The organism is Agrobacterium sp. GW821-FHT14E08 (genome assembly GCF_058803865.1).
Window position 1 is genome coordinate 931,402 of sequence record NZ_JBXAPJ010000001.1, and the last position, 54,934, is coordinate 986,335.

Consider the following 54,934-nt stretch of genomic DNA (forward strand, 5'->3'; position numbering starts at 1 on the left):
GCACCTAACAGTCGCTTAATCTTGTGCATAACGTGGCGAAAATGCGAACGACTTCTGCAAAATCGATAAAATTGTAATGAACATGGTTAATGATTTGTCTCTTTTTGGGCGGCGTGGAATATGCCACCTGCCCTTGATCTGCTCGCTTTCCGGCATCCGCGCCGACGGAACAAACGCAGTGCCGCCGCGTTTCCACCCCGCAAACAACCAAGCTTCCGCCGGTTTTCGGCTGAGGGAGGAAACATGTTGAAGTCGTTAAAAGCTACGGGTCTGGCACTCGGTATAGCCCTGGTATCCATCACCGCGCCCATCCCGGCAGGCGCACAGGATATGGAGCTGAGGATCGGCCCCGATGGCGTTCGCCCCGTTATCCGGGATCGTGACCGGGATGTGGACCGCCGCGGCCCACCCCGCATGCGTGGCTGTAGCGAACGCGAAGCCCGCGCCGCCGCCCGCGAAGCCGGTCTACGCGACCCGGAAGTCGTGCGCGTCACCCCAGGCCGTGTTGTCGTCGAAGGCTTCACCCGCCGCGGACCGGACCGCATCACCTTCGCCAATGAACGTGGTTGTCCGGAAATTTGATTGCATATGACGTTTGGAGCCCGCTGAAAGGCGGGCTTCTTCGTTTATTGTGGCGTTACGGTATTGTCGCTCAAACACGTGATACGGACCGGCGAGCGCTCCGTTCGTTCGAATGATAATTTTGAGCTTGATGGCAGATGGGGTGGGATTCGAACCCACGGTACGCTCTCACGCACGCCGGTTTTCAAGACCGGTTCCTTAAACCACTCGGACACCCATCCTTCGGTGGTGAGGCTTTATAGCGGTTTGAAAATGGCCGTCAATCCCGCTGGGAAAAGCCAGCCTCTTCTCATGGCGGAAGCCCAAGGATCATTGCCCGGGCGTCGTCGCCGGCGGCAGCAAAGACCCCTCGCCCGAGGGAACAGCAGGGATCTGCTGGTTCGAATCGAAAAGCGTCAGGCTGAGGACGATTGCAACAAGCACCAGCAACAGCGCCACGAAGAGAATTCCGGATTTATCCATGCGTCTGCTCATGTCCGGTTATGTTAGGGTCGAATATGTGTAATTCGAGGCAACATCAAGAATCGGGCAACCTGCGGGTGGATTGTCGGTTTGCGTGGCACGTTTTGCAACTGCAAACGGAGAAAGCAGTCGGGCCGACGAATACCGGCCCAAAGCCTACCTTCACCGATTGAGCAAAATTTATGCGCCAGCGTACTGTTTGGGACGGAAGTGGCCTATCGCGTCAGCAATATTGTCGCTTATATAATCATATCGCTCCCGGGCATTGCCCAACTTTCCCCGAGCGATCAACCTGCCCCGCTCCTTTGCGGGGCTTTTTTCTTTGATAGCGATTAAAAATTAGGACCGTCGGCGAAAGGTTGGGCGCACAGAAAGCACCTCCTGGCCGGTTCGGCAGGTCAGACGCCGATACTGGGTCCGCCATCACCGTGCCGCCCGCCACCCCTTAGAATATCCTCGAAAAGGCCCAGCAGCGCCGGAGGCAATGTGTCGGACAATTCGGCAATGATGTCGTTGGCGCGATTATAGGAATAGATGGCGCACAGCGTCAGCACCAGAAGCACGATCCACGGCCAGATCGGTTTACGCCTTTGCGGCGTCCCGTTCGGTTGTTGCGGTATGGTCATGCCGGCACCTTCCGTTCAGGCCTTCACGCGCGGTTCGCCTCCCGGCGCATAGGCAGTTTTCTGCAGGAAACGGAATATGTTGCCACATTGTGCGCAGCGGATCATAAAATCCGTCGGGTCGCCCGAAGCGCGCTCGGTCCGAAAACCGCGCGGCATTTCATCGACGCGAAAATCGACGTTTGCGCGGCCCTTTTCATCGGATTCCGACACCTCGGCAAACCCCTGATGGCCACATTTGGAACATTCGAGCTTCCGGGAATATCTGTCACGCGCTGCCATATGCCGTCCTTTGCTTGCATCTCATCAGGTAGCAGCGGCAAAACATCATTTCAATGGCGATCGCCGCAGGTTAAAGCTTTGCCCATCTATTTCCACGCGGGAAAATACACCCGATGGCAAGAACGAATGTGGAAGCTCATGCACAACGAAAGACCCCTGCTTTCATCGTCCCTGATGCGGCGCTTCGCGATTATCGCCGTCATCATTCTCGTTCTCGTCGCCGCACTCAATGTGGGCATCAAATGGTATGGCGACCGGATTCTCCAGGCGACCCATACGACAGCCACCGATGAGGTGCTGATTTCAATCGGCAACGACCGGCTGACGCTTGCGAAAAACACGCTGCGCGTGCCGTCCGAACGCCAGGATGGCGAGCGCGAGCGGGTCGATCTTTATCTGACATGGCCAGAGCTCAGGGGATATGAAGACGCCAATCGCGCTGTCTTTGACGATCCGTCACGGTCAGCGGGCCTGATTTACGTCCAGCTGTCGCAAAGCACGATGTCGGAGGATATGTCAGGCCGTTTCAGGCCGATTTATTCCCGGCTGACGGAAGGAGATCCGGTGCCGTTGAAGCACGGCCTGATGCTGCATCGCCTGCGCGCCGATTCCGGTTACGGCAAGGAAGTCATATTGACCGGCCGACGTGAAGGCGAAAACGACTATGCGGTCCGCTGCCTCCTGCCGCAGACACCGCAGGAAGCGACGGGCAGCGATTGCCAGAGGGATATCCACGCCGGTCAGGACCTCAGCTTGTTCTATCGTTTTTCAACCACCCTGCTGCCGCAATGGGCAAAGCTGGACGCGGATATAAAAGCCTATGTCGAGCAGCGCCTCGTAAAAGACAGAAATCCGTGACACGGCACGGAACAGATTGCGGGCGAAAAGTCGCATTTTATGGAAACCGGATACCTTTCATAAACCACTTGGTAACGCCATCCCGATAAAGTTTCTTCCCGGAGCATTCGGGCGGGGCGTGTCCGAGCGGAACAGAAATATGCGATTGAAGAGTTCAGCAGTGTTGAAAAGTCTATCCGGGGCACTTTCGCGCAATGTAGGCGCGGCGTCTTTTGTAAGGTTTGTTGCGTTGACCCTTGCTGCGGCGTTCATAACCGCAACATCCGTGGGGACTGCGCAGGCAGAGCCGAAATATGCGGGCATCGTCATCGATGCCAAGACCGGCAAGGTTCTCTACGGCGAGGATCCCGACGGCCTGCGTTACCCGGCGTCGCTGACAAAGATGATGACGCTTTATCTGACATTCGAAGCGCTGAATACCGGACGTATCTCGCTCGATTCGAAGGTGCCCGTCTCGGCCAATGCCGCCAAGGAGCCGCCTTCCAAGCTCGGTGTGCGCGCCGGCGGCTCGATCACCGTCGAGCAGGCGATCCTTGCGCTCGTCACCCGCTCCGCCAACGACATGGCAACCGCACTCGGTGAATATCTCGGCGGTTCGGAAGACCGTTTCGCCCGGATGATGACCGCCAAGGCCCGCGCGCTTGGCATGACCCGTACGACCTATCGCAATGCCAACGGCCTGCCCAATACGGCGCAGATGACAACGGCGCGCGACCAGGCTCGCCTCGGCATCGCCCTTCGCCAGCATTATCCGCAATATTACGGTTATTTCTCCACCCGTACCTTCAATTTCGGCAAGCAGGTCATCGGCAACCATAATCGCCTCGTTGGAACCGTAAGAGGCGTGGACGGTATCAAGACCGGTTACACCCGCGCTGCCGGCAGCAACCTTGCGACCTCGGCGCAGCTTGACGGCCGCTCCATCGTCGCCGTTGTTCTTGGTGGACGCTCCAGCGCCGCCCGCGATGCCACCATGCGCAAGCTTGTTGCCACCTACCTGCCGCAGGCATCGCGTGGCGGTAACAGCAACCTCATCGCACAGACACGGTCCGCGCCGGTTGAAGAACCCGTTGCCGTGGCGGCAGCCGTTCCTTCCGTGGCCGTTGCCGCAACTGCAGCCGGCCTGCCCAATTCAGGCCCTGTGCCGCAGACCCGTTACGAAGAAGCGCCGGTTACCGCCTTCGCAGGTTCCTCTTCCAATGCAGCCGTAAAGGCCATGGAGGCCGCCACCTGGCAGAAGGGCAAGGATCCCATCAATCAGGCGCCCGTCGCACCCGATCGCAAGTTGATTACCAACTCGACCAAGGTCGACAATATCGTCACCGCATCGACCGCACCTTCGGTATCGTCTGCCCCTTCGGTCTCCGCAAAGGCAGAGGTTGCCCAGGGTGGCTGGGTGATCCAGATCGGCGCATCGCCGGATGAAAACTCCGCGCGCGGCCTGTTGCAGAACGCACAGGAAAAGGGTGGCGCCGCCCTTCGTTCCGCAAAACCCTTCACGGTCGCCTTCAGCAAGGACGGCTCCCAGATTTATCGCGCCCGTTTCGGCGGCTTTGATGGCCAGAACGCTGCGGTGAATGCATGCAATGCATTGAAAAAGAAAGGCGTCAGCTGCTGGGCGTCACTCCAGTAACAGACGTTTCCGCAGGCGGTGGTTCATTGTCGAAACATCGCCTGTCTCCTCGAATTGTGTAATGTGTAGCGAGGCTTTCCAAGATGGCAGTCAACGAGAATTATTCGGACATTGCGTCTGGCAACGGGCATGGCAGTCTGTCGGTTCTGCATCCCATTCACGAGGCGGCAATGCGTATCGCCGATCTCGGTCTCAACCGTTCCAAGGCAAAGACGCGCGATCTCGTCAGCCTGCTTCTGTCGCACGGCGCCCGCGCCTGGCGCGCCAACCAGCCGGAAGCCAGCATCCACCTTCATGTCGCACGCCGTTCAGGCCGCGCGCCGGTCCATATACGCATTCGCTAAGACCGGACTGGCAGACAATATCCAAATAAAAACCCCGCGGAGCTCAGGCTACGCGGGGTTTTCTGTTTATCGGCAGTGAGAGGGAAACGAGGCGGCTTACGCCTCGCTCTCCGGTGCCTCCGGCGTATCCGGCAGATTGTCATCGGCCTCTTCGCCATTGCCGTTTTCGCCTTCATCGTCGCCTTCCGGCTCGTTGATGCGCTCCACGGAAACCACCTTCTCATCCTTGGCGGTCGAGAAGATCGTGACACCCTTGGTCGCACGGCTGGCAATACGGATACCGTTCACGGGTACGCGGATGAGCTGGCCGCCATCGGAAACCAGCATGATCTGGTCGCCTTCGTCGACCGGGAAAGCGGCAACGAGTTCGCCGATCTCGGCTGTCTTCGAGGTGTCGGTGGCGCGGATGCCCTTGCCGCCGCGACCCGATGTGCGGAAATCGTAAGAAGACGAGCGCTTGCCGAAGCCCTTCACGGAAACCGTCAGCACGAATTCTTCGCGTGCCTTCAGCTCCTGATAACGCTCTTCACTGAGCTCGCCCTCTTCCGTCACTTCCTCGCCAACCAGTGCGATATCATCCTCATCGACGCCAGCGGCGCGCCGCTCGGTGGCCGAACGCTTGAGATAGGCGGCGCGCTCCCACGGTTCAGCCTCCACGTGACCCACAATGGTCATGGAGATGATGCGGTCGCCTTCGGCCATGTTGATGCCACGCACGCCGACGGAGTTACGGCCCGCAAAGACGCGCACATCGTCCACGGGGAAGCGGATGCACTGGCCAAGAGCAGTCGTCAGAAGCACGTCGTCGCGGTCGGTACAGGTTTCGACGGAGAGGATTTCATCACCCTCCTCATCTAGCTTCATGGCAATCTTGCCATTGCGGTTGACCTGCACGAAATCGCCGAGCTTGTTGCGGCGAACCGTGCCGCGTGTCGTCGAGAACATCACATCCAGCGTTTCCCAGGTCGTTTCGTCCTCGGGCAACGGCATGATGGTGGTGATGCGCTCGCCTGGCTCCAGCGGCAGCATGTTGATGAGGGCCTTGCCCTTGGATTGCGGCGTGCCGATCGGCAGGCGCCAGACCTTTTCCTTGTACACGATACCGCGCGAGGAGAAGAACAGCACCGGCGTATGCGTATTCGCAACGAAGAGACGGTTGACGAAATCCTCGTCGCGTGTCGCCATGCCGGAACGGCCCTTGCCGCCACGACGCTGCGCCCGGTAAGTGGTCAGCGGCACTCGCTTGATGTAGCCGAGATGCGAAACGGTAACGACCATGTCTTCGCGGGCGATGAGATCTTCATCGTCCATATCAGGGCCGCCCTCGACGATCTCGGACCGGCGCGGCGTGCCGAATTCGTCGCGGATGGCGCCAAGCTCGTCCTTGACGATCTGCATGATGCGCAGGCGCGACGACAGGATTTCGAGATATTCGCTGATCTCCGCGCCGATCTTGTTCAGCTCGTCGCCGATTTCATCGCGGCCAAGCGCGGTGAGGCGGGCAAGGCGCAATTCGAGAATGGCGCGCGCCTGCTCTTCAGAGAGATTGTAGGTACCGTCATCATTGATGCGGTGCCGCGGATCGTCGATCAGGCGGATCAGGCTTTCCACATCCCGCGCCGGCCAGCGCCGCGTCATCAGCTCTTCACGGGCCGAAGCCGGATCGGGAGCATGACGGATGACGCGGATGACCTCGTCGATATTGGCGACCGAAATCGCCAGACCGACCAACACATGCGCACGATCGCGCGCCTTGCGCAGCAGGTACTTGGTGCGGCGGCTGACGACTTCCTCACGGAAGGACACGAAAGCGCGCAGCATGTCGAGCAACGTCATCTGCTCCGGCTTGCCGCCGTTCAGCGCCACCATGTTGCAGCCGAAGGAGGTCTGCAGCGGCGTGTAGCGATAGAGCTGGTTCAGGATGACATCGGCATTGGCGTCGCGCTTCAGCTCGATGACGACGCGGTAACCCTGACGGTCGGATTCGTCGCGCAGGTCGGAAATACCCTCGATGCGCTTTTCCTTGACCAGCTCGGCCATCTTCTCGATCATCGACGACTTGTTCACCTGATAGGGAACTTCGGTGATGATGATCTGCTCGCGGTCGCCGCGCATCGGCTCGATGGTCGCGCGGCCGCGCATGATGACCGAACCGCGGCCCGTCTCGTAAGCCGAGCGGATGCCGGACCGGCCCATGATCAGCGCGCCGGTTGGGAAATCCGGGCCGGGAATGATCTGCATCAGTTCCTGCAGCTCGATCGCCGGATTTTCGATCAGCGCGATACAGCCGTCGATGACCTCGGAGAGATTGTGCGGCGGAATATTGGTGGCCATGCCGACGGCGATGCCGCCTGCGCCGTTGACCAGCAGGTTCGGGAACTTGGCCGGAATGACGACCGGCTCCTGCAGGGTGCCGTCATAGTTGTCGCGGAAATCGACCGTTTCCTTGTCGAGGTCGTCGAGCAGCGAATGCGCGGCCTTTTCGAGGCGGCATTCGGTATAACGTTCGGCCGCCGGCGGATCGCCATCGATGGAGCCGAAATTGCCCTGCCCGTCGATCAGCGGCAGACGCAGCGACCAGTCCTGCGCCATACGCGCCAGCGCATCATAGATCGCCGAATTACCGTGCGGATGGAATTTACCCATCACGTCACCGGTGACGCGGGCGCATTTGACGTATTTCTTGTTCCAGTCGATGCCAAGTTCGGACATGCCGTAAAGAATACGGCGATGAACCGGCTTCAGACCATCACGGACATCGGGAAGCGCGCGGGAGACGATGACGCTCATGGCGTAATCGAGATACGACCGCTGCATTTCCTCCATGATGGAAATCGGTTCAATACCTGGCGGAAGTTTTCCGCCGCCGGGGGGGCTCTGGTCAGTCAAAACGGATCACATTCTCTGTTAAGAATCGGATGGATTTTTATAGCGGAAACAGCTACGTTAAGCCAATTTCCCAGCGAGTTTTGAACAGTCTTTTGCGTCATTTGCAAGACATACACCGCTTTTCGCCATTTCGCTTGGCAAAAGCGCCGCCGCTCCCTTTCAATGCAGGCGCGACTTGCGTAGGCTCAGGCACAAAAAGGCAAAAAGCGGGGAAAAAATGGCCAGCAGCGAAATCCTTATTAACGCGCTTACCACACTTCTGGTCACCCTCGATCCGCCCGGTCTCGCGCCCGTATTCCTTGCACTCACCACCGGCATGACGCGTGGCCAGCGCAGTCAGGTGGCGCTGCGCGGCTCGCTGATCGCCTTCGGCATTCTCGCCGTCTTCGCCCTGTTCGGTCTTACCATTCTCAACCTGCTCGGCATTTCGCTCGGTGCCTTCCGCATCGCCGGTGGCCTGTTGCTGTTCTGGATTTCCTTCGAGATGATTTTCGAGAAACGCCAGGAGCGCAAGGAAAAGACCTCCGAGATTGCCATCACCAAGGACCACCTGCACAATCTGGCGGTCTTTCCGCTCGCTTTGCCGCTGATTGCCGGGCCGGGCGCCATTTCCGCCACGGTGCTTTTGGCCGGCACGATGAAGACGACACTCGAAATGGTCGTGCTCATTCTCATCCTCGCTTTCGCCATGGCCCTCGTCTATGCCGTACTGATCGTGTCCGAGCGCATGGACCGCTTTCTCGGCAATACCGGCCGCGCGATCCTCACAAGGTTGCTTGGCGTCCTGCTCGCAGCCCTTTCCGTGCAATTCGTGGTCGACGGAATAAAATCAGCCTTCGGCTTCTGAGCTGCCGCCCGTCTTGACGCCCGTGCAACAAAAACCTGCGACGGGCGGAAATTGCGAAAAATCCGTCCTTTAAATCCGGGGTCAGCCTCGGCTAAAAGACGTGTGTTCTTCGGATTCGAAAGTTTTCTCCATGCGTTCCACGCTGCGCCGCCTCATCCCGGATGCCGCTCCCGTCAGTCACAGGGAAAGGCTGCGTGCCGCAACCGGCGCTTTTGTCGGCATCCTGCTGACCGGGCTTCTGGGCAGCCTCGCTTTTCGCTTCGACCCCACCCTGCCCGCCATGATCGCGCCGATGGGCGCTTCGGCGGTGCTTCTCTTCGCCGTGCCCTCCAGCCCGCTGGCGCAACCGTGGTCCATCCTCTGCGGCAATCTCGTTTCGGCTTTCGTGGGCGTGACGGCGGCGCTTCTCGTCCCGGATGTCTTCCTTGCCAGCGCGCTCGCCATCGGCCTTGCCATTGCCGCCATGATGGCGCTGCGCTGCCTGCACCCGCCAAGCGGCGCGGTGGCGTTGACGGCTGTTCTTGGCGGCCCCGCCGTGCACAGCCTCGGTTATGGTTTTCTCCTCTGGCCCGTCGCCGGAAACTCGCTGATCCTTCTTGCCCTCGCACTCGCCTACAACAACGCCACCGGCCGCGCCTATCCGCACGGTCTGAAGCTGGGAAAGGCGAGCCACGGCACGGCAGACCCGACGCCAATTCAGAAAATCGGCTTTTCCTCGACCGATCTCGATGAGGTGCTGAAGGAATATGACGAGATTCTGGATATAGACCGCGACGATCTGGAGACCATCCTGCGCAGGACCGAACTGCGCTCCTGGCGTCGTCGCGCCCTTCATCTCGATTGCGAAAGCATCATGTCACGCGATGTCGTCGGCGTCGCCCCTGATGATAGCCTGCGCCACGCCCATGCGCTGATGCGCAACCGTCATTTCAAAGCGCTGCCTGTCACCAATGACCGCGCCGAAATCGTCGGCATCGTCACCCAGACGGATTTTCTGGAAAAGGCGAGCTGGAGAAACGGCCGTCCCTCCATCGGTTTCCTGCAGCGGCTGCGTCTTATCCTTACAGGGGCAAGCGCCCCCAACGATACCGTTAAAGACATCATGACATCGCCGGTCAGAACCGTAAGGCCGGAAACGGCAATCGAGGAGGCCATCATCCGCTTTGCGGAAGAAGGGCTGCATTACCTGCCGGTGATCGACGCCAACGGCAAGATGGTCGGCGTTATATCGCAATCCGATGTCATGGTCGCGATGCTGGCGGATAAGGCTGCGGCATAAACAGCCGCAACCTCAATGCGGGCGGCAGATTCGCTACGCCCGCCTTCTCTCATTCGCCGTCCGCTCAGAACGGAATATCGTCGTCCATGTCGTTGGAGAAGCCGCCGGAGGGCTGGCCGCCGCCACGCGAGGAGCCGCCGCGCGACGACGACTGCTGGTCGTAACCACCACCGTAATTGCCACCGCCGCCGCTGCCATAATCGCCGCCGCCGAAGTCTCCGCCGCCGCTACGGCCACCGCCGCCGCCCTCGCCGCGACCATCAAGCATGGTCAGCGTGGAGTTGAAGCCCTGCAGCACGATTTCGGTGGAGTAACGGTCGTTACCGGTCTGGTCCTGCCACTTGCGTGTCTGCAACTGGCCTTCGATGTAGAGCTTGGCGCCCTTCTTCACATATTGCTCGACGACCTTGCACAGGCCTTCGTTGAACACAACGACCGTGTGCCATTCGGTTTTTTCCTTGCGCTCGCCGCTGTTGCGGTCCCGCCAGCTTTCGGAGGTGGCGATGCGCAGGTTGGCAATCGGACGGCCGTCCTGGGTCCGGCGGATTTCGGGATCGGCGCCAACATTTCCGATCAGAATTACCTTGTTTACGCTACCAGCCATCTCGTCATCCTGTCCGCCAGCCGTCATGACCGGCAATTGCATTTCAAAAAATTCGGCACACAATAACCGCCACGGGCATCAAAAGGCACCGCAACAGGGGAACTATCCACAGCGAATAATCTTGAGCGCCCCAAAGGGATATTCGCACTTGCTATTTGTTCCTTTTTTGTTCTATTGAATCGTGAAATTCGAGTCAAGTGAGCCGAAAAGCTGCCGACTATAGGGAATAGACCTCGACACGTCCGGCTGCGTCACTACATAAGGGCGCGCCGCCATCAAGCCTGTTATTTTTGTCCGAGCCTTGTCATGAGTGAACTGAAGACGATTTCCATCCGTGGTGCCCGTGAGCATAATCTCAAGGGCATTGATCTGGATCTGCCGCGCAACAACCTGATCGTCATGACCGGGCTCTCCGGCTCGGGCAAGTCATCGCTTGCCTTTGACACGATCTATGCCGAGGGCCAGCGCCGTTATGTCGAGAGCCTCTCGGCCTATGCGCGCCAGTTCCTCGAAATGATGCAGAAGCCGGATGTCGACCAGATCGACGGCCTGTCGCCGGCGATTTCCATCGAGCAGAAGACCACCTCGCGCAATCCGCGTTCCACGGTCGGCACGGTCACGGAAATCTACGACTATATGCGCCTCTTGTTTGCGCGTGTCGGCGTTCCCTATTCGCCGGCCACCGGCCTGCCGATCGAGAGCCAGACGGTCAGCCAGATGGTGGATCGCATCCTCGCTTTCGAGGAAGGCACGCGCCTTTATATTCTCGCGCCGATGGTGCGCGGCCGCAAAGGCGAATATAAAAAGGAACTCGCCGATCTCATGAAGAAGGGCTTCCAGCGCGTCAAGGTGGATGGCCAGTTCTACGAAATCGCCGACGTTCCGGCCCTCGACAAGAAATACAAACACGATATCGACGTGGTGGTCGACCGCGCGGTCGTGCGCCCGGATATGGCGGCGCGTCTCGCCGACAGTCTCGAGACCTGCCTCAAGCTCGCCGACGGTCTGGCGGTTGCCGAATTCGCCGACAAGCCGTTGCCGCCGGAAGAGACAGCGGCTGGCGGCTCCGCCAACAAGTCGCTCAATGAGACCCATGAGCGTGTGCTGTTTTCAGAAAAGTTCGCCTGCCCCGTCTCCGGCTTCACCATTCCGGAGATAGAGCCGCGGCTGTTCTCCTTCAACAATCCGTTCGGCGCCTGCCCCAGCTGTGACGGCCTTGGCTCGCAGCAGAAGGTGGATGAAAATCTGATCGTGCCCGAACCGGCCCGCACCCTGCGCGACGGCGCAATCGCCCCTTGGGCCAAATCGTCCTCGCCCTATTATAACCAGACGCTGGAAGCGCTCGGCAAGGCCTTCGGTTTCAAGCTTTCGAGCAAATGGTCCGATCTGTCCAAGGAGGCACAGCACGCCATCCTTCAGGGCACCGATGACAAGATCGAATTCAACTATCAGGACGGCGCTCGCTCCTACAAGACGGTGAAGAATTTCGAAGGCATCGTGCCCAATCTGGAGCGCCGCTGGAAAGAGACTGACAGCGCTTGGGCGCGCGAGGAAATCGAACGCTATATGTCGGCCGCCCCCTGCCCGGCCTGTGCGGGTTTTCGCCTGAAACCCGAAGCGCTCGCCGTCAAGATCAACAGGTTGCAGATCGGCGAAGTCACCCAGATGTCGATCCGCATGGCGCGCGACTGGTTCGAGACCCTGCCGGAAACCCTGAACGCCAAGCAGAACGAGATTGCAGTCCGCATCCTCAAGGAAATCCGCGAGCGCCTGCGCTTCCTCAATGATGTCGGGCTGGATTATCTCAGCCTGTCGCGTAATTCCGGCACGCTTTCCGGCGGTGAAAGCCAGCGCATCCGTCTGGCTTCGCAGATCGGCTCCGGCCTGACAGGTGTCCTCTATGTTCTCGACGAGCCGTCCATCGGCCTGCACCAGCGGGACAATGCCCGCCTGCTGGATACGCTGAAACATCTGCGCGATATCGGCAATACCGTCATCGTGGTCGAACATGACGAGGACGCCATTCTGACGGCGGATTATGTGGTCGATATCGGCCCGGCCGCCGGCATTCATGGCGGTCAGGTGACCGCCGAAGGCACGCCGCAGGAGGTTATGGCCAATCCGAAATCGCTGACCGGCAAATATCTCTCCGGCGAACTCGGCGTTGCCGTGCCGGCTGAGCGCCGCAAGCCCAAGAAGGGCCGCGAGATCAAGGTTTTTGGCGCCCGTGGCAACAATCTGAAGAATGTGACTGCGGCGGTGCCGCTTGGCGTCTTCACCGCCGTTACCGGCGTTTCCGGCGGCGGCAAATCCACCTTCCTGATCGAAACGCTCTATAAATCGGCGGCGCGCCGGGTGATGGGCGCGCGTGAAATTCCGGCAGAACATGATCGCATCGACGGTTTCGAGTTCATCGACAAGGTGATCGACATCGACCAGTCGCCGATTGGCCGCACGCCGCGCTCCAACCCCGCCACCTATACCGGTGCATTCACGCCGATCCGCGACTGGTTCGCCGGTCTGCCGGAGGCGAAGGCGCGCGGTTACGCACCGGGCCGTTTCTCCTTCAACGTCAAGGGTGGCCGCTGCGAGGCCTGCCAGGGCGATGGCGTTATCAAGATCGAGATGCACTTCCTGCCTGACGTCTATGTCACCTGCGATGTCTGCCACGGCAAACGCTATAATCGCGAGACGCTTGATGTCACCTTCAAGGGCAAGTCCATCGCCGACGTGCTGGATATGACGGTGGAGGAAGGCGTGGAATTCTTCGCCGCCGTTCCGGCGGTGCGCGACAAGCTGCAGTCGCTCTTCGATGTCGGCCTTGGTTATATCAAGGTCGGCCAGCAGGCCAATACGCTCTCCGGTGGCGAGGCGCAGCGCGTCAAGCTTGCCAAGGAACTGTCGAAACGCTCGACAGGCCGCACGCTTTACATTCTCGACGAACCGACGACCGGCCTTCACTTCCATGACGTCAACAAGCTGCTGGAAATGCTGCAGGCGCTGGTGGACCAAGGTAATTCCGTTGTGGTGATCGAGCATAATCTCGAAGTCATCAAGACGGCGGACTGGATCATCGACATCGGCCCCGAAGGCGGCACTGGCGGCGGCGAAGTGGTGGCAACCGGCACGCCGGAAGACATCGTCAAAAACGAGCGGTCCTATACCGGCCACTTCCTGAAGGAACTTCTGGAACGCCGGCCGGCCGGAAAACGTGAGGCTGCGGAGTAATTCCCGGATATTGCCGGGAATTTCGCACCCCCTCCGTCATCCTCGCCCTTGAGGCGAGGATCCACAGCCGCCGAGAACATGGATCCTCGCCTCAAGGGTGAGGACGACGTCGAGAGCGACGTTGAAAAGAAAACGCCTAATTGGGAGGAGCAGCATATGTCGACATCAGGCACGATCCGCACCGGTATCGGCGGCTGGACCTTCGAGCCGTGGGAAGGCACGTTTTATCCGGAGAAACTGCCTAAGAAACGCCAGCTCGAACATGCCAGCCGGCAATTGACGGCGATCGAGGTGAACGGCACCTATTATAGCAGCCAGAAACCCGAGACCTTCGCCAAATGGGCGGCGGATGTGCCGGAGGATTTCGTTTTCTCCCTTAAGGCAAGCCGTTTCGTCACCAATCGCCGGGTTCTGGCCGAAGCGGGCGAATCGATGACGAAATTCCTGACACAGGGCCTGACCGAGCTTGGGTCTCACCTTGGCCCGATACTCTGGCAATTCGCACCGACGAAAAAATTCGACGCGGATGATTTCGGCGCGTTTCTGGCGCTGCTTCCCGAAAAACAGGACGGCATCCGCCTTCGTCACGTGGTCGAAGTGCGCAACCCGACATTTCAGGTGCCGGAATTCATCGATCTTCTCGCCAGACATAAGGTGGCCGTCGTCTGCGCCGATCACCACGACTATCCGATGCTGCCGGATGTAACGGCGGATTTCGTCTATTGCCGGCTGCAGAAGGGCGAGGACGATATCGAGACCTGCTATCCGAAGACCGGGATTGACCATTGGGCAAAACGGGTCAAGACCTATGCGGCGGGCGGCGTGCCGGATGACCTGCCGCTGATCGCGCCCGACAGGCAAATCGAAAAAACGCCGCGCGACGTCTTCGCCTTCTTCATCACCGGCGGCAAGGTCAATGCGCCGAACGGTGCGCAGGCGCTGCAGAAAGCGGTCTGAGCGGGAAAGCTCGCTCGCGATCGCTTGATCCTCCTGACCAGGCGGCACCAAAAATCAGGGAACAGATGCCCCCGTCTTATTGCGGTCATCTCGTGCCGGCTAATATCTCGAGACCTCCATCGTCTTCAAAGGGTTGGCCGGGAATGGGAATGATTGAAACGGAACGTCTGCGCCTTCATCACTGGCGGGACGATCATTTTGAAGCTTTCGCCGCAATGCAGGCGGACCCGGACGTGATGGCCGATCAGGGTGGGCCGGCGGATAACACAAAGAGCAGAGAGAAATTCGAGCGTTACCGCAAGGCGGAGCGCGACCACGGCATTGCCCGCTGGGCGGTGGAAAGTCCGGACGGCGTCTTTCTCGGTTATGCCGGCATTATGCCGCGCATGACAGACGAGCATCCGCTCGGCCTGCACCACGAAATCGGTTGGCGTTTCATCCGGCAGGCCTGGGGAAAGGGTTACGCAACCGAAAGCGCAAGAGCGGCGCTGGCGCATGCGGCCAGTCGCTCAGACATAACCCGGATCGTCGCCTATACAAGTTTCGATAATATCCGATCGCAAGCCGTCATGGCCCGCCTTGGCCTGATACGGGAACCATCTCTGGATTTTACGGTTCCGGGCGATATCGACAGGGAGTGGCGCGGACTGGTCTGGGTTGTTCCCTGAAAGGCTTTCCCATTGCGCCGACGGCGCTGCAAACCAAGGCCCTTGCCGGGCCTCAGCCAGCCAGCTCTTTCGACGGGTTGAAATCAATAGCCGCAAACGCCGCCTCGATCACCTCGGTGCCCGCGCCCGGCCGGGTCGCATCGCTGGAAAGGATTTGCCGGAAACGACGTGCACCCGGCATGCCCTGAAACAGACCGACCATATGCCGGGTAACGTGGTTGAGACGCCCGCCGGCGGCAATATAGTCGGCGGCATAGGCCATCATGGCATCACGCAGGCCCATCCAGTCCGGCTGCCGGGCGTCCTCGCCATAGATGCGATGGTCGACATCCGCAAGGATGGAGGTATTGTGATAGGCGGCACGGCCAAGCATCACGCCGTCCATATGGTGCAGATGATCGCAGGCCTGATCGAGATCGGCGATGCCGCCATTGATGCCGATGAAGACGTCGGGATTTTCCCGCTTCATGCGATAGACGAGTTCATAATCAAGCGGCGGCACCTCACGGTTTTCCTTCGGCGAAAGCCCCTGCAACCATGCTTTTCGCGCATGAATCCAGATGGCGTCCGCACCGGCGGCGATAACGCGCGCCAGAAAATCCGGCAGCACGGCCTCCGGTTCCTGATCATCCACGCCGATGCGGCATTTCACCGTGACCGGCACTTTTGCAACGGCCTTCATCGCCGCAACACATTGCGCCACGACATCCGGCTCACGCATCAGGCAGGCGCCGAAGGTGCCGGATTGCACCCGGTCCGAAGGGCAGCCGACATTGAGATTGATCTCGTCATAACCGTAATCACCGGCGATCCGCACGGCCTTCGAGAGTTTGAACGGATCCGATCCACCCAGCTGCAATGCGACAGGATGTTCCTGGGGGTGATAGCTGAGCAGCCTGTCCCGCTGGCCATGGATGATGGCGTCGGCAACGATCATTTCGGTATAAAGCAGCGCGCGCTTCGACAGCTGCCGGTGCAGAAATCTGCACCTCGTGTCGGTCCAATCGATCATCGGGGCCACGGCGAAGATTTTTTCGCCTGATTTCACTGCACTTTCGTAAAAATTCAACGCTTTAGGTCCACTATCTTAATGTCAATGGTTATCGTTTCCTGTCGTACTTTTTCACGATGTTGCACCCAGTTTCATAGTCAAGTACAACAATGTCGTACCGAGAAAGGAATGTTGTACCGATGGGCACCATCACCGCGAGAAAACGAAAAGACGGTTCAGTTGGTTATACCGCGCAGATCCTTCGAAAAAAAGGCGGGCGTATTGTTTTCCGGGAAGCCAAGACTTTTGATCGAAAGCGCGAGGCGGAGGCGTGGGTTCGATTTCGCGAGACTGAAATCGATAAGCCTGGCGCGCTGGAGCGGTTGAATGCGAACCGCTTCATCCTGTCAGACGTCATTGATCGGTACGTGAAAGAGAAAGGAACGATGGGAGCCACCAAATATCAGGTGCTTCGGACGATCAAGACCTTCAAGCTCGCCACGATGGACTGCGCAGATATTCGAAGCGACGACATCGTCACATTCGCGAACGAACTGGCCGAGGGCCGTAAGCCGCAGACGGTCGGAAGCTACATTTCGCACCTGTCTTCCATATTCTCCATTGCTCGGCCGGCTTGGGGTATGCCGCTAGATCCAGTTGTAATTCGCGACGCACAGACCGTGCTGCGGAAACTCAATACCATTGCAAATTCGGAGAGCCGAACGCGCCGCCCTACCCTAGCCGAACTCGACAAGATCATGGAATACTTTACCAAGCGAAATCAGGCCACGCCGCATGTGTCGCGCATGGATCGGGTTGTCGCCTTCGCTATTTATTCGACGCGCCGGCAAGAGGAGATCGTTCGCATAGAATGGGAGGATCTGGACGAGGTTCACAGCCGCATTCTTGTCAGGGATTTAAAGCATCCTGGCCAAAAGAAGGGTAACGACGTGTGGTGCGAGCTTCCACCTGAGGCAATGCAGATCATCAAAGCTATGCCTAAGAATGGGCCACGGATATTCCCCTACGGTGCAGCTGGGGTCGGCGCCGCGTTCACACGTGCCTGCCAGTTCCTTGAGATCGAAGACCTACATTTCCACGACTTGCGGCACGAAGGGATATCGCGCCTGTTCGAGATGGGAAGGACGATCCCACTCGCCGCCAGCGTGTCGGGCCATCGAACATGGAACAGCTTGAAACGGTATACGCAGATTAGGGAGAGAGGAGATAAATTCGAGGGTTGGAAGTGGTTGAAGACGGTGACGGATGGGTGAACTGAATGTGGCCGATGCATTTTGTTGCGTCACGGGTGGCGCTCGTACAAAATCCGGGGCTAAGACGATTCTCGCTGGAGGGTGCTATGATCGATCGATATACAAAATTCATTCTCACGATAATCGCAATTTCTTTGGCAACAATTGCGCTGAGAGATAGCCCGACCGCAGCGTGGGCCCAGTCAAGAATTTCCGGAGACGTGACGCTGATGAACGGACCAACGCCAATCCAAGTGATGGTGGTTGGAAAGGTTTCAACGCAATAATAAATCAGTCGAGAAAACCCGCCAGTTGGTGATTCCGGTGGGCCTTCTTGGCGCTGTGGTGGCGGTTGGATCATTTCCTATTGGTGATCTTATCCCTTGCCGTTGCGATGTCGGCTACGTCCTCTGGATGCCTGTCCAAGAAGTCCTGATTAAATCCCGACCTTCGCATCGTTTCACTCATATCCAAAGTGACCACGTTGCTTTGATCAATAATTGAGTCCCACATTTCGGCCACCACCCATGCGGCGAAATCAATCATCCGATCCGGATTTTTGCGTAGCCTCAAAATAAGAGCTCGCACATTTTCTTCTTGTAGCGCAGTGAGTTTTGTTTCTTTTTCAGGCATGATGTTTCTCCTCATGTGGTTGATTTTAAATGATTGTGCAAAATTGCGTTCACGGATTTTAACGGCCAGCGGGCGGCTGCGTGTTTAGGCGGCCGGAACCGTTGGTAGCGGAAAGTCCCGCTGGCCTATGGTGATAAAAGACCCGCGCAGCCACATGGGCGCGCTGGGCAAGTTGGCCAGCCCGAAATGCGAAGGGCTGGCGCGGAAAACTTTAAGAGCGGCCACTCATAACCGAATTCCACTCTTCAGCTCGGAAGGCCTTCAGATTGTGAAGCGCGGTCGTGACAGCTGGAATTTCGTCGATGTACTCACCATGCGGGCATTCTACCAACAAAGCAGCGTGGCGCAGCTTGCCTGCGATGTCCGCCTCACATGTCACCGGCGCATTGATGATGGCCCTTGAGACGATCCAGTGCGCTTCCGTTATGTGGTCCATTGCGTCATCCGGCATCTCCCCGACACGTTCACCAATGGTGTGCAATTCCATGAAGAGGCGGGTCATGCGGGAGATGAAGGATTCTGTCACGCCATCGGCGTCCCCCGGTAATGCGTCGTTTACCATATTCTGGATCCCATATTGATTAATTTCGCTCAGTAAGGTAACTATTAATCAACAAGGTTAATACGTCAAGCGGAAATATTCATTATGAGCGAAATTAATCAAATCACAGGTAAACAGATTGCGGCGGCGCGAGCGCTGCTTGGCATCGGACAAGTCGAACTGGCTGGAAAAGCGAACATTTCGGCGCCCACCTTACGGAGAATGGAGGCAAGTGAGGGCGCCGTAACCGGAATGACCAACAATGTGGCGGCCGTGGTTCAAGCCCTCCTTGATCTTGGCATTATCTTCATACCGTCCAACGGTAACGGCCCTGGCGTCCGATTGCGTGATCGCACTTGACCCGCACACACGATCCTGCCTAACCTACATCCGCGGTCACCAGCCGCACACCACCACCAGAGGAGACGACAAAACGCTTACGGCATTCGTGCCGGCAGCAACGGTTCTCTAATGTTGGTGACGTGGTATGGACGATACAATAAAGCAGCGGGCGGCTCTGCAATACGCCAAAACAACAATTCCTCTTGACGATGACAAGGGTTGGCAGCGCGAGGATATTCAGCTCGCTTTCCTCGCCGGCATGGTTGCTCAAGCAATCCGTCGCCCCCTCACGACCAAAGAAGTCGCTGAGATATTCACCACTTCCGTATCGACCGTCAGGGATCTCGTGAGGCACGGTGAGCTCGCCTACATCCAAATCGGGCGAGGCACTGAGCGAACCCACATGGTGTTTTCACCTGATGAAATCGAAAGCTTTATCAAGCGTAACACCGCGCGTGATTTCGTTAGCTTTGGACCTAAGGCTGCAGGTGTCACCGGTCGAAAAAACCCACATCAAACTGCGACCAAGCTGACGGTTGCTGGCGAAGGCTTCCTGGCGCAGCGGTTGCGGCGAATAGAAGCGAAAAAGAGAACCAAGTGAGTGCGAAGCGTGAAGGGAGGATCAGAAATGTCGACAACCTTAAAAGGCCTTGCAAAGGTCAAAAAGACCCTCGCAAGCGGCAAGACCATCTACTACTGCTACGCTTGGCGCGGAGGTCCGCTGCTCAAGAACGACAAGGACGAGCCGATACAGCCTGGTGACACCATTCTCGATGGCGCATTCAGCGCAGCCCACGAGCAGCGCAAAGCACCCTCGCCTACCAACGTGTCGTCGCTGGTCACCCTCTACCGGGGCTCTTCAGACTTTCGCCGCACAAAGCTTGGCACCCGCCAGGAATATGATCGATATCTGGACAAGATCCGAATGGAGTTCGGCCGCCTATCGCTCCAGGAGCTACAGCAACCGCCGACCCGCGGCGCCTTTAAGGAATGGCGCGACCGGCTGGCCGACAAGCCCCGCACCGCCGATTTCGCCTGGATGGTTTTGGTTCGTGTGTTGTCGTTTGCAAAAGACCGTGGAATGATCTCGGTCAACATCGCCGAACGAGGCGGCCGATTGTACCGATCGACGAGGCGTGATCGGACGTGGAGTGACGCTGACGTGGCCGCATTTGAGGCTGTGGCGCCTGCCTACATGCGTTTAGCCATTCAGTTGGCGCTGTGGACCGGCCAGCGCAAAGGAGACCTTCTGCGGCTCTCCTGGAGCGATTTTGACGATTCCAATTTACGGTTCACTCAGTCCAAAACGAAGGCGCGCGTTTTGGTGCCTATGGGCCCACTGGCTAACGTCCTAAGCTCTCAGAGAGGCAATGGCGCCATCCTTAGAAACAGCCGCGGCGCAGCCTGGACAAGCGATGGGTTCAACACCTCATGGAGGAAATGTTGCGCGAAGGCTGGCGTCACTGACCTCACCTTCCATGACCTTCGTGGAACGGCGATCACGAGGATGGCGCTGGCTGGCTGCACCGTGCCAGAGATAGCCGCAGTTACGGGCCACAGCTTGAAGGATGTCGAGGCTATACTCGATATGCACTATCTCGGCGGGCGCGCTGAATTGGCCGCTAGCGCTATGCGGAAGATGATGAGTTAGAAAAATGGAAGTCACGAATCGGACTCGAAGTGCCGGACACCACTGCGTACAAATCCAATCGCACCCTCAATGCTTTCGGGTACATGGGAAGGCGCGGCGTGTGAAATAAGGCCTACGGAGCCCAGTATTTCCAGTTAGTTCAACATCGAATTGCAAAGTGAAATCCACGCAGAGCAGCCCTGTAGACAACTTTATCCAATCTCTAAAGACGTTGACGTGAGCAGATCGGCGATATTACCTGTTACAGTTGAATCTGACGGACGAAACTACAATTTTTTGACGTCAGACATTGTTGCCCCCTGACAGGGAAAGGAGGCAAAAAAGTTAGATCAGTGATGCTAGCGATGAACGAGAGCGACGCAATGCCCGAAGATGACGAGAACCAGTTACTTACAATCCGTGCCCTTGCAAACGACCACTCTAGAACGCTCACGTTGGAACAAGTTCTTGAGCTAGCCAAAATTGAGCTAAAGATTGTTCCACGCCCTCCATCGCATGCAAGTCACTATGCAGCTCTAATGTTTGCAGATTTCCATAGGAGCGAGGTGCTAGAAACACATCTATATAGATTTCCACCTTTCTCTCACATAAACGAAAGCACGCTTTGGACTCCCACTGGATCAGGAGTTCCGCGGCAAGGCAACGCACTCCAATGGGTCGCACGCCAGCTCCTCGCCGGCATTCCTCCAGCTACAATTATCGAAACCGCCAACAGTCATTATACCGAAAACGGATATGATGCGCTGGAGATAACCAAAGTCAGCGGCGTTGAGGTTAATGACATCGTAAGAATTACAGAAGGCTACGAATTATGGCCTCATGACAGACTTCCGTCTGACGCCAGGAAAAGACTAATTTTTGATAACACTGGCATATTTCGTACTCCAAACTCTTGCGCTCTCGTTCACCACTTCCGCCACGACAAAGTAATTGACGCAGAATATCGCCCAACGGGCGTTAATATGTCGAAAGACCGGTTCGGGACTTTCAATGAGGAGCGCTTCAATAAAAGACTTGAGATCATGCGGGCCATCATCCTCTCAACGAGTTGCTCTGTTAGCATGCCTTTCACCTATTATCGTGCTGCCATCGACCACCTAATGGATGCGGACAGGGCCTACAGTGGCTTTCTTGAGACAGCAGGCTTCCAATCAGAAAAACCAGACACCGACGCTGTCCGAGAAAATCTGAGATTGCTCGAGGACTTCAAGAGCCCTGCTGCGCTTTATGTTGCGATAGACCGTCTTGGCAAAGCGAGAGGCCTGTCATCTAATGTGGACAAAGCGCTTGACCTTGGGATGGCATTGGAAATTGCCCTGATGCACGAGAACGGCAATGGTGGCGGAGGAAACGCTGAGATCACATACAAGCTTTCATCCCGAGCAGCTTGGCTTCTTGGAAAAGATCCAAATGAGAGGATCCAGGTCTTCGAAAAAGCGAAGAAAATCTACGCACACCGTTCTGCCGCAGCTCATAGCGGCCTTCTTAAAAACGAAAACGACTTCCTTTCGCTTGACGCAAATACTTTCACAGCGCGCGTTCTACGAGAAGTTCTTCAGCGTGGCAGCTTCCCAGTATGGCACCATTTAATCCTCGGCTTTGACGAACGAGCAGAACCTGAACCAGACTTACCCAATGACCTAGGATTATAGGCACGCGCCCATTGACTCCCTTCTAAAACGAGAACATTTGTAGAACAAACTTGGAGTGAGTAAATATGTCCGACGCTGAGAAAATTATTGTCGTGCAGTTCAAAAACGGTCGCGGCGGCATTGTTCCGGGTGAGATGCGGCCGGCCTCAAATCAAGCTTCTGCCGAGAAAATGGCGAGCGCTATGGCACCGCGCCACGTTGGCGTTGCGGCGTACGCTGTCACCGTCGACGAAGAGAGCGGCAGTATGGCGAACCCTCGCCTGCTGGTTTCTCACGGGCAAATTGCCGACTTGATGCCAGACTGAATTACTGGCGCGCAATTGCTTGCGCGACGATGAACGTAAAAAGCGCCTCTTAGCTAGGAGGTCGGAGAGGACCGGCTGCGCATGTCGGTTCGGCTATCCGCGAACAAACTTTTGAGGAGTGGTTTTGTTGCAAATCATTGAAAATTCCGGCTCTTCACCTTCAACGTATCGATATGAAGATCGGGTGTGAACATATCCCGGGGGACCACCGGTTTCGACCTGTCGCGTGAATCCGGCCCGCCGCCTCCATGGGCAAACTCGTCGCCCCGCCCGGTCGGCAGCCTGAACCCCGTATCTCGATCGGCAAGGCCAACTAGATCGCCTGAGAGATCGAAGAGTTGCTGCGCGACGAGATGGACGACCTTCCCTTCCCGCTGGATCCGACCGTTGATCGCCATCATCGAGGATCCCAGTACGATACGCCGACGCTTCTCGAATAGCGACGGCCACACAACGATGTTCGCGGGACCCGTCTCGTCCTCGATGGTGATGAACATCACACCCTTGGCCGATCCCGGCTTCTGCCGCACCAGCACGAGTCCAGCGGTGTAAACCCATCGGCCATCCCGGGCATTCATCGCCTCGGCACAGGTGATGATATTGCGTGCCGACAGGTCATCGCGAAGAAAGGCGACCGGATGCTGGCGCAAAGTGAGCCCGATGTGGCTGTAGTCCTCGATGACGTTATGGCCGTCCGTCATCTGCCGAAGCGCCACCTCTGGCTCCTGCTGCTCGGCAATCGCCGCCGCCTCGCGTTCGGCTGCGGCTGCGAACAACGGCAAGGGTTCGTCGCGCAGCGCCTTGATCGCCCAGAGCGCATCGCGTCGTTCGAGTTTGAGCGGTGGCAGGAAGGCGTCGGCCTCTGCCAGTTGAACAAGCGCTTCGGTCGGCACACCGGACCGGCGCCACATGTCATCGACAGAGGCAAACGGGTTGTTTATGCGGGCCGCTACGATCCGCGCCGCATCCGCGACCGCCAGTCCCCTCACCTGCCGGAAACCAAGCCGAACAGCATGCCGATCGGAGCTGCCGATCCTCTCCAGCGTGCAGTCCCACCGCGAGCGGTTGACGCAAACCGGCCGAACCTCGACACCATGCTTGATCGCATCCCCGACAATCTGAGCGGGGGCATAAAAGCCCATCGGCTGGCTGTTCAAAAGAGCTGCGCAGAAGACATCCGGGTAATGGCACTTGATGTAGTTCGAAGCATAGGCGATCAGCGCAAAGGAGGCTGCATGGCTCTCGGGAAAGCCATAGGAGCCAAAGCCTTCAAGTTGCGAGAACGTCTTCTCGGCAAACTCCGGCGAATATCCGTTCTTCACCATTCCGGCGACGAGCTTGTCCTTGAAGCGGGAGACCCCACCGGTGAACTTGAAGGTGGCCATCGATTTGCGCAGCTGGTCGGCCTCGCCACCGGTAAAACCGGCGCAGACCATGGCGACGCGCATGGCGCTCTCCTGAAACAGCGGCACGCCCAGCGTCTTGCCAAGCACGGCCTCAAGCTCGGGTGTGGGATATTCGACCGGCTCCTTGCCTTCGCGGCGGCGAAGATAGGGGTGCACCATGTCGCCCTGGATAGGACCGGGCCGGACGATCGCCACCTGCACGACCAGATCGTAGAAGGTGCGGGGTTTCAGGCGCGGCAACATCGCCATCTGCGCGCGGCTTTCGATCTGGAAGGTCCCGAGCGTATCGGCTTTTCGGATCATCGCATAGGTCGCCGCATCCTCCTGCTCGATCTTCGAGAGATCAAGGTGCTGGCCCTTGTGCTCGCGGATGAGATCAAAAGCCTTGGCCATGCAGGTCAGCATGCCCAACGCCAAAACGTCCACCTTCATGAATCTCAGTGCCTCGACATCGTCCTTGTCCCATTCGATGATCTGCCGGTCCTTCATCGTCGCCGGCTCGATCGGCACGAGATCGTCCAGCCGGTCATGGGTGAGGACAAAACCGCCGGGGTGCTGGCCAAGATGACGCGGTGCACCCATCAGCTGCTGCGCGAGTTTCAGGGTGAGCGCCAGACGCCTGTCATCGGGGTTGAGATTGAGTTCCCTGATGTTTCGGTCGGGAACTTCTTCCGACCAGGACCACATGCCGGACGACAGCGCTTTGATGACATCCTCCGGCAGGCCGAGTGCCTTACCGACATCGCGGATTGCGCCCTTGGCCCGGTAGCGGGTGACGGTCGCGCAGAGGGCCGCCTTATCCTTGGTGTAGGTCGTGTAGATCCATTGGATGACCTCCTCGCGCCGTTCATGCTCGAAGTCGACGTCGATGTCGGGCGGCTCGTCGCGTTCCTGGCTGACGAAACGCTCGAAGAGGAGATCATTGGTTGAGGGGTCGATCGACGTGATGCCGAGAATATAGCAGACGGCACTGTTGGCCGCCGATCCCCTGCCCTGACAGAGAATGCCCTGACTTCGGGCAAAACGGACGATCGAAAACACCGTCAGAAAGTAAGGCGCATATTTCATGGTGCGGATGAGATCGAGTTCGTGCCGAACGGTCTTCAACACATCCGGCGGCATTCCCTCTGGATAGCGGTTCGGCACGCATTCCCAGACATAATGCTCCAGCGAGGCTTGGGCATCCTTGCCCGGCACGATGGCCTCCTCTGGGTACTGGTAGGTCAGTTCTTCAAGCGAGAATTTGCAGCGGCGCACGATTTCCAGGCTTCGCGCCAGTGCTTGCGCGTATCGCGGAAACAGGCGCTCCATTTCCTCCGGTGGCTTGAGGTAGCGATCGGCATGGCGCTCACGCTCGAAGCCGACATCATCGATCGTGGTGTTGTGCCTGATGCAGGTGACGATGTCCTGCAATTGCCGGCGGCCTGGCTCATGGAACAGCACGTCATTGGTGACGACGGTTTTGACTTTGAACCGGCTCGCCATATTGGATATCTCATGCAGACGCAGCTGGTCGTTGGGGCGCCGGCGCAGGCAGAGAGACACGTAAGCGCGATCACCAAATAGCTCAGCCATTTTTCGAAGCCGCGCGGCACATGTGGCATCCGGCAGATCCGGCACCAGAATGCCGATCATACCTTCAGAATAGGCGACGACATCGTCCCAATGCAGGATACAGTTGTTCTTGCCGCCACGCGACTTGCCGAGCGTGATCAGCCGAGTCAGACGCGAATAGGCGGATCGATCCATCGGATAGACCAGAAGCGACATGCCGTCGGCGAGATCGAGCCGACAGCCGACGACCAGACGCAGACCGGTGGCGCGGGATGCTTCCAGCGCGCGGACGATGCCTGCCAGCGAATTGCGATCGACGACGCCGAGTGCTTCGATCCCCAGGATCTTGGCGGTCTCGAACAGCTCCTGCGCTGAAGATGCGCCACGCAGAAAGGAGAAGTGCGTCGTGACCTGCAGCTCGGCGTAGCTCATGCGAAAATCCCATGACAGAACCAGCGATGGGACCCGGTCTCAGGATCAACACCGTCGCCAGAGCGAAACACCCACAGGCGTTCACCGGATTCGTCCTCAATAACAAAGTAATCGCGCACAGCTTCCATCTCGGCGTCGCGCTGCCACCACTCGCCGAAGATGCGTTCCGGGCCGTCGGCGCGTTTGACCTTACGGCGCTTTCCGCGCCAGACGATGGAGACCGGCGGCCGGTCAGGCATCAGCGCGATCGCCTCGATCAGTTCGGGACGTGGTAAAAGCCGGACCGGCCGGCGCCAATGGCTGACCCACTCAACGGCGATCGGTTCAGCGACGGGGCTGATCCGCTGGACGGAGCGTTCCGGCACATCGGAGGCGACCGGTGCGACGCGATACACCCGCTGGCCCCGGTTTCCATAGATATCGATCAGCGGCGTCACATCGGTGATGTCATCCTCGACCAGAGCAGAGACTTTCTGCGCCTCCTCCAATGGCTCGGCCAGAACCGCAACAAGGGTGAGTTTCTCGATCCCGAAACCCGGCTCGATCTTATCCGTGCGATCGCGAAACAGTTTTGTCAGCCAGGCAACGTCGCGGGCAGGCTTGGCTGTTCCGGCGCGGATTGCCTGCCTGGTGCCGTCAACCTTCTCGACGAGCAGGTCGGCTCGGCGGACACCGAGGCCGCGCTTCTGGAGCTCATCGACCAGTTGCACGACAAGGCGCCCGACATATTTGTTGATTGTTTCGGCAGCGCCAATCGGCTCTGCAAAGGCCTTGGAAACTTCAAGCAGCTGAGGCGTGCGGATTGGCTCGATCGGCTCGGCGATACGACAGAGCATCTGGTCGAGACGGCGGCCGACCTCCGGACCGAAGCGCAATGTCAGCGGGGCCCGCGGGGTGTTGGCAAGCTCGCCGATTGTCTGGAAACCGAGAATGCGCAGATCAGAGACGATCTTTGACGGCAGGCGCAGAAGCGAAATCGGCAGTTTTTCCACCGCTCGCACTGTCTCGCCTGACGGAATGACGATCGTCTCGCGATTGATGGCCCGCGCGCAAGCATGGGCAGCACCCCAGCTGTCGGCGACCGCTACATGGGCAGTCAGCTTCCTGCCCAGAAACTGGTTGGCGATCTTTGTCACCATTGGCACCTCGCCGCCATACAGATGCTCGGCGCCCTCCGTATCCATGACGATACCATCAATCCCGTCGACGGCGACGATCGGCGAATAGATCGTCAGCGCCCAGAGCGTGATGCGCTCGAGCGCGGCTCGATCGGCTTGCGAATCTGCGTCAACCAGCATCAGGCCGCGAAACAGCGACTGCGCCTTTGCCGCCGCCAAGCCGGCATGCACGCCCGCCTTTCTGGCAGCCGGATCGGCGGCAGACACCCATCGCTTCGAACCGCTTCTCGCGATCACGGCGATTGGCTGTTCAGGCGGAATGGAGGGATCGGCTCGACGAATGCGATCCGTCGGCAGATCCGGAAGATAAATGGATACGACCCTTGTCATCACACGCTCTCACGAGAAACTCAGCACACTCACCCGCTTTCACGCGCATCAATTCCAAAAACCATTGAGGCCTGCCGACCCCCGGTACCGGCAGCTCCTCCGATGGCATCACACTCACCCGCCATCTGGTGGTTGACGCCGTCGGCTGGCCAAAATCATTCGCCTCCGTCTGCCGTCGCCATCGGCGGACACCAAGCGCCATCGTCCCGGTTCGCTCGGCAGCCAGCTGCAAGCGTCGGGAACTGACCATCGGCAGGCGGACAAGTTCGCCGACGACCGCCCCGAGACCGCCGAAGGAAAGCCCCTCCTCCATATTGGCCAGAACATCCTCTTCCCTGTCGGACTCCACGAAGATGACGCGGTCGGGATGGAGACCGACCTCTGCGAGCGCCGGGAAAAACAGATCCGGCCGGGTCAGACACCAGATGACGGGGCCTTTGGTTCGCGCGGCAATGCCGGCCACAAAAAGCGCGGCAGCCGCTCCGTCGACTGTACCGGATCCTCCGCCCGCAAACTCATGCAGGGCTCCATAAGCAAGACCCCCGCCAGGCAAGGCCGCGTCGATTTCGGGGACGCCGAAGGCGAGCGTTCCGGCGCGTTTCGCGGACCCGCCCTCCAGCGATGCGATGCGTTCACGCAAGTCGCAGATCACATCTAAGACCCCTCCAGGAGCCCTGGGGGAACGGGCAGCAGTCATCGTTCACGGCTCCCTTTAAGGTCGTGTTCAAAGGATCGGCATCATGTCGCACGGGCTATTTGTTCATTGTTTGTTCTAGTGACGCTAGAGAGTCAAGCACCACAAGGTTGAGGAATACAATCCTAGTATTAGCAAAACCGAAGATTCGAAAAGGATTCAAGGATATAGACATCACGACAATTTTTTACGGCACTTCGCTCTTGTCGGCTCCAGATGGTGGATAGTGGGGATAGATGGGCGGCGTCACAATGTTCTTAAGGTTTTCGTGCTGAACTCTTCCAATGACGAAGCCACCGAGATCAAAGCCGCTCCTTCGTGATATCGAAGCCCCGATCCGCTCAAAGCCGCGTCGGAAGCGTAACCCTGCACAGCCACAGCTTCTGTTCGATCCGATGCCCGACCGCGTCGAGCCGGCGCTTGCACAATTGAAGGCCCATCCGCCACGAGGTGACCAGTGGAGCTGGGAGCTGAAGTGGGATGGCTATCGGCTGGCGGTCCACATCAAGCCGACAGGGGTCCGCATCCTTACCCGTGGGGGTCATGACTGGACGCACCGGTTTCCGGCGATAGAACAGGCAGCCCGAGCGCTGGGCCCGGCAACGATGATCATCGATGGCGAGGCGGTGGTGCTTGACGATGAAGGGCGGCCGGATTTCGGGCTACTTCAGAAGTCGTTGGGCGCTTCGGGCAAGGCGGCCGGCAATCGAGCATCTGATGCCGTCCTCTACGCCTTTGATCTTATGTACCTGGACGGTCAGGATCTGCGGGAGATGGAATACCGATCACGCCGGCATCTTCTCGAGGATACGATAAAGGCAAATGACGGCGCCATCCGTCTCTCGGAAACACTCGACGCCGAACCGGACGTCCTGTTGGAGCATGTCCGCAGCCTTGGCCTCGAGGGGATCGTCGGCAAGCATCTCGATCAGCCCTATCGCTCCGGCCGCACCGGCGACTGGGTGAAGGTCAAATGCGTTGAGAGCGAAGCGTTCATGGTCGTCGGCTACGAGCGATCGACGACATCGCCAACGGGGTTCGCATCGCTGGTGTTGGCTGCATATCGCGGCGACGAGCTCATCCATGTCGGAAACGTCGGCACGGGCTTCAAAGAAGCCGAGATGATCAGGCTTCGAAAAACGCTCGACAAGCTGCGCTGGAAACGAAAGCAGCCGCCTGTACCCTTTACCGAAAAATCAGACATCGTCTGGGTCGAGCCGACCTTGATCGCCGAGATCGAGTTCCGGGTCTGGACTGGGGACCGCAAATTGCGACATGCTTCCTACAAAGGCTTGCGGGAACGGCAGGACAATGCCGACGTTTACAGGCTCGACTAGCGACGCAGGAAACCCGACAAACTGCATTCGGTCGCAACGGAGGAATTGCTGCCATGTGTAATCTGTATCGCATGGAAGACAAGGACTGGGTCTCGAAGTGGGCTCAGGACGCTGAGAGCTTTATCAACCTGATGCCGGCCTATCAAATGAACCCCGACCAGATGGGGCCCATCGTCCGCAAAACTGCGGATGGCAAGAAGCAGCTCGTGCATGCGCGCTGGGGCCTGCCCTCACCCATCTTCGTGCAGAAGAAGGCTGCGGAAGCTCGAGCGGATAAACTGAAGGCCAAGGGCAAGTCCGTCGATATGGACGAACTCATCCGAATGGAGCCGGACCGCGGCGTGACGAATGTCCGCAAGCTCAACCTGCCTCACTGGACGCGCTGGTTCGGCGTCGAGCACAGATGTCTTGTCCCGGTCACCAGCTTTGCTGAACCGGATCCGGCTAGCCAGGAACCCGCCGGCAAAGTGCCGAATGCATGGTTTGCCCGCGACGAACAGAAATCGCTGATGTTCTTCGCCGGTATCCACGTGCCGCAATGGAAAAGCGTCCGCAAGGTGAAGGATGGAATGACCACGGACGATCTCTATGGCTTCCTGACCACGGATCCGAACGATCTTGTGAAGCCGATCCACGAGAAGGCCATGCCTGTCCTGCTGATGACGAAGGAAGAAGCTAACATGTGGATGCGGGCGCCTTGGGAGGAGGCAAAGGAACTGGCCCGGCCTCTGCCAGACGAGGCGCTGATTATTTCCTCGCGCGAACCGTACGGATCCACCATCGTTTCCAAATCCGGAGAGCCGGTGGAGCAAGGAAGGCTCCTTTGACGCCTTAAAACAAAGCTTAAAAACAAACGAGAGGTCAAGGAGACGCTCGCGACATCTGCTCGACAGGACGTTGCGGCGGAGAAGGTCGCCGCTTAACTCCGCATCTCGAGCGAAAAATCGCCCTAGACCGGTCCACCGAAACTAATCACCGAACAGGATGGCGCCATAGTCGGTGGCGCCATGGATATGGACGATTATCACCTTCGCCGTTTTGACGCGGTAGAAGATCAGATAGTTGCCACGACCGCGCCGGCAGCTGCCATGGTGCTCGCAATGGGGTACGAGGGCGAAGCCGTTCGGATTGTCGACGAGATCCTCACACTTGCTGCGTAGCTCTCGGATGAAGGTAAGGGCGCGCTGGGGTTCTCTGCACAGAACCGATCCGGTTAGCCGCATTATTTCCATCGAAAATTGAGCCTTATAAACCTTACCGTAGCGCCGTGATCAAGCTCTTCAACTTGCGGTGTCAGCCATGTCGAAACTTGCTCTTTAGCCACCGCTGTATGGATGAGCTCCGGCGAGCAGACAGCGGCTCTATACTGGAACACCCCTACACCCTTGATTCTCCTAAGGTCGCACTCTAAGTATTTTAGAAAGTCCGGAGGAAATATGCATCAGGTTTTAAGTCAAAAAGCAGAAACCGGTGTCCAGGGACTGGACGACGTTCTTTCGGGTGGTTTTACGCGCAGGCATGTCTTTCTGCTTGAGGGCTCACCAGGGACAGGCAAAACAACGATTGCCTTGCAGTTCCTTCTTGAGGGAGAAAAGCTGGGAGAGCGCTGCCTTTATATCAGTCTGTCGGAATCGGACGAAGAATTGCGCGATTGCGCTAGATCGCATGGCATGGAGATTGGTAGCGGGATCGAGATATTTGAGCTCGTCCCCCCGGAAAGCCTTCTCGATGCCGAACAACAGCAAAGCCTGCTCTACTCCTCAGATCTCGAGTTGGGTGAAACGACAAAACTGATTTTCGAAGCCTTTGAGCGGATCAAACCCCAGCGCGTTGTGATTGATAGCCTCTCTGAAATTCGTCTTTTAGCGCAGAGTTCGTTGCGGTACCGAAGACAGATCCTAGCATTGAAACACTTCTTCGCACGCTCCGATGCAACGGTCCTGCTACTTGATGACATGACGTCGGAAAATTTTGACAAGACGGTCCATAGCGTAGTCCATGGTGTCATTCATCTCGAACAGCTTGCTCCGGACTACGGATCCGAGCGTCGTCGGTTGAGGGTTATAAAATATCGTGGTCAGTCGTTCCGCGGCGGCTATCATGATTTTGTCATCAAAACTGGCGGGGTTGCAGTTTTCCCGCGCCTCCGCGCGATCGAGCACAAGACCGGATTTGAACGAACCACCCTCTCCAGCGGCCTTTCCGAGTTCGACGGGCTGCTCGGGGGTGGCATAGAGCGGGGATCAAGCACGCTGCTTATTGGTCCTGCCGGGACGGGCAAAAGTCTGTTTGCTCTGCAGTTCGTCAACGCTGCGGTGGAGCGTGGGGAAAAAGCAGCGATCTTCATTTTCGATGAGGAGCTTGGTCTTCTCTTTGCCCGCACAAAATCCATGGGTATCGATCTTGAGAAGCTACATGAAGACGGGCATATCCATATCGAGCAACTCGATGCTGCGGAACTGTCACCGGGGGAATTTGCACAGCGCGTGCGAGACCGGGTGGCGACTTACGATGCCAAGACGGTCGTTATCGACAGCATCAATGGTTATCAGGCATCGATGCCGGAAGAGAATGCCCTCATCTTGCACATGCATGAACTGCTGCAATACCTTAACAGGCAGGGCGCGAATACCTTTCTGACGGTTGCCCAGCATGGCCTTGTCGGAGATATGAAATCACCTGTAGATGTCACCTATCTCGCCGATAGCGTCATCCTTCTGAGGTACTTCGAAGCGCTCGGAAAAGTGCGGCGTGCCGTATCGGTGATCAAGAAGCGCACAGGCCCTCACGAAGATACGATCCGTGAGTTCCGAATATCCGGTAACGGATTGACGCTCGGTGCGCCGCTTTCCGGGTTCCAGGGTATCCTTCGCGGTGTTCCAAACTTCGTCGGCGACCAGCATCCGCTTCTTCCTCTGACCGAAGAGGGTGGCGACAATTCCTGACAGCGACACAAGAGCCCTGCTCTACGCTCCAATCGGTCGTGATTCAAAGATTGCAGCGTCTCTCCTAAACGAAGCCGGTGTATCCTCCAGCGCAGTCGCTGACATTGTGTCATTTGTCGCCCGTCTAGGAGACGACATTGCCTTCGCTGTTGTGACCGAGGAGGCGTTTCGTTCAGCCGACCTGAGAGGTATTTCCGCCTGGATCGAAGCGCAGCCCAGTTGGTCTGACCTGCCATTCATCATCTTGACAAACCGTGGCGGCGGACCTGAACGTAATCCGACTGCGGCCAGGTTGTCAGAGGTTCTGGGCAACGTGAGTTTTGTCGAACGGCCTTTCCACGCCACGACCTTCATAAGCGTCGCTCGATCGGCCATGCGCGGCCGGCGTCGGCAGTTTGATGCTCGGGCGAGGATAGAGGCGCTAGACGAAGGCGAACGTCGCCTCCAGACGGCGCTGGGCGCCGGCAGGCTTGGCGCATGGGAGCTCGATCTTGCAACCAATGAACTGACCACTTCGTCGACGTGTCGATCGATTTTTGGCCGAGGGCCCGAAGAGGAGTTCTCTTATGCGGATTTGTTGGCGTCGATCCACCCTGACGACCTCGAGCGCATGCAACTGGCTGTTCGTACTACGATCGAGACCGACGCAGATTACGCGATAGAATATAGAACAATCTGGAATGATGGGTCGATCCACTGGGCGGAAATCCGCGCACAACTCTACAGGGACCGTGCCGGCAAGGCCATCAAACTTGTCGGCGTTTCAGCCGACATCACCTCCCGTCTGGAAGCGGAAGAAGACCAACGGCGGTTGAACGAGGTTCTGGAAGAGCGCGTCGCGGAAAGAACCCGTGAACTGGAAGAAGCACATGCTACCGTCATGGAAGAGGTTAGCCAGCGAGAGCGAGCTGAACAACAATTGCGCCAATCTCAGAAGATGGAAGCAATCGGTCAGCTCACGGGTGGCGTGGCACATGATTTTAACAACCTACTGATGGCCGTGCTTGGCAATCTTGAACTCCTGCGAAAATACGTTGGTGATGATGCGAGAGCGGTCCGCCTGATCGATGGTGCCCAACAGGGCGCCAAACGTGGCGCTTCCCTCACCCAGCGGCTTCTCGCTTTCTCGCGCAGGCAGGACCTGCGCATCGACCCGGTCGATATGCGCGCGCTGGTCAAGGGAATGGAAGACCTGCTGAAACGATCCGTTGGCTCGACAGTGGTAATTAAAACTGACGTGCCGGAGCATCTTCCTCTAGTTTCGGCGGATGCAAACCAGATTGAACTTGCGCTCCTCAATCTTGTTGTCAACGCCCGTGACGCCATGCCGGATGGAGGTGATATCCGCATTGGCCTGAACGGTATCCATCAGTCCATACCGGACGGTGAGCTTGGGGCAGGCGATTACGTCGTCCTTTCGGTGATTGACCAAGGCCATGGAATGGATCGTGAAACACTGCAAAAAGCTGTAGAGCCATTTTTCTCAACCAAGGAACTGGGAAAAGGAACTGGTCTCGGCCTTTCAATGATCCACGGTCTGGCGTCCCAGTTGAAAGGCGACCTCAAGCTGACGAGCGAGTTGGGTAAGGGCACAAAGGCAGAACTGTGGATCCCAGTCTCGACATCCGAAATCACAAACGACTCCGTAGCGATTAAGGTGCCGGCTGGCCCAATCGCGAGCGCTTCAGGACCGAAACGAATCTTGCTGGTGGATGACGATCCTCTCATAGCCATGAGCTCAGTCGATATGCTGATGGACCTCGGTCACGATGTGGTTGAAGCGCATTCGGGGAAAGAGGCCCTGGAGCATCTAGGGGATGGAACCTGCTTTGACCTCCTGATTACCGACTATTCAATGCCTGGCATGACCGGAGCGGATCTGGCGATTGCGGTCCGCCATATTGCCCCAAATCTTCCGATACTCATCGCCTCGGGCTATGCAGAACTGCCGTCTGGAGTTGATCTTGAAGTTGCACGGCTCGGCAAGCCGTATACACAAGATCAGCTGGAGCGCGAGCTTCAAAAGCTGTTTAACGATCCGATCGTGACAGGCCCAGCTAAGAGGAACGGGCCGTAGGACCAGGCCTAGAAGAAGCGGCTCAACTCAAAAGGCTAGCGATCTCGTCGAAACCTTTTCAGCCCTTAGGGGCAGGTCAGAATTGCAGTTTTGACGAGGGGCGTAAAGCGGTTCGCTTTTTCGGCCATGACGGCATGTTCGAGATCCGGTTTCTTGTCGAGGCCGAAGCGCTCACCAAGGGCCGGGGACACGCCATGAGCATGTCGGAAGCCCAGTGCCTTTCCTCTTTCGACGCGATGCGCACGGCCATCTATGCCGCGGCACAGAAGGTCTACGCCAAATCGCGTCGCAATATGAATATCCTGACAGCCTCCGACCTCGGCTAACCTGCCGGATATTCCTTTCCCGAAGGTGCCTGCGCCACCAAGCGCGGCATCGCTGCCGCGCCCGCTGGTGATGTCATTTCACTGGCGGTGAAGCCTTTCCGAGCTTTACCGAAGGTTCCCGACCCCAGACACGCAGCTTGCCGAGGTTCGATACGAAGCCGGCGAGGCCTTCCTCCCCGGGGAGGGCAACGGTGCCCTCATCAAGAGCGTCGGCAATGCCGGCTTTTTCCAGCAAGGGCAGCGCCGACTGATCATAGCCGATGAACTTGCAGTGCTGGAAGGCATCGGCCACGAAGTCCCGCGCCGTTGCCTCATTGACCAGATCGTCTATCGCTTCGGCGGAGGTCAGCAGTGCGACCGCATCGAAAAGAACGGACGGCCCGCCATCGATCATGTGATGGGCCTCGAACCAGCTGCCATCCGAGGCCGTGACGCCGCCGACTTTCGGCGCGATCAGTTCGCAGACAGCTTTCTCCTTCGCAATCGCCGACGTCAGGCCATTCAGCAGCTTGGCATCGACCCCATCGGTGACGAGGATCCCGAGCTTGCGGCCTTCGAAGCGATTGGGGCCGCGCTCCACGATGCTGAGCGCCGGTGAGGGCTCCAGATCCTGACGGGTCGGCATGGCCGCATCCGCCGGCTTCGGCATCGACTTTAATCCCAGCTTCTGCGCAACGGTGGTTGCCAGCGTCTCGTCGATGTTCATCAGATGCGAAACCATGCGTTCGCGGATAACAGATGTTTCCACCTTGCTCAGTTCGAATGTCAGGGCGGCGGCGATGTGACGCTGCTCGGGTGGTGTCTGGCTGATATAGAATTGTCGGGCCTGGCTGTAATGATCGGCAAAGCTTTCCGGGCGCAGTCGCGCCTTGCTTCCCTGTTCTTCGGCCGGGAAATGGCGATAGCCGCGGCTCGGCGATTCCCGCGGACCCTCACCAAACGAGTTCGGCTGGTAATTCGCCCTGCCGACAGGATTGCGCATGGCCATGTGGCCATCCTGCTGGAAATGCGCGAAGGGACACTTCGGCGCATTGATGGGCAGGTGGGTGAAATTTGGCCCGCCAAGCCGTTTCAGCTGGGTGTCGAGATAGGAGAAGTTCCGGCCCTGCAACAGCGGATCATTGCTGAAGTCGATGCCCGGCGGCACGTTCTGCGTCATGAAGGCGACCTGCTCGGTCTCGGCGAAGAAGTTGTCGGGCATGCGGTCAAGCACCAGCCGTCCGACCGGCTGCGGCTTTAGTATTTCCTCGGGAATGATCTTTGTCGGGTCGAGCACGTCGAAGTCGAAGCTGTCGGCAAAGTCCTGGTCAAACAGCTGCACCTGCAACTCCCATTCCGGGAAGTCGCCGGATTGGATGGCTTGCCAGAGGTCGCGGCGGTGGAAGTCGGGATCGGCACCGTTGATCTTGACCGCCTCGTTCCAGGCGACCGACTGAAGCCCCAGCTTTGGCTTCCAGTGGAACTTGACGAATGTCGATTCTTCCTTGGCATTGACCAGGCGGAAGGTGTGGACGCCGAAACCTTCCATGAAGCGCAAGGACCGCGGTATGGTCCGGTCCGACATGGCCCACATGATCATGTGCATGCTTTCCGGCGTCAGGCTGATGAAGTCCCAGAACGTGTCATGGGCGGTCTGGGCTTGCGGAAAGGCCCGGTCCGGTTCCTGCTTGGCGGCATGGATCAGGTCGGGGAACTTGATGGCGTCCTGAATGAAGAACACCGGAATATTGTTGCCGACGAGATCCCAGTTGCCTTCCCGGGTGTAGAGCTTGACGGCGAAACCACGCACATCACGCGCAAGGTCGGCCGAACCCTTGTTGCCGGCAACCGTCGAGAAGCGGACGAAGGCCGGGGTCTTTTCGCCCGCACGCTGCAGGAAATCCGCCCTGGTATAGGCGGAAAAGGATTCGTAGGTCTCGAAGAAGCCATGCGCGCCGTAACCGCGCGCATGCACCACGCGCTCGGGAATGCGCTCGTGGTCGAAGTGGAAGATTTTCTCCCGGAAATGGAAATCATCCACGACAAGCGGCCCGCGCGCGCCGATCCGCAGAGAATTCTGGTCGTCGGCAACCGGCCCGCCCTGGGCGGTCGTCAGCACAGGCGCGTCTGCTTCGGCCGCCTGGTGCAGCTCGCCGCCGGCGCCGCGCTCCAGCTTCTGGTCGTGAATAGTGACGGTCTGCGTCTTGTCTTGCGGTGATTTGCTGTTGGTGGTCTTGGTGCTGTTGGTGGTCCTGGCCATGGTGTGGCTCCTGAACTGGAATGGGCCTATCGCGGCCCGGAAATGAAAAAGCCGCCCTGAAAGGCGGCCCGAACAGAGTGGGCGGCTCACGCCATTTTCGGCTGGGCCTTCAGTGTCTGGTTTGCGGAAAAGCCGATGTCCTCGAGCCCGTCAGGCAACACGTCATGCAATGTCTTTTCCGCAGCCATCCGGGAATCCGATCAAATTTTGAGTGCTGGACTTGGAGAACCCTCGAACCGTGGCGACGTTCCTGCGGCGGCAAAATAATTTTCATCCCGCCGCGCCTGCCCGACGAGAAGGCCGGCCTCCGCCTCTGGCGTGTAGGAGACTATCTGCGGCTCGTCGTCGCGCTCCCGAAGCTCGGCTTCTATCGCATTGAACTGCGCGATGTAGGCTTCTTTGAAGCGAGCCGCTTTCGTGCCGGCGAAGCCAATGGCGAGGAAGGTGAAGCCGTCTTTTGTTGTCTCGTAGTGGGATGTCGAAACTCCCGTTAAGTCGTTGATTTTAAACGGCACGAAATTGTGCCGATGGAAATCGACACTGCATTCAAGCTCCCTGATGTCCTGAAGCACTCACGAACATTTAGATAAGCGCCTGGTCGCCGAAGTTGATAGGGAATCCGACCCCACCGCCTATTCGGGATATGTCGCCATGGAACTCTGGGCCGATGACGACGACATTCCGACCGGAGCGAGGATTCAGGTGTTGTTCAGCGAGCGCAAAGGCATCGCCGCCATCCTCTACGACCACCCCAACATTTCTGATGCCTTCATCGAGTGGGTGTTTTGCACATCTCCAGACGAAGCTTTGTCAGAATGGAAGAAGAAAGTCCGCTGGCCGCTGATTGAGACGTCGCGGGGACCATTGGACATAACCGGAGACGCCTACCTGTGAGTGACCAATCCAGCAAAGCCGGAGACGGCATCCATGAGAACCACTGGTGCGAGCATCCGGGGTGTAAGGAATGGGGCGGCTTTGGTTTCAGTCGGTCGAAGGCTGAGAAATCCACCTGGCATTGCTGGGAGCACTACCCTCACAAAGAAAAAGACCCGCTCACCTCTCGGCAAGCGGGTTGAGCGCCTCGACCGTCGGCCTAAAGCGACGTGCGAGTGGAGATAGGCTTGTTAGTTTTCTTTTACCTTCCCTGAGAGCCTGTCCCTTACGTCCATCAGGATCATATTTAGCAAGTATATTAGCAGGCCTATGTTCGCCTGTTCCGCCAGCAGCAACGCGGCCTTAAGGTGATCCTCAATCGCCATCAGTTTTGATTTATCCATTTTCAAATCTCCTAAAGTAATGAAGATTTTTATTTTAGTATAAAACTAAAACCGTTGCTTTACCGTCAGGCAAGAAGCGTCAGTATTTTCGGGGCGACTAGGGCAGACTTTAGTTGATATGTCTGCGCCGTCTGGTGCAGCTTGTCAGACGCGTAATAGGTTCCGTTATTTGGATCGACCAATTCTGGAATGTTGGCGTAATCCACTATGTCATCCGCAAACGTCGGCCAGTTGGTGCGTATCTGGTTGTTGATCAATACCCGACGGTCTTCAGCCTGCTGGGTGTAAGTTGCGTCGATAACCTGGGTGTTGATGGTCGAGACGATCACCTTTACGCCCTGAGTGCGCAACCAGGTGCAATACGCCACGATGGCATTATAGACCGTCGTGTCGGTCGAGCCTGCGCGCAGATCATTGATGCCGGCATGAACACGGGCCACCCGCTTGGTGATTTCGGGGTATCCGTCCATCAGCTCTTTGATGCGATTGCGAGCATTCGTTCCATTGAGGGAGGTGATCGGGATCGACGGCTGACCGCAATTGAACACGCCCACATCCGAAGGACTTCCGAGCGCCCCGAAAAGCTGATCTGGTTCAGTTGCCGACATTCCAAGACCGGAAACGTAAGTGGCAATGCTGCCCTGCCCAGCGGTGATGCTATCGCCGATCATGAACACACCCTTGGTCTGTCCGATCTGGATCGCCGCCACTGCTTCCAACTGCCGGCCAACAGATGCCATCTCAGTTTCGGTCAGCGCTCGGGGGAAGATGACCACCGCCATGATTTCGCTATAGCCGTTACCATTTTCGACATTGCCACCGGTCAACGTGCCGGAAGCGAATGCGCCAGCAATCGTCTCGATCTTCCGGTTATTGTACATCTTCACGTCGGATGCACCGCTGGAATAGCCGATGATGGATACGCCAGATGTTTTCGGCGCACGGCTTGCAGTTTTCCGAACGTTGTTGGCGCTGTCATACACGCGGAAGCCACCACCTGAGACACTGACATCCGGCGCATCCGTGCCAAATTGCAGCGTCGTACCGAGCCTGAGCCAGTAATAAGCGGCCCTCGCCAACCTTGGCTTGAAGACCAGAAAGACCGAATGATTGGCCCGGTCCACGGAAAGGCCAGCAGGGATAGGGTATTGGACGTTGGGGCCGCCGACGAAAGGAAGGCCGCCACCAGTAATCTGTGATCTGCGAATGGCTCCGCGCGCGCCATCAACCGTCTGAACCAGATCGTACCCGTTTCCAGACTGATCGAAAAAGGTATCTGCCCTGGCAAAGAAATTGACGCCGCCGACATAGGTCTCAATCGCCGCAAGGTCGAGGCGGTTATCTGCCGCCCACCCAAAGGTCGCGGGCGTCGATGGATTGGCATTGCGGGCAATCTTTGCAGCGCTTCCAGCCCAACCGTAAAGCTTAGCGCTTCCAGCAAACAACAATGGTGCGACAGGTAGTGCCAAGGGTAACTTTGCCCCGCCAACAACCCCAGCCCCGATGTAACTCGCAGTCGCCCGCATACGCGCATGACGCGCGGAAGATGAATTTCCTTGTCTAGCCATGCTTTATCCTGCCCGCGTCGCGCGCGGCTTTGATTGATTTTCGACGATGCGGTCCACGCGCAGCGTCATCTTGTCGACGGCATCCTTCACGGCGCCGATAGCGCCCATGATTTGCTCTGTCTGCTCACGAAGGCCGGACTTGGAAACGTAGGTCTCAGCAACATGCAGGCGATGAGCGGCGAGTTCTTCCCTCGCCAAAGATGCCATCGCCGATGCAGCTGACGCTGCCGCAGACGCCTCGGTCTTCGCAGCGCTGATCTTGGCGTCGACGTATTTCCAGAGGCCGAACAGAAAGCCGAAAACAGTGATGAAGAAGACGGCGACGGCCATGATTTCGGGACCGCTCATGGCCTCACCCCGCAAAGCTTCTGCAGCTTTTCGTTCTCGGTGAGGATTTGTCGCTTTGTCTCTGGCGTCATTTGGTCGTCGACGGAAGGACGTACCGGCCGCGCTATGTCGCAATAGCTACCGCTTGTCGCGCATCCACTTGCCAAGAGCGCCATCAACGCCAGCGTCATCCAGGTTTCTGATTTCATTTTCGACATCCCCGGCGTTCTTGATGGCCTTGGCATTTGCTGTGGCCTGTTCGTCCTTTGCCGCGGAGCGCCCTGCCCTCTGGCCATACAAAAAGACGCCCACGAGGATCGCGAGCGCCGTACCGATTCCGGCTAGACAGCCTTTGAGTTTGGCGATGATCATCAAACCACCACCTCCTTGCCGCGCCAGCTATTCCAGCGGCGGGCGATCACATCGCGATTGCGATAGGCGACATAAGCAACGGCAGCAACTGCGACGCCGGCGACAATCCAGCCCCAGGGAAGGCCGGCGACAAAGGCCAGCAAGCCCGAGCTCGCGGCGGAGCCGACGCCCTTTGTCACTGCCTCTTTTGCAGCCCCAGCATCGCGCCGAAGCTGAGCAAGCGTGGCGGGACCGATGATGCCATCGGCGATGAGATGCGGGTGCGCCTTCTGGTAGGCGATGACCGCGGCTTTGGTCTTCTCGCCCATCCAGCCGTCGATGGCGCCGGGATTGAGGCCAGCCGCAGTCAAAAGCTCCTGCGCTTCTTTAACGACTGGGTCAGGCTGCTTGGAAGGTTCTGGCGTGGCTTCCTTTGTCACGCCGACACCAGTGTAGATGCCCTTCTCGAAAAGCAGGGCCTCTTCCTTTCGACGACGCACCAGTCCCGGCAGTCTCTTGCCTTTTGCGGTATTGTAGTTGCTGGCGAGGTGAGCGGCGGCCTTTTTGATCTGGCCTTTGCGCCAGTATTCGGCCCACGTCCATTTCATGGCGCCGACGCCGAGGTTGAATGTCACCGATGCGGCGGCGTCCAGCTCGTGCTGCTTCCGGTTCTCAGGAGAGCCTGCAACCACGGCCGGAACGTATTCAGCAGCAAGCACGGCGTCGAGGATGGCATCGCTCTGCGCGGCGGTGATCTTAGTTTTGCCCGGAACGAGCTTGGTAATGCCGATTTTTGCCAATTCGCGGCGCACGGAATCGCTGCGCATCGTAAAGCCAGTGCCGATCGTCGGAATGCTGACGGGGTCGAGATAGCAGGTAAGTGGATTGCCCTCATGCAAGCGCACGAAAGCCCTCCCCTGTGTGGAGATTTTGGTGATTGGCATGGGTGTTCCTTGGTGATGAAGCGAAAAGTTCAGTCTTGACTAACTGGCGCCGCACCCGTCCATGATTTAAGTTCGCTCTGACTTCACTGGCTCGGGGGCTTGGCGGTATGAAGGTTCAATGGGTGCTGATTGTGGGGTTGTTTGCGTCGCCTACCGATTCTATCGCGCAAACTGTCCGAGACGTATTGCTTGATAATGAAGATGCTGGCCTCGTTAAGCTCCGTGTGGCTTCGCTGGCCGATGGTATGGGGTGGGCAAACTCATACTTCTCGGTAAACGGAGGCCAGAGGGCTTTCTGTCCCCCATCAAAACTCGCAATCACTTCAGATCAGCATGTAGACATTGTCCGCCGATTTATCGACAGCCACCCTGACGATGGAAGCCGAATGGCAAATCAGCTAGGGTATGTTGTACTGAAGTCGCTCATTGACGCATTTCCATGCAATTAGGCCACCGGCCAAGCGATGGGCGAAATTTCCGCCAGAAACTGCTCGACGGTCGGCTGCTGGCGCTGACCGGCCTGCACCTTTGCAAGTTCGCCGTAAGCGTAGAACCAAACGTTATCGCGCCACGCGACGAAAGCCTGTGCCTCGGCCGCCCATTTTGGTTTTGTCGATCCGATGTAAGAGGCCAGCGTCACGCCATCTCGGAACTGACGCTCGCGAGCGGTGCTATCGACAAGGTTCTGAATGGCGTTTTCGTACTCGTTGATGGTGGGTGTTGGCGTATTGCTGCCGGTGTACGGCAGAGGCGTGTTTCCCGCCTCTAGCCACGCGACATACTCTGCCGATGACACTAGGCAGCTTTCGTGTGTGCCATCTTCCAGCACGCGGAAGGCGACCGCCTCGCCTTCGTATTCGGGCGGTGTCGCAAGCGTCCATCTACTCATAGATCAGCCCCTGTGAAATAAATGTTCAAAGCGCCACCGCTCGCGCGGAGCCATCCGGAATGTGACGGGGTGTAACCGGAGCCTGACGTGGATATTGAAACCTCGCCAGCGACCTCGGACGTTTGTCCGCCGAAGGTCCATCCGGTTACAGACTGATCGGATGCGAACGTTGTGAAAGAGGCCGAGCCAGCCACAACAAGCCCCGTGGGCTTTATCCTTGCCTTGACGGGGAACGGGACAGTGAACACTGCGCCGGATGCATTCACGGCGAAGCCGAAAGTCGGGATCGTGCCAGCGCCGTCAGACTTGATGCCAGGGAGGAAGCGCCGGCATAGCATTTCCTCAACAACGTGCGGTCGACCAGAAAACGCGCTGACATAGCCTAGTTCGAATTGCGGAAGAGAGAAACTCCCGACTCCAAACTCCACGGTGACATTTGCAGAGGCATCAACATCCACAAACAGGGTTTCGGAGGCACCATATGAGCCGCCATTGATACGAGCCTGTGCCGTTCCAAGCCAAGAAAGCCAGTATCGTCCTGTTTGTCCTGCAAAACCGCGCGCCTCCATGGTTTGTTGAAGCGATCCGGCCGTAATATCGAATGTGGTCACCCCGTTCACCGTAGTCGGAGTATATGTGCAGCCTGAAGCGCCAGCCTTCATTCTGTCATGCCCGAACGCACCGGCAGCAAGGGTGACCGGACCGCTAACGCCACGGGTATTAAGCGCCCCCAGACCGTTCATGATCTTGTTTCGGAAGTTGCTGATTGGCACCGCCGCAAAGGAACGAACCTCAGCAGGCGTTAGCCCGACGATCGCTTTGCCAGTCGTAGAGCCAAAGCCCGCAACCTGTTTTGCTGTAGTGCCGCCGTTCGGGCCGACTACATCACCGGTTCCCGTCCCATCCAGCCCCTTCGGCAAGCCGAAGTCCAGCCGGATGGTGTCGGCATCAATGGGGACCACCGTAACCGTTGCTGACGATCCGGCCGGAAGAGTCGTCGTTGGGCCAATCGTTATCTCAGTATAAGGTCCAGACGGACCGACTGGACCGGTGATGTAGTACGGAACGCTCCAATCGCCCGACGCCGCCGACTCTTTGATGTATACCGCCGTACGTCCATCGCCGATGTTGGCCACCAGCACTCTAAAGCCTTCAGCGGATGCATCGTAGGCCGCGCGCTCCGCGAGCGTAGCAACTGCTTCATCGAACTGAACGCCATCCTTCAGCTCGAATTTCTTGATCGTGCCGAAGACACCCGGGCCGATACCGATCGGTATATCGTCAGTGCCAACAGTAATTTCAGACAGGCTATCAAGATTGCCGCCGCTCAGGCTGAGCATCAACCGCCGCATTGTTTCGACGGCAACGATGGTCGGGTTCGTCAACTCGATCTTGTACGGCGCATCAGTCTGCGCCGGACCGGGCCAGTCGTCGGCTAGCAAGAGCTCAGTGTTGCTGACGATGGTCTCAATCACGATAGGACGGCCGACGTGAATGCCGAACTTATCACCGGCCTTGATCGGCGTCATGCCGGCTACTGGCGTCAGCCAGCCAGTATCCGTGCCGGTAACGGTGCGAGAGCCGACGGCGATCGTTGCCGTTCCGTCGCCGTACCATGTGGTGTTAGCCATTATTTGGATGCTCCGTTTCCGGTGTCGACGGGATCGCCCTCGCCTTTCGCAAGGCGCAGCTCGGCTTCAAGCCCGTTGATCTTGTCGAGAAGGATCTGGTTTTCCTGCTTCTGCATCGAGAGGTGTTGACCAAGCAGCAAGGTCCGCTGCTTCAAAAAACCTTCGCGCACTTCTGCTTCCTGCAGGGCGACGAGAGCGTCGACCTGCATCGTGTTGCCGGTTGTCATTGTATTTCGTCCTACGCCCGCTTGATCGCCATGACGCGCATGAACAAGTTGTCGATACCGACGTTTGTCGATGGCGCCGTTGCTCGAATTTGAAATTCATAGGTGGTGGATGTTCGCCCTGACGGTGGTGTGTGGGGGCGCAGTATCGACATGGTCCGCACGTCGTTGGATTGCCACTCGTAGATTGTCGCGCCATCATTCGCTGAAATGACGCGATACTGGCATTGAGTAAAACCGAGGAGTCCGGAGATCGAAATCTCGATCAGAGGCGATCCAGAGCCGTGGTTTATGGTCAAGGAACCAGCGGTCACGTAGGTCTGGGAGAACGTCGAAAACGTCCCAACTGCGGCGACTTCATAAGCAACGACGATGCCTTCCTGAATGTTGGACTTTCCAACAACAAGGTTGCCGATGTAGGCGTTCGAAATATCGACGTTTCCAAGCACACTCGACAGCGCCGACAACTGGTTGACCTTCACCTCATCAAGATAGAGAACACCCGACTGGAAAACGAACGGCCGCTTTATCGTGGCGTCGTCATCGCTCACCATGACGACCTGACCGGCCTTCATGATGATGCGAGTGGGGTTCGCCGGGTTCGATGGCACGTCCATGAGGAATGATGCCGCACGGTAGTTCTCATCGTTGACAGCAGCAGTAATACCGTAACGCGCCGAGTAACCAACGGGAGCCGCGACCGCTGCCCATGCGATGTTGATCGAAGCGGTATTGCCGCCCAGCGCCGCCGTCAGGCTTTCCACCTTGCCGGCGACCGCCACGGTTTCATTCACGGCAAGCTGGATATCCTCTCGATATTCAGCGCGGGCCGCGCCAAGTTCGACGGACAGTTCTCTCGCGAGCTTTCGGGTGTCCTTATAAGCGACAACAGAAAGCTCCATCATTCCGGATATCAACCCGTCGATTGCGTCCTGTGCTGTTCTGGTGCTGTTGCGGAGCCAGCCAAGGGCGTCCTCGATGTTCGACAGATCGACATCAACGAACACATCCTTATCGGAAAGCAGGATGTTCGGCGTGATGACCGGAATAAATCCAGACCACAACACCGGCCTGTCGCCACCGGGAATATAGCGCCCCCGGACGACGTAGCTTTCGGCTGGTAGCAGTCCTTGCGAAATCAGCATCGAGCCAACCTGCGGCTGATCCGTTCGGCCTTCGGAGATCTTCTCCAGCGTTGCCTGCAGCCGCACCTCGTACTCAATGCCTATGACATCGTCGAGACGGCCATTGCTATTATCCCACGTCAGGCGAATCGCGGGCCGGCGATCCTGACCGGTGCTATCCTTGACCGTTGCGGGTTCCACGAACCAATCAACAATCGGCTGCGGCGTTGGGCGAATGACACCGATCTGACCATCAACCGGAGGCTTGAATTCGGTATCCGTGCTCCAGTCGTAATCACTCGGATCCACCTCGGTGATGTCGATCATCACATCAAGGTTGGCGCGATCGGCAACGCCGTCGATCCGCATCAGCTTGGCGATGTAGCCGTTGCGCTCAGACGTCCACGAAAACACTGTTCCCGGCGTCGCGTATGCCCAAAACTTCGGCGGCAGCACAATCGTATGCCGGCGGAAGCGACGGGCCTCCTCCAGTGCCGATTTCATCAAGCGCTGAACCTGCTCCGGGTATGGAACGAAGTTCAGGTCGACATCAGCCATAAGACGGCGATTGCCGTCGATTGCTTCAAGGTCGGTGCGATAGAGGGGCGGTGCAGTCTTTGCGACCCACCCATCTGCCGGCGAAGGATAGTTAGCCGAAACACCGTTGATGGTATCGGCAAGCCCGAGGAACGGCGTAAACTCCTGCTCTTCCGTCGACAGGATATCGTCATCGGTGAAGGCAATGACCGGAGCGTCAGGAGCACCGGAGTGAAGATAATAGACGCCACCAACTTCGGAAATCTTGCCCTGACACGCTGTGAGGAGCGCCTCCACAGCAGAGGTCAGCGGAGCCTCGACCTGGATTTCCCCACCACTCCGGTAGGTGTTTACGATACCGGTGGATTCCTGAATACCGGCGCGGTGCTTCTCGATCTGCGCAATCCACGCGGCAGCAGGCAGACGGGCAGATGAAAGGTTCTGCAGGCCATAAAACCACTGGCCGTTATGGGTGATGCCGCGCAGAAGATTGTAGATCTGCACCGCCGGCAGGAAGTCGCCGTCTCCGCCCCACGTGGCAGGATCGGCATAACGCTGGGAACCTACGCCGCCTTGCGTGCTGTCACGCGAGATGTCGTAGAGGCGCATACCCTCAAGCACGAACTTGAAGGACGGCACACCGGAGAACATGTTCTTGGACACGCGCGCAGTGACGATGGCGTAAGCAACGCCCCTGCCAATGCGATCCGGGTTCCACCACCTGTTGCCGTTCGACACGGACGTAAACAGGAAACTGTGTGCCGTTGTCTGCGTGCCATCGTAGAACTTGACCCAGAGGCTGTCCGGGTATTCGTTGACCGCATAGCCACGATCCGTCAGGCCGCCGAGCGTCACGCGCTCGCCGTTGACCCAGACTTCAGCGAGACCGCGCACCGGCATGTCCGACAGCGCAATAACCTGCGTCAGGTAAGCGTTCGGCGTGTCGCCGTCCTGTCCCCAGGTGTTGACGAATACCAGAGAGCCAGCGGTAGCCGTGCGGCCCATGATGAAGGAGCGCGAAATATCGCCGCCGCCTTGCAGTGTGCCGTTGATAGAGAACGTCGGGTCTTTTGGCTTGCCTGCGAGAGACTGCGCGAGAAGGCTAAGGCCAAGACCCGCCACCGCCTTCAGAGCAAACGCCGTAGCCGTCACGAAGAACGACGCGGCGCCGAATCCCAGCGCGCTGCCGATCGCCGTGGCGATGGAAGTGAAAATAGCCATCGATTTTCCTTGGGATGCGCCTTGCGCGCGGGGCGCGGGTCGCGCCGAAGGAATGCCGCTAGAGCGGCTTCATGAAGTGTGTTTCGACAGCGCTGTAGCCGCGCCGCTCGTAGAGGCGGGAGACGTCATTTGTGGTGAGAGACGCCATACCGACAGAGACGCAGCCGACCGATCGTGCCCACACCTCATAGGCATCGAGCATCTTAATCGCGCCACGTCCGCGGGCCTCTGGCGTCACAAACCAGACCGTTTCCTTGGCGATGCGACCAGCGCCGAACGGGTGATCAAAAGCGACCGCCATCAGAACGCCTTGCGCTGGCTTACCGGCCACGATCACGCAGGCCTTTTCGGACGCTAGGTGCTGCTGAAACAGCTGGTCTGCGTAAGCCGCCTGAAACGGGAATGTGAAGCCAGCGGCCTCATGGCTGTCGCGCAACAACGCGACCACGCGGTCGCGGTCTTCGGCAGTAGCAAATCGAACATCCATCAGAAGATCCCAAGAAATTTCTTGCGCTTCGGCTGCGTCGCGACCTTGCCCTTTTCGGAACCCCAGAAGAACTCCCACTCGGACGAGGTGTCCGCATCGGTGTAGAATGCATCACCGGCCTGCCGCAGAACCTGCGTAGCATGGCTGCGCGTCGACGGATTGGAGCGCGTCATTTCCTGAGTATGGCTGGCGCAAACCATCGTCACGCTGCCCTCCTCGTTTTCGCTTGGCGTCGTGATGGTGACTGTGTCGACAAAGCCTACGAAACGGCACTCTGCCGGCGCGACCATCTGGCGGCTATCCGGATCGAACAAGCCGCGGTAGATCTCGACGCGAGCCTGTTTACAGTCGTACAGGCGGACCAACGTCTGAACGTGCTCGCTAACCTGAGACAGGCGGATGTTGACGTTCTGCACCGACAGATTGGCGACGAGCGGAATGTCATCGATCTGGACCAGTGTGCCGGATCCGTACCAGTCACGCGTGACAGGCAAGCCCGTGTCTGGATGAACGACAGCCGCAGACACATTGCCGACGTCCGACCACATGCCATCGGTGACCGGCGCGCCAGTTGCCCGGTCTCGCGCGACAAACCAGAGGAAGTCGCGAGCCACCAGCTGCCGCGCTTCAAGCGCAGCAAGGTTTTCTGCTGAGATGTTTCTCATTGATTTCCCGTTGGGATCTGACACCAAAAAGCCACCTGAGGTGGCCTAGACACAGACTTAAAGTTGAGCATTAATCCCGCCGTCACTGGGGGATTTCATGAAGTACTTTTTTCTAGCCATTGCGGCTTTGACGCTCACCGCATGCCAGACCCAAACGCCTACGGAATGGAAAGCGCAGAGGGCCATTGAAGACGGCGCCGATCGCTACTGCCGCACCACGAAAGGGAAGGAGCAGTTTGCTACGTGTTACGAGCGAGAAGTTCGCGGCCGTAAAAAATTCTATGACGGCATCATGGCTCGTTACGCACATGTGCAACCGCGTTGAGATTTTGCTCCGGAGATTTCATGAAGTACTTAATTGTCGCGCTATCGGCCGCGTGCCTCACTGCTTGCCAACAAGGTCCCATCGTAAAGTCAGAGCCGTTCGACTGGAAAAAAGCGGTCAACAGGAATGCCGAGCGCGCTTGCAGTGAGAAGAAGGGCACCGAGCTGTACGCGAAGTGCTTTGATCGTGAAGTTGCCGAGGGCACGCGTGAATCGAAAATGATCGCGGCGCATTTCGGGGTGAAAATTCAATGACTACCTGGTCTCAATCGCCTGAAACGTGACCGTGCCGCGACCCGTTGCCATGTCGGCAGTCGTCGAGATTGAACCAGGCACGATTGCCATGATGCAGGAAGGCGTGACCAGCGCAGCGGCGACAGGCGCCGCCACCCCCGGCCACAGATGCGGACGAACCTCAAACTGCGTCGTCACGCCACCTGCGCTTGCCGTCATAGGCTCCATAACCATGTGCAAGTCTTTGTCGCCGATCTGGATGTAATCGCCGATCGAGACCTGGTAGCCAACCGGCAGACCTGAGAGCGAGATAGCCTTGCGGTTTGATGCGATGGTTGCCACCTGCCCCACACCGGCAAAAGCGCCACCGGTTGGCCAGCTACCGTTTGGATACGCCACCGGGAAGCAGCGCGACTTCGGGAATGCGCGGAAGGTCTTGAGCCCGTTTTCCAAGCTGGTGAGCCGCGCACGCCAGTAGTCCAGTTCGTTCGGCTTCATCGAGCGAGATTGTGCCGTCATCTGCCAAAGCGGCGATCCCATGTCCTTGACGACCGTTCTACCGCCAGCTGTGCGCGACTGTTCTTGCCGCCAAAGCAGATTGAACTCGGTCGACCAGCCTGGGAACTCGTCGAAAAACGAAGCTGGGAGCGGGTATGTGATTGTCATTGTGGATTCCGCCGTTAAGTGACAGCAAAGGAACAAAGCTCGCAACCACGCATTTCCCCCGGGAGCAATCAAGCACCGGAGGAAGCCATGAAAACGCTTGCGGAAATTTTTGAGCACACGTTGCAGGACGTCTACTACGCCGAGAATGCGATCACGAAGGCATTGCCCAAGGTCGCCAAGGCAGCCAAAAGCGCCGAGCTGAAGAAGGCCGCCGAAGATCACCTCGCGGAGACGAAAGATCAAATCAAGAAGCTCGATCAGGTCTTCAAATCCATCGGAAAGAAGGCGTCAGGCGAAAAGTGCGATGCGATTGAAGGCTTAATCAAAGAAGCCGACGGTCTTATGGAAGAGGCCGAGGGAACCGCGCTCGACGCTGGACTTCTCGCTGCGTGCCAGGCAGTAGAGCACTACGAGATCGCCCGTTACGGCTCGCTTCGCGAATGGGCAAAGGATCTCGGCCATGATGAAGCGCACAAAATCCTGAGCGAAATCCTCGATCAGGAAAAGGCGACGAACAACAAGCTGACCAACCTCGCGGTCACGTCAATCAACAAGAGGTCGGCTGCAAAGAAAGCCGCCTAAAGTCGGTTGCCAAGGCCTCCCGATTAGGGAGGCCTTTTTTTTGCGCGGTTGATCGGCCGATACAGCGCACGACTTTGGTGTCGGCAACGCCTTTCCGCTCGACTCCCGATTGCATCCATGCTCCTTTTCTAGCGCCAAGCCAGAAGGGGGATTTTATGTTTGCAGACATCTCATTATTGCGCCGTGAAGGAACTTCTACGGAAGAGTTTATGCGCCATCCTTGCGTCCAGGTGATGGTCTTCCCGAGGTCGAACGGTTCGGAACGATCCGAAGGTGAGTTGGTATGGGCGGCAGTGGATACCGGGGCGGATCACATTTACATAGATCCTGAACTTGCTGGTCGCCTCAATCTACCAGTTGTCGGATTAACCCATGTTAATGGGGCAGCCGGGCAACCGATTTACGAGGGGAGCCTCGCAATTGTCGGCATCAATGACCTGACAGACGTCCGATTTGTTCATAGAGAATGCCGTCCTTTAGGATTACCTTTCGATGTAGTCTTGGGACGGATTCTACTGAACCATCTGGCCTTAGAATACTCACCATCTCAACAGGTTGCCCGTCTTCGAAGGGTCGATCCACCTCAATGTTAGAACTCCCAACGCTGAGCGGGCTTGTGTAACAGCAGCCGGTAATATCGACGTTGCCGAGCACACCAGACAGCGCAGAAAGAGAATTCACCTTCACCTCGTTGAGGTACAACACTCCGTCCTGAATTATGAACGGAGCCTTTGCTGCCTGCGCGGACTTCGCAGCATAGGGGATGAATGGTGCAGCAAGCAGGGCCGCGAAGAAGCTTCGACGTTTCATATCCATCTCCTAAAACAGTTGAAGCGGCCGAAGCCGCCCTACCCCAACTTCACGTTTCGTTTTTGAGCCGATCGCACAGCCGCCTCGACGCGGCCCTGCATTTCGGCGCCCTGCTTTGCGACTACCCTCTCAAGTCGGGCCACAGCCTCAGCATCAGCCCCGCGCGCGTCAATGACAGGCGCGTAGTTGACCTTTACGGCATTGTCGTTTGCCGGGCGCAGCGACGGGATTGACGGAACCGAGATCCCGACCGGGCCGCCGTTGGCGTAGCCTTTGCGGAGCGCTTCAACTGCCCCTACTCCACCGGCCCGCGCCACATCGGCTTGCGACCACACAACCTCGCCTTTGTGCACGATGCCGGCAGGCTGGTATTTGCCGCCCGGACCAGTGAAGCCACCTTCTGAGAAAAGGCCGCCTGACAGGCCGGCGTACCGAGATGCCCCACCGCCGAAAAGACCAAGCAGTCCGCCTAGGAGCCCCCCACTGCCGCCAGCTGCACTGTTTACCTTGAACAAGCTGGCGAGCACGTCGTCGAGTAGTGCGTCGCCGATCCGACTGAGCGCGCCAGCAAATGCATCCGCAGCACTCTCGCCATGGATCAAATCGTCGATGAAGCCGCGCGTTGCGTCTCTCGCGACGTTGTTCCACTCGTTCAGCTTCTGCTGTTCCTCTTGCGCTTTTCTAAGCGCCTCGGATTGCCGAGCATATGCAGCAGACTCCTGCTCGATTGCAGCAATCTTGTCGGGCGAAAGCGTGATGCTTTCCAAGTCTTTTTCGCCCTTCTTGCGCGCCTCTTCGCGAAGGTCAGCGAGTGCCTTTTGCTCTAGGTCAAGGGCCGTACGGCGCTTGACTTGAGCCTCATTGGACAAGCCAATAAGGTTCATTTCTTGGCGCAACGCTTCGGTTCGATCGCGAACTGCCTGAAGGTCTTCTGCGAAGCGGTCGGATGCGGTCTTTTGCGGAGTTCTCGCCCGCTTCGGTGTGCCGAAACCCCTGTTTTTGTCTGTGTCCAGATCGGACGGGCGTCGATCTGGTGTCGGGCCGAACTCTGGCGTCATAAAACCAGGATTCTGAATGTTCTCCGCCCAAGGGTCGGCGTTGGTCTCAAGCTTCCCGCTGTTGGGATTGTAGCTGCGCCAGGTTGTGATGTCAGTCATTCTTGACGTGGCATCATTGACCTTTTGAACGTTGCCGGCAGCCACGAGTGCAGCAGCAGCCAGATCATTGAACTTGTCGGCGAAGTCAGACGCAGCTTGCAGACCCGTCCCGTTAATAGCAGCCACTAGCGCGTCTTGTACGCGCTTAACTTCTTCGGTCTGTACCTTTCCTTCTTCGGCAGACCCTGCAAACTTATCGAACGCGACCTGAAGGTTGGTTATCGTGTCTGTCTTTTCACCTGCCAGCCTAAGTAGGTCGAGCAGATCCGCGAATGAAACGACTGCCTTATCAACTTCCGCCCTCACACCCTCCAGTGTCTTCGCGTTGATGATCTCGGCACCTTCTTTCAGGTCAACAACATTTTGCGCTCGCTTCAGCTCGTCAGCGTACTCCCGAAGGGCCGGGATCGCATCGCCCCAGCGTTCGGCGACAGACGAAATGAGCGCCGCTTGTTCCTTCAGCACTTCCGCGGACTTATCGCCCTCAGTCATCACATTGTAGAAGTACTGAAGGGCCGCCGTTCCGGCAGCAATAGTGCCGATCGTTACTAGCGAAAGGGGAGAAATCAGTTGCCCGAAAGCGGCGGCCAGCCCCTTGCCAACGCCCTGCCCGCTATCTTTAATCTGCTGCAGAACCGCTGAAAGCTGCGTGCCCTGCTGCAAAGCAATCTGGATGGGTGACATGCCCATAGCTGCAGTGACGCCGATGTCCTGAAATTGCGCAGCGATATTAGCGGTATTCCAGCTTCCAGCACCGACCGCGCTTGTGGACCCCGCTTTAAGAGCCGCGTTGCGACCCCTAATGGCCGCGGTCGACGCAAGTGCCGCCTGTCGCTCTCTCTGAATCGCAGACGCCATCTCGTTGGCAGAAATTGCGCCGGCGGCATGGGCCTGCCGAATTTCGGCGACCGCGTTCTTATAATTCGAAATTGTTGCGAACAACGGGCTGTATTTGGCGCGGAGGCGATCAAGCTCTTTCTGCTGATCAGCGAGAACCCCGTTCCATTCTTTTGCTGCCGTCGTCCCGATGCCCACCATGCTGTTGATGCGATCCTGCATCGAGGTGGTGAGCGAGTTGTTGATCGACTTACCGGTAGCCGCAAAACGTTTCTCAATGCCGTTAGATGCCGCGCCTACGTCCGACACCAGCCGATTCAGCGCACGCTTTACGGTTGCAAGGTCGGTGCTGATTGAGATAATCAGATCATCACTGTTGTTGCCGGCCAAGTCGGTGTCCTAACGTGAAAAAGCCCGCCAATGGCGAGCCGAGAAGGATGGATATAGTGAAATATTTGCATTCTGGAGTTGCGACGGCGGCACTGCTCTTTGCATCACAAAACAGCGTCATCGGCCAAGTTCGGACACCACCCAGCATCCCCGCCGCGGGGGACACTGAGATGGTCAAGGTGGAGCGCTGCAAGGAGAGCCTGAGCCCGCTTTATGCCTGGCAACTGGGCGACGCAAAGCGCCTGCGCGATTGGTGCCGTGAGAACGGCTACATCACGTACAAACAGCAGCTTGCTGCTGAACGTTGATCAACCACCGTACTTCTTGATCAATTCATCCATTTCTTCGTCAGACGGCGGCGCCACGGACTTTTTGGCTCCGTTCGCTTCGGCCTTCCCTTTCACCGCAAGGGTGAACTCGGTCAAGCTAGACGCCCAGAATATTCCTGGGGTCCAGCCGAGGCCGCCGAATGCGATCTTTTGCCAATCGCGCCACGGGAAAGGTTCTTCTACGCCGCCTTTTGAGCGGCTTCCCCGTTTCCCTCGTCTTCCTCATCAAAATGATGGGACAATGCCTCAGAGATCGCCTTGGCTACGGCGCCGAAGTGCTTGAGCTTCAGCGCGCCAATTGCCGCGACTTTGTCGCCACGCACGGTAAGAAGGTCAAGTGCGGCCACAGTAGCGGCCGGCTCGACGCCGGAAAGGCGAAGAAATAAATCAGACATGCTCTTGCACGACAGGCGAGTAGACACGGCAGCAAGTCCACCCATCTCCGCGACGATGACCAGCGGTTCCTTGCCGACCCACAGGCCGACCTCCCCACGAGCTCCATTCACTTCAAGCGGGAACGGCTTTTCAGCATCAGCCAAATTACACCTCCGCAACGAACGTCAGAACGCCGGCAGCAACGAACGTGGCCGTGAATTCCATGTTACCCTCCATCTCGCCGCTGAACTCGAATTCAGAAACGAACCAAGGGCCGGTGTAAGTACCTAGGCCAGGCACGATTACCTTGGCATTGAACTTGGTCGCATCGTTGACGTGAGTCATGAACGCTGTGTTAGAAGCGCTCTTAACGAACTTGCCGGAACCAGAGAATGTGCGGTTCTTGATGCCCGGCTCTGCTGTTTTCTGCGGCGTATTCTCTGGATTGACGCAGTCCGTGATGGTCGTGTCGACCTCATTGGCGGACATATTGAAACTGCGGGTCGTGAGACCGCACAGGTTCGAAAAGACTTCAGGAGTTTCGCCGTCACCAATCTGGATAAGCAGCGTACGACCAATCTGTTGACCGTCGGCCATTTGTAAACCTCAAAAAGTAGGGGTTGGTGGCCAATCAGGCCGGTGTCTCGACGCGAGCGACAAACTCGACGACACCGTGGGTCGTGACTTCGTCCGGGTCTTTGAAATGACGGGTGTCTTGCCGCGTGATCGATATCAATCGATGTGAGGGCAGCGCTAAGGGCGCTTCATCCAGAGCCTCTATAACCTCGTGAATGATTTCCTTCAGCTCCTTGAAGCCTCCGGAGTACTGCGACCAAACGTGGA

57 protein-coding genes, 1 tRNA gene and 2 pseudogenes (1 of these 60 cut by a window edge) are annotated in these 54,934 nt (G+C 57.9%); 27 read left to right on the forward strand and 33 right to left on the reverse strand.

Annotation, left to right across the window (positions count from 1 at the left end):
- Positions 1-243: 243 nt before the first annotated feature.
- Entirely contained in the window at positions 244-582 is a 339-nt protein-coding gene (locus AC1ROR_RS04565) for a hypothetical protein (RefSeq protein WP_035217275.1), read from the forward strand.
- Positions 583-713: 131 nt separating this feature from the next.
- Here AC1ROR_RS04565 and AC1ROR_RS04570 read toward each other — a convergent pair.
- The 4 genes from AC1ROR_RS04570 to AC1ROR_RS04585 form a co-directional block, all read right to left on the reverse strand.
- Positions 714-803, reverse strand: a tRNA-Ser gene (locus tag AC1ROR_RS04570).
- A gap of 88 nt (positions 804-891) precedes the next feature.
- On the reverse strand, positions 892-1,044 hold the full coding sequence (locus AC1ROR_RS04575; RefSeq protein ID WP_167377430.1) for a hypothetical protein: 153 nt from the start codon (positions 1,042-1,044) through the stop codon (positions 892-894).
- Positions 1,045-1,442: 398 nt separating this feature from the next.
- Positions 1,443-1,670 carry a hypothetical protein gene (locus tag AC1ROR_RS04580; protein ID WP_498588708.1) on the reverse strand — a complete coding sequence of 76 codons (228 nt, stop codon included), beginning with the start codon at positions 1,668-1,670 and terminating at the stop codon, positions 1,443-1,445.
- A gap of 15 nt (positions 1,671-1,685) precedes the next feature.
- Positions 1,686-1,949 carry a hypothetical protein gene (locus AC1ROR_RS04585; protein WP_035217273.1) on the reverse strand — a complete coding sequence of 88 codons (264 nt, stop codon included), beginning with the start codon at positions 1,947-1,949 and terminating at the stop codon, positions 1,686-1,688.
- 138 nt (positions 1,950-2,087) lie between these two features.
- Between AC1ROR_RS04585 and AC1ROR_RS04590 the strand changes: the two genes are divergently transcribed.
- The 3 genes from AC1ROR_RS04590 (at position 2,088) to AC1ROR_RS04600 (ending at position 4,784) form a co-directional block, all read left to right on the forward strand.
- Positions 2,088-2,807: a hypothetical protein gene (locus AC1ROR_RS04590; protein ID WP_498588709.1), complete on the forward strand. Its 720-nt coding sequence runs from the start codon at positions 2,088-2,090 to the stop codon at positions 2,805-2,807.
- A 139-nt stretch (positions 2,808-2,946) separates the two neighbouring features.
- On the forward strand, positions 2,947-4,440 hold the full coding sequence (locus AC1ROR_RS04595; RefSeq protein ID WP_051795842.1) for a D-alanyl-D-alanine carboxypeptidase: 1,494 nt from the start codon (positions 2,947-2,949) through the stop codon (positions 4,438-4,440).
- An 83-nt stretch (positions 4,441-4,523) separates the two neighbouring features.
- The gene (locus AC1ROR_RS04600) at positions 4,524-4,784 is read left to right on the forward strand and encodes a hypothetical protein (protein WP_035217258.1); all 261 of its coding nucleotides are present in this window, start codon (positions 4,524-4,526) and stop codon (positions 4,782-4,784) included.
- Positions 4,785-4,880: 96 nt separating this feature from the next.
- On the opposite strand, the gene gyrA is transcribed toward AC1ROR_RS04600, so the two are convergent.
- The gene (gene gyrA / locus AC1ROR_RS04605; RefSeq protein ID WP_498588710.1) at positions 4,881-7,673 is read right to left on the reverse strand and encodes a DNA gyrase subunit A; all 2,793 of its coding nucleotides are present in this window, start codon (positions 7,671-7,673) and stop codon (positions 4,881-4,883) included.
- A gap of 217 nt (positions 7,674-7,890) precedes the next feature.
- Between gyrA and AC1ROR_RS04610 the strand changes: the two genes are divergently transcribed.
- Positions 7,891-8,520: a MarC family protein gene (locus AC1ROR_RS04610; protein WP_035217254.1), complete on the forward strand. Its 630-nt coding sequence runs from the start codon at positions 7,891-7,893 to the stop codon at positions 8,518-8,520.
- A gap of 130 nt (positions 8,521-8,650) precedes the next feature.
- Positions 8,651-9,799 carry an HPP family protein gene (locus AC1ROR_RS04615; protein WP_498588711.1) on the forward strand — a complete coding sequence of 383 codons (1,149 nt, stop codon included), beginning with the start codon at positions 8,651-8,653 and terminating at the stop codon, positions 9,797-9,799.
- A gap of 64 nt (positions 9,800-9,863) precedes the next feature.
- On the opposite strand, the gene AC1ROR_RS04620 is transcribed toward AC1ROR_RS04615, so the two are convergent.
- Positions 9,864-10,445 carry a single-stranded DNA-binding protein gene (locus tag AC1ROR_RS04620; RefSeq protein ID WP_498588712.1) on the reverse strand — a complete coding sequence of 194 codons (582 nt, stop codon included), beginning with the start codon at positions 10,443-10,445 and terminating at the stop codon, positions 9,864-9,866.
- A 264-nt stretch (positions 10,446-10,709) separates the two neighbouring features.
- On the opposite strand from AC1ROR_RS04620, the gene uvrA reads away from it, so the two are divergent.
- The 3 genes from uvrA (at position 10,710) to AC1ROR_RS04635 (ending at position 15,256) form a co-directional block, all read left to right on the forward strand.
- Positions 10,710-13,631 carry an excinuclease ABC subunit UvrA gene (gene uvrA / locus AC1ROR_RS04625; RefSeq protein WP_498588713.1) on the forward strand — a complete coding sequence of 974 codons (2,922 nt, stop codon included), beginning with the start codon at positions 10,710-10,712 and terminating at the stop codon, positions 13,629-13,631.
- A gap of 156 nt (positions 13,632-13,787) precedes the next feature.
- Positions 13,788-14,588, forward strand: a complete 801-nt coding sequence (locus AC1ROR_RS04630; protein WP_498588714.1) for a DUF72 domain-containing protein — start codon at positions 13,788-13,790, stop codon at positions 14,586-14,588.
- A gap of 149 nt (positions 14,589-14,737) precedes the next feature.
- The gene (locus AC1ROR_RS04635; RefSeq protein WP_498588715.1) at positions 14,738-15,256 is read left to right on the forward strand and encodes a GNAT family N-acetyltransferase; all 519 of its coding nucleotides are present in this window, start codon (positions 14,738-14,740) and stop codon (positions 15,254-15,256) included.
- Positions 15,257-15,308: 52 nt separating this feature from the next.
- On the opposite strand, the gene dusA is transcribed toward AC1ROR_RS04635, so the two are convergent.
- Positions 15,309-16,325, reverse strand: coding sequence for a tRNA dihydrouridine(20/20a) synthase DusA (dusA, locus tag AC1ROR_RS04640; protein ID WP_498588716.1), 1,017 nt, complete (start codon positions 16,323-16,325; stop codon positions 15,309-15,311).
- A 122-nt stretch (positions 16,326-16,447) separates the two neighbouring features.
- On the opposite strand from dusA, the gene AC1ROR_RS04645 reads away from it, so the two are divergent.
- A complete protein-coding gene (locus AC1ROR_RS04645; protein ID WP_498588717.1) occupies positions 16,448-17,521 on the forward strand; it encodes a tyrosine-type recombinase/integrase in 1,074 nt (357 codons plus the stop codon).
- A 336-nt stretch (positions 17,522-17,857) separates the two neighbouring features.
- On the opposite strand, the gene AC1ROR_RS04650 is transcribed toward AC1ROR_RS04645, so the two are convergent.
- Positions 17,858-18,133 carry a hypothetical protein gene (locus AC1ROR_RS04650; RefSeq protein ID WP_498588718.1) on the reverse strand — a complete coding sequence of 92 codons (276 nt, stop codon included), beginning with the start codon at positions 18,131-18,133 and terminating at the stop codon, positions 17,858-17,860.
- Positions 18,134-18,344: 211 nt separating this feature from the next.
- A complete protein-coding gene (locus AC1ROR_RS04655; protein WP_498588719.1) occupies positions 18,345-18,695 on the reverse strand; it encodes a hypothetical protein in 351 nt (116 codons plus the stop codon).
- Between the two features lie 84 nt (positions 18,696-18,779).
- On the opposite strand from AC1ROR_RS04655, the gene AC1ROR_RS04660 reads away from it, so the two are divergent.
- The 5 genes from AC1ROR_RS04660 to AC1ROR_RS04680 all read left to right on the forward strand — a co-directional run bounded on the left by AC1ROR_RS04660 (position 18,780) and on the right by AC1ROR_RS04680 (position 22,624).
- Positions 18,780-19,034, forward strand: a complete 255-nt coding sequence (locus AC1ROR_RS04660; protein ID WP_498588720.1) for a helix-turn-helix domain-containing protein — start codon at positions 18,780-18,782, stop codon at positions 19,032-19,034.
- Positions 19,035-19,161: 127 nt separating this feature from the next.
- Positions 19,162-19,617: a helix-turn-helix domain-containing protein gene (locus tag AC1ROR_RS04665; RefSeq protein WP_498588721.1), complete on the forward strand. Its 456-nt coding sequence runs from the start codon at positions 19,162-19,164 to the stop codon at positions 19,615-19,617.
- Positions 19,618-19,644: 27 nt separating this feature from the next.
- Positions 19,645-20,667 (forward strand): tyrosine-type recombinase/integrase, encoded by a 1,023-nt coding sequence (locus tag AC1ROR_RS04670; RefSeq protein ID WP_498588722.1) that lies wholly within the window; start codon positions 19,645-19,647, stop codon positions 20,665-20,667.
- A gap of 344 nt (positions 20,668-21,011) precedes the next feature.
- The gene (locus AC1ROR_RS04675; RefSeq protein ID WP_498588723.1) at positions 21,012-22,319 is read left to right on the forward strand and encodes a hypothetical protein; all 1,308 of its coding nucleotides are present in this window, start codon (positions 21,012-21,014) and stop codon (positions 22,317-22,319) included.
- Between the two features lie 65 nt (positions 22,320-22,384).
- The gene (locus AC1ROR_RS04680) at positions 22,385-22,624 is read left to right on the forward strand and encodes a hypothetical protein (RefSeq protein WP_498588724.1); all 240 of its coding nucleotides are present in this window, start codon (positions 22,385-22,387) and stop codon (positions 22,622-22,624) included.
- 134 nt (positions 22,625-22,758) lie between these two features.
- On the opposite strand, the gene AC1ROR_RS04685 is transcribed toward AC1ROR_RS04680, so the two are convergent.
- From AC1ROR_RS04685 to AC1ROR_RS04695, 3 genes are read right to left on the reverse strand one after another with little or no spacing between them, the layout of a single operon-like run.
- Complete coding sequence (locus AC1ROR_RS04685) at positions 22,759-26,016, reverse strand: error-prone DNA polymerase (RefSeq protein WP_498588725.1); 3,258 nt, start codon at positions 26,014-26,016, stop codon at positions 22,759-22,761.
- On the reverse strand, positions 26,013-27,524 hold the full coding sequence (locus AC1ROR_RS04690; protein ID WP_498588726.1) for a Y-family DNA polymerase: 1,512 nt from the start codon (positions 27,522-27,524) through the stop codon (positions 26,013-26,015). Before AC1ROR_RS04690 ends, AC1ROR_RS04685 begins: the two co-directional genes overlap by 4 nt.
- A complete protein-coding gene (locus AC1ROR_RS04695) occupies positions 27,445-28,221 on the reverse strand; it encodes an ImuA family protein (protein ID WP_498588727.1) in 777 nt (258 codons plus the stop codon). Before AC1ROR_RS04695 ends, AC1ROR_RS04690 begins: the two co-directional genes overlap by 80 nt.
- 281 nt (positions 28,222-28,502) lie before the next feature.
- Between AC1ROR_RS04695 and ligD the strand changes: the two genes are divergently transcribed.
- Complete coding sequence (gene ligD / locus AC1ROR_RS04700) at positions 28,503-29,555, forward strand: non-homologous end-joining DNA ligase (RefSeq protein ID WP_498588728.1); 1,053 nt, start codon at positions 28,503-28,505, stop codon at positions 29,553-29,555.
- Positions 29,556-29,608: 53 nt separating this feature from the next.
- Positions 29,609-30,382 (forward strand): SOS response-associated peptidase family protein, encoded by a 774-nt coding sequence (locus AC1ROR_RS04705; RefSeq protein ID WP_498588729.1) that lies wholly within the window; start codon positions 29,609-29,611, stop codon positions 30,380-30,382.
- Positions 30,383-30,523: 141 nt separating this feature from the next.
- On the opposite strand, the gene AC1ROR_RS04710 is transcribed toward AC1ROR_RS04705, so the two are convergent.
- Complete coding sequence (locus tag AC1ROR_RS04710) at positions 30,524-30,778, reverse strand: type II toxin-antitoxin system RelE/ParE family toxin (protein WP_498588730.1); 255 nt, start codon at positions 30,776-30,778, stop codon at positions 30,524-30,526.
- 213 nt (positions 30,779-30,991) lie between these two features.
- Here AC1ROR_RS04710 and AC1ROR_RS04715 point away from each other — a divergent pair, with 213 nt between their 5' ends.
- From AC1ROR_RS04715 to AC1ROR_RS04725, 3 genes are read left to right on the forward strand one after another with little or no spacing between them, the layout of a single operon-like run.
- Positions 30,992-32,500 (forward strand): ATPase domain-containing protein, encoded by a 1,509-nt coding sequence (locus AC1ROR_RS04715; protein WP_498588731.1) that lies wholly within the window; start codon positions 30,992-30,994, stop codon positions 32,498-32,500.
- Entirely contained in the window at positions 32,484-34,577 is a 2,094-nt protein-coding gene (locus AC1ROR_RS04720; RefSeq protein ID WP_498588732.1) for an ATP-binding protein, read from the forward strand. Before AC1ROR_RS04715 ends, AC1ROR_RS04720 begins: the two co-directional genes overlap by 17 nt.
- A 41-nt stretch (positions 34,578-34,618) precedes the next feature.
- Positions 34,619-34,903, forward strand: coding sequence for a DUF1488 family protein (locus AC1ROR_RS04725; protein WP_498589174.1), 285 nt, complete (start codon positions 34,619-34,621; stop codon positions 34,901-34,903).
- A gap of 73 nt (positions 34,904-34,976) precedes the next feature.
- On the opposite strand, the gene katE is transcribed toward AC1ROR_RS04725, so the two are convergent.
- Positions 34,977-37,142, reverse strand: a complete 2,166-nt coding sequence (katE, locus tag AC1ROR_RS04730; protein WP_498588733.1) for a catalase — start codon at positions 37,140-37,142, stop codon at positions 34,977-34,979.
- 200 nt (positions 37,143-37,342) lie between these two features.
- Entirely contained in the window at positions 37,343-37,714 is a 372-nt protein-coding gene (locus tag AC1ROR_RS04735; protein WP_498588734.1) for a Rha family transcriptional regulator, read from the reverse strand.
- A gap of 79 nt (positions 37,715-37,793) precedes the next feature.
- On the opposite strand from AC1ROR_RS04735, the gene AC1ROR_RS04740 reads away from it, so the two are divergent.
- Positions 37,794-38,036, forward strand: a complete 243-nt coding sequence (locus AC1ROR_RS04740) for a hypothetical protein (RefSeq protein WP_498588735.1) — start codon at positions 37,794-37,796, stop codon at positions 38,034-38,036.
- Between the two features lie 230 nt (positions 38,037-38,266).
- On the opposite strand, the gene AC1ROR_RS04745 is transcribed toward AC1ROR_RS04740, so the two are convergent.
- The 5 genes from AC1ROR_RS04745 to AC1ROR_RS04765 all read right to left on the reverse strand — a co-directional run bounded on the left by AC1ROR_RS04745 (position 38,267) and on the right by AC1ROR_RS04765 (position 41,609).
- Entirely contained in the window at positions 38,267-38,419 is a 153-nt protein-coding gene (locus AC1ROR_RS04745) for a hypothetical protein (RefSeq protein WP_498588736.1), read from the reverse strand.
- A 65-nt stretch (positions 38,420-38,484) separates the two neighbouring features.
- A complete protein-coding gene (locus tag AC1ROR_RS04750) occupies positions 38,485-39,987 on the reverse strand; it encodes an SGNH/GDSL hydrolase family protein (protein WP_498588737.1) in 1,503 nt (500 codons plus the stop codon).
- Between the two features lie 3 nt (positions 39,988-39,990).
- Positions 39,991-40,335, reverse strand: coding sequence for a hypothetical protein (locus AC1ROR_RS04755; RefSeq protein WP_498588738.1), 345 nt, complete (start codon positions 40,333-40,335; stop codon positions 39,991-39,993).
- Positions 40,336-40,452: 117 nt separating this feature from the next.
- The gene (locus tag AC1ROR_RS04760; RefSeq protein ID WP_498588739.1) at positions 40,453-40,686 is read right to left on the reverse strand and encodes a hypothetical protein; all 234 of its coding nucleotides are present in this window, start codon (positions 40,684-40,686) and stop codon (positions 40,453-40,455) included.
- The gene (locus AC1ROR_RS04765) at positions 40,686-41,609 is read right to left on the reverse strand and encodes a glycoside hydrolase family protein (RefSeq protein WP_498588740.1); all 924 of its coding nucleotides are present in this window, start codon (positions 41,607-41,609) and stop codon (positions 40,686-40,688) included. The genes AC1ROR_RS04760 and AC1ROR_RS04765 overlap by 1 nt, the downstream gene beginning before the upstream one ends.
- A 245-nt stretch (positions 41,610-41,854) precedes the next feature.
- On the opposite strand from AC1ROR_RS04765, the gene AC1ROR_RS04770 reads away from it, so the two are divergent.
- A complete protein-coding gene (locus AC1ROR_RS04770) occupies positions 41,855-42,058 on the forward strand; it encodes a Rap1a/Tai family immunity protein (RefSeq protein ID WP_498589175.1) in 204 nt (67 codons plus the stop codon).
- Here AC1ROR_RS04770 and AC1ROR_RS04775 read toward each other — a convergent pair.
- The 6 genes from AC1ROR_RS04775 to AC1ROR_RS04800 are packed head-to-tail and all read right to left on the reverse strand — an operon-like array spanning position 42,055 to position 48,387.
- On the reverse strand, positions 42,055-42,498 hold the full coding sequence (locus AC1ROR_RS04775) for a hypothetical protein (RefSeq protein WP_498588741.1): 444 nt from the start codon (positions 42,496-42,498) through the stop codon (positions 42,055-42,057). The genes AC1ROR_RS04770 and AC1ROR_RS04775 overlap by 4 nt on opposite strands.
- Positions 42,495-44,129 carry a hypothetical protein gene (locus AC1ROR_RS04780; protein ID WP_498588742.1) on the reverse strand — a complete coding sequence of 545 codons (1,635 nt, stop codon included), beginning with the start codon at positions 44,127-44,129 and terminating at the stop codon, positions 42,495-42,497. Before AC1ROR_RS04780 ends, AC1ROR_RS04775 begins: the two co-directional genes overlap by 4 nt.
- Positions 44,129-44,356 carry a hypothetical protein gene (locus tag AC1ROR_RS04785; protein WP_498588743.1) on the reverse strand — a complete coding sequence of 76 codons (228 nt, stop codon included), beginning with the start codon at positions 44,354-44,356 and terminating at the stop codon, positions 44,129-44,131. Before AC1ROR_RS04785 ends, AC1ROR_RS04780 begins: the two co-directional genes overlap by 1 nt.
- Before the next feature lie 11 nt (positions 44,357-44,367).
- Positions 44,368-47,235 carry a phage tail protein gene (locus AC1ROR_RS04790; RefSeq protein ID WP_498588744.1) on the reverse strand — a complete coding sequence of 956 codons (2,868 nt, stop codon included), beginning with the start codon at positions 47,233-47,235 and terminating at the stop codon, positions 44,368-44,370.
- 58 nt (positions 47,236-47,293) lie between these two features.
- Positions 47,294-47,722, reverse strand: coding sequence for a GNAT family N-acetyltransferase (locus AC1ROR_RS04795; protein ID WP_498588745.1), 429 nt, complete (start codon positions 47,720-47,722; stop codon positions 47,294-47,296).
- Positions 47,722-48,387 carry a hypothetical protein gene (locus AC1ROR_RS04800; protein ID WP_060641798.1) on the reverse strand — a complete coding sequence of 222 codons (666 nt, stop codon included), beginning with the start codon at positions 48,385-48,387 and terminating at the stop codon, positions 47,722-47,724. Before AC1ROR_RS04800 ends, AC1ROR_RS04795 begins: the two co-directional genes overlap by 1 nt.
- A 97-nt stretch (positions 48,388-48,484) precedes the next feature.
- Between AC1ROR_RS04800 and AC1ROR_RS04805 the strand changes: the two genes are divergently transcribed.
- Together AC1ROR_RS04805 and AC1ROR_RS04810 are read left to right on the forward strand one after the other, a co-directional pair.
- On the forward strand, positions 48,485-48,712 hold the full coding sequence (locus tag AC1ROR_RS04805; RefSeq protein ID WP_019567280.1) for a hypothetical protein: 228 nt from the start codon (positions 48,485-48,487) through the stop codon (positions 48,710-48,712).
- A 20-nt stretch (positions 48,713-48,732) separates the two neighbouring features.
- The gene (locus AC1ROR_RS04810) at positions 48,733-48,966 is read left to right on the forward strand and encodes a hypothetical protein (RefSeq protein WP_498588746.1); all 234 of its coding nucleotides are present in this window, start codon (positions 48,733-48,735) and stop codon (positions 48,964-48,966) included.
- Here AC1ROR_RS04810 and AC1ROR_RS04815 read toward each other — a convergent pair whose 3' ends face one another.
- A complete protein-coding gene (locus AC1ROR_RS04815) occupies positions 48,967-49,611 on the reverse strand; it encodes a hypothetical protein (protein ID WP_498588747.1) in 645 nt (214 codons plus the stop codon).
- A gap of 87 nt (positions 49,612-49,698) precedes the next feature.
- Between AC1ROR_RS04815 and AC1ROR_RS04820 the strand changes: the two genes are divergently transcribed.
- Positions 49,699-50,193, forward strand: coding sequence for a YciE/YciF ferroxidase family protein (locus tag AC1ROR_RS04820; RefSeq protein WP_498588748.1), 495 nt, complete (start codon positions 49,699-49,701; stop codon positions 50,191-50,193).
- A gap of 233 nt (positions 50,194-50,426) precedes the next feature.
- Positions 50,427-50,579 (forward strand): annotated as a pseudogene (locus AC1ROR_RS04825) (aspartyl protease family protein); the annotation flags it as partial.
- Between the two features lie 43 nt (positions 50,580-50,622).
- On the opposite strand, the gene AC1ROR_RS04830 reads toward AC1ROR_RS04825, so the two are convergent.
- Positions 50,623-51,003, reverse strand: a complete 381-nt coding sequence (locus AC1ROR_RS04830; protein ID WP_498589193.1) for a hypothetical protein — start codon at positions 51,001-51,003, stop codon at positions 50,623-50,625.
- A gap of 38 nt (positions 51,004-51,041) precedes the next feature.
- Positions 51,042-53,387, reverse strand: coding sequence for a phage tail length tape measure family protein (locus AC1ROR_RS04835; RefSeq protein WP_498588749.1), 2,346 nt, complete (start codon positions 53,385-53,387; stop codon positions 51,042-51,044).
- 14 nt (positions 53,388-53,401) lie between these two features.
- Here AC1ROR_RS04835 and AC1ROR_RS04840 point away from each other — a divergent pair, with 14 nt between their 5' ends.
- Positions 53,402-53,695: a hypothetical protein gene (locus AC1ROR_RS04840; protein ID WP_498588750.1), complete on the forward strand. Its 294-nt coding sequence runs from the start codon at positions 53,402-53,404 to the stop codon at positions 53,693-53,695.
- On the opposite strand, the pseudogene AC1ROR_RS04845 reads toward AC1ROR_RS04840, so the two are convergent.
- From AC1ROR_RS04845 to AC1ROR_RS04860, 4 genes and pseudogenes are all read right to left on the reverse strand, one after another.
- A pseudogene (locus AC1ROR_RS04845) lies at positions 53,696-53,875 on the reverse strand (phage tail assembly chaperone); the annotation flags it as partial.
- A 20-nt stretch (positions 53,876-53,895) separates the two neighbouring features.
- Entirely contained in the window at positions 53,896-54,255 is a 360-nt protein-coding gene (locus AC1ROR_RS04850) for a hypothetical protein (RefSeq protein ID WP_498588751.1), read from the reverse strand.
- 1 nt (position 54,256) lies between these two features.
- Positions 54,257-54,688, reverse strand: a complete 432-nt coding sequence (locus AC1ROR_RS04855) for a phage tail tube protein (protein ID WP_013636135.1) — start codon at positions 54,686-54,688, stop codon at positions 54,257-54,259.
- Between the two features lie 34 nt (positions 54,689-54,722).
- Positions 54,723-54,934 carry the 3' portion of a DUF3168 domain-containing protein gene (locus AC1ROR_RS04860; RefSeq protein ID WP_498588752.1) on the reverse strand. The gene runs 199 nt beyond the window's last position, so the window shows 212 of its 411 coding nt (coding positions 200-411); the start codon falls outside the window, past its right edge; it ends in the stop codon at positions 54,723-54,725.

Coding starts and splice junctions, on each gene's coding strand:
- AC1ROR_RS04600 (WP_035217258.1), top strand. CDS start 4,524: ATGGCAGTCAACGAGAATTATTCGGACATTGCGTCTGGCAACGGGCAT.
- AC1ROR_RS04565 (WP_035217275.1), top strand. CDS start 244: ATGTTGAAGTCGTTAAAAGCTACGGGTCTGGCACTCGGTATAGCCCTG.
- AC1ROR_RS04620 (WP_498588712.1), bottom strand. CDS start 10,445: ATGCAATTGCCGGTCATGACGGCTGGCGGACAGGATGACGAGATGGCT.
- AC1ROR_RS04695 (WP_498588727.1), bottom strand. CDS start 28,221: ATGACTGCTGCCCGTTCCCCCAGGGCTCCTGGAGGGGTCTTAGATGTG.
- AC1ROR_RS04635 (WP_498588715.1), top strand. CDS start 14,738: ATGATTGAAACGGAACGTCTGCGCCTTCATCACTGGCGGGACGATCAT.
- AC1ROR_RS04810 (WP_498588746.1), top strand. CDS start 48,733: ATGAAGTACTTAATTGTCGCGCTATCGGCCGCGTGCCTCACTGCTTGC.
- AC1ROR_RS04685 (WP_498588725.1), bottom strand. CDS start 26,016: ATGAGCTACGCCGAGCTGCAGGTCACGACGCACTTCTCCTTTCTGCGT.
- AC1ROR_RS04665 (WP_498588721.1), top strand. CDS start 19,162: ATGGACGATACAATAAAGCAGCGGGCGGCTCTGCAATACGCCAAAACA.
- AC1ROR_RS04765 (WP_498588740.1), bottom strand. CDS start 41,609: ATGCCAATCACCAAAATCTCCACACAGGGGAGGGCTTTCGTGCGCTTG.
- AC1ROR_RS04655 (WP_498588719.1), bottom strand. CDS start 18,695: ATGGTAAACGACGCATTACCGGGGGACGCCGATGGCGTGACAGAATCC.
- AC1ROR_RS04710 (WP_498588730.1), bottom strand. CDS start 30,778: ATGCGGCTAACCGGATCGGTTCTGTGCAGAGAACCCCAGCGCGCCCTT.
- AC1ROR_RS04755 (WP_498588738.1), bottom strand. CDS start 40,335: ATGAGCGGTCCCGAAATCATGGCCGTCGCCGTCTTCTTCATCACTGTT.
- AC1ROR_RS04705 (WP_498588729.1), top strand. CDS start 29,609: ATGTGTAATCTGTATCGCATGGAAGACAAGGACTGGGTCTCGAAGTGG.
- AC1ROR_RS04645 (WP_498588717.1), top strand. CDS start 16,448: ATGGGCACCATCACCGCGAGAAAACGAAAAGACGGTTCAGTTGGTTAT.
- AC1ROR_RS04855 (WP_013636135.1), bottom strand. CDS start 54,688: ATGGCCGACGGTCAACAGATTGGTCGTACGCTGCTTATCCAGATTGGT.
- AC1ROR_RS04820 (WP_498588748.1), top strand. CDS start 49,699: ATGAAAACGCTTGCGGAAATTTTTGAGCACACGTTGCAGGACGTCTAC.
- AC1ROR_RS04630 (WP_498588714.1), top strand. CDS start 13,788: ATGTCGACATCAGGCACGATCCGCACCGGTATCGGCGGCTGGACCTTC.
- AC1ROR_RS04775 (WP_498588741.1), bottom strand. CDS start 42,498: ATGAGTAGATGGACGCTTGCGACACCGCCCGAATACGAAGGCGAGGCG.
- AC1ROR_RS04740 (WP_498588735.1), top strand. CDS start 37,794: ATGGAACTCTGGGCCGATGACGACGACATTCCGACCGGAGCGAGGATT.
- AC1ROR_RS04595 (WP_051795842.1), top strand. CDS start 2,947: ATGCGATTGAAGAGTTCAGCAGTGTTGAAAAGTCTATCCGGGGCACTT.
- katE (WP_498588733.1), bottom strand. CDS start 37,142: ATGGCCAGGACCACCAACAGCACCAAGACCACCAACAGCAAATCACCG.
- AC1ROR_RS04690 (WP_498588726.1), bottom strand. CDS start 27,524: ATGACAAGGGTCGTATCCATTTATCTTCCGGATCTGCCGACGGATCGC.
- AC1ROR_RS04575 (WP_167377430.1), bottom strand. CDS start 1,044: ATGGATAAATCCGGAATTCTCTTCGTGGCGCTGTTGCTGGTGCTTGTT.
- AC1ROR_RS04715 (WP_498588731.1), top strand. CDS start 30,992: ATGCATCAGGTTTTAAGTCAAAAAGCAGAAACCGGTGTCCAGGGACTG.
- AC1ROR_RS04680 (WP_498588724.1), top strand. CDS start 22,385: ATGTCCGACGCTGAGAAAATTATTGTCGTGCAGTTCAAAAACGGTCGC.
- AC1ROR_RS04760 (WP_498588739.1), bottom strand. CDS start 40,686: ATGATCATCGCCAAACTCAAAGGCTGTCTAGCCGGAATCGGTACGGCG.
- AC1ROR_RS04790 (WP_498588744.1), bottom strand. CDS start 47,235: ATGGCTATTTTCACTTCCATCGCCACGGCGATCGGCAGCGCGCTGGGA.
- AC1ROR_RS04745 (WP_498588736.1), bottom strand. CDS start 38,419: ATGGATAAATCAAAACTGATGGCGATTGAGGATCACCTTAAGGCCGCG.
- AC1ROR_RS04785 (WP_498588743.1), bottom strand. CDS start 44,356: ATGACAACCGGCAACACGATGCAGGTCGACGCTCTCGTCGCCCTGCAG.
- AC1ROR_RS04750 (WP_498588737.1), bottom strand. CDS start 39,987: ATGGCTAGACAAGGAAATTCATCTTCCGCGCGTCATGCGCGTATGCGG.
- uvrA (WP_498588713.1), top strand. CDS start 10,710: ATGAGTGAACTGAAGACGATTTCCATCCGTGGTGCCCGTGAGCATAAT.
- AC1ROR_RS04805 (WP_019567280.1), top strand. CDS start 48,485: ATGAAGTACTTTTTTCTAGCCATTGCGGCTTTGACGCTCACCGCATGC.
- AC1ROR_RS04780 (WP_498588742.1), bottom strand. CDS start 44,129: ATGGCTAACACCACATGGTACGGCGACGGAACGGCAACGATCGCCGTC.
- AC1ROR_RS04830 (WP_498589193.1), bottom strand. CDS start 51,003: ATGAAACGTCGAAGCTTCTTCGCGGCCCTGCTTGCTGCACCATTCATC.
- ligD (WP_498588728.1), top strand. CDS start 28,503: ATGACGAAGCCACCGAGATCAAAGCCGCTCCTTCGTGATATCGAAGCC.
- AC1ROR_RS04585 (WP_035217273.1), bottom strand. CDS start 1,949: ATGGCAGCGCGTGACAGATATTCCCGGAAGCTCGAATGTTCCAAATGT.
- AC1ROR_RS04590 (WP_498588709.1), top strand. CDS start 2,088: ATGCACAACGAAAGACCCCTGCTTTCATCGTCCCTGATGCGGCGCTTC.
- AC1ROR_RS04650 (WP_498588718.1), bottom strand. CDS start 18,133: ATGCCTGAAAAAGAAACAAAACTCACTGCGCTACAAGAAGAAAATGTG.
- AC1ROR_RS04800 (WP_060641798.1), bottom strand. CDS start 48,387: ATGAGAAACATCTCAGCAGAAAACCTTGCTGCGCTTGAAGCGCGGCAG.
- AC1ROR_RS04610 (WP_035217254.1), top strand. CDS start 7,891: ATGGCCAGCAGCGAAATCCTTATTAACGCGCTTACCACACTTCTGGTC.
- AC1ROR_RS04615 (WP_498588711.1), top strand. CDS start 8,651: ATGCGTTCCACGCTGCGCCGCCTCATCCCGGATGCCGCTCCCGTCAGT.
- AC1ROR_RS04670 (WP_498588722.1), top strand. CDS start 19,645: ATGTCGACAACCTTAAAAGGCCTTGCAAAGGTCAAAAAGACCCTCGCA.
- AC1ROR_RS04815 (WP_498588747.1), bottom strand. CDS start 49,611: ATGACAATCACATACCCGCTCCCAGCTTCGTTTTTCGACGAGTTCCCA.
- AC1ROR_RS04660 (WP_498588720.1), top strand. CDS start 18,780: ATGAGCGAAATTAATCAAATCACAGGTAAACAGATTGCGGCGGCGCGA.
- AC1ROR_RS04675 (WP_498588723.1), top strand. CDS start 21,012: ATGAACGAGAGCGACGCAATGCCCGAAGATGACGAGAACCAGTTACTT.
- AC1ROR_RS04795 (WP_498588745.1), bottom strand. CDS start 47,722: ATGGATGTTCGATTTGCTACTGCCGAAGACCGCGACCGCGTGGTCGCG.
- AC1ROR_RS04770 (WP_498589175.1), top strand. CDS start 41,855: ATGGGGTGGGCAAACTCATACTTCTCGGTAAACGGAGGCCAGAGGGCT.
- AC1ROR_RS04580 (WP_498588708.1), bottom strand. CDS start 1,670: ATGACCATACCGCAACAACCGAACGGGACGCCGCAAAGGCGTAAACCG.